48 protein-coding genes and 1 pseudogene (2 of these 49 only partly in view) are annotated in these 57,671 nt (G+C 64.9%); 30 read left to right on the top strand and 19 right to left on the bottom strand.

Annotated elements, in window-relative coordinates:
* Positions 1-210, bottom strand: partial view of a dihydrolipoyllysine-residue acetyltransferase gene (gene aceF / locus P5705_RS06085; protein WP_277459993.1) — the beginning only. The gene continues 1,419 nt to the left of window position 1, outside the view; the window shows 210 of its 1,629 coding nt (coding positions 1-210); its start codon is at positions 208-210; its stop codon lies off the left edge, out of view.
* Positions 211-223: 13 nt separating this feature from the next.
* Positions 224-2,869 carry a pyruvate dehydrogenase (acetyl-transferring), homodimeric type gene (aceE, locus tag P5705_RS06080; protein WP_213658693.1) on the bottom strand — a complete coding sequence of 882 codons (2,646 nt, stop codon included), beginning with the start codon at positions 2,867-2,869 and terminating at the stop codon, positions 224-226.
* Between the two features lie 383 nt (positions 2,870-3,252).
* Here aceE and glnE point away from each other — a divergent pair, with 383 nt between their 5' ends.
* The 8 genes from glnE (at position 3,253) to P5705_RS06040 (ending at position 13,368) form a co-directional block, all read left to right on the top strand.
* Complete coding sequence (glnE, locus tag P5705_RS06075; RefSeq protein WP_277459992.1) at positions 3,253-6,186, top strand: bifunctional [glutamate--ammonia ligase]-adenylyl-L-tyrosine phosphorylase/[glutamate--ammonia-ligase] adenylyltransferase; 2,934 nt, start codon at positions 3,253-3,255, stop codon at positions 6,184-6,186.
* A 224-nt stretch (positions 6,187-6,410) separates the two neighbouring features.
* Positions 6,411-7,460, top strand: a complete 1,050-nt coding sequence (gene waaF / locus P5705_RS06070) for a lipopolysaccharide heptosyltransferase II (protein ID WP_277459991.1) — start codon at positions 6,411-6,413, stop codon at positions 7,458-7,460.
* A complete protein-coding gene (waaC, locus tag P5705_RS06065; protein ID WP_277459990.1) occupies positions 7,461-8,519 on the top strand; it encodes a lipopolysaccharide heptosyltransferase I in 1,059 nt (352 codons plus the stop codon). It abuts the gene before it with no gap.
* Positions 8,519-9,640, top strand: coding sequence for a glycosyltransferase family 4 protein (locus P5705_RS06060; RefSeq protein ID WP_277459989.1), 1,122 nt, complete (start codon positions 8,519-8,521; stop codon positions 9,638-9,640). Before waaC ends, P5705_RS06060 begins: the two co-directional genes overlap by 1 nt.
* Positions 9,637-10,443, top strand: coding sequence for a lipopolysaccharide core heptose(I) kinase RfaP (gene rfaP / locus P5705_RS06055; RefSeq protein WP_277459988.1), 807 nt, complete (start codon positions 9,637-9,639; stop codon positions 10,441-10,443). Before P5705_RS06060 ends, rfaP begins: the two co-directional genes overlap by 4 nt.
* Entirely contained in the window at positions 10,443-11,177 is a 735-nt protein-coding gene (locus tag P5705_RS06050; RefSeq protein WP_277459987.1) for a lipopolysaccharide kinase InaA family protein, read from the top strand. Before rfaP ends, P5705_RS06050 begins: the two co-directional genes overlap by 1 nt.
* Entirely contained in the window at positions 11,174-11,926 is a 753-nt protein-coding gene (locus P5705_RS06045) for a lipopolysaccharide kinase InaA family protein (RefSeq protein ID WP_277459986.1), read from the top strand. The genes P5705_RS06050 and P5705_RS06045 overlap by 4 nt, the downstream gene beginning before the upstream one ends.
* Complete coding sequence (locus P5705_RS06040) at positions 11,926-13,368, top strand: lipopolysaccharide kinase InaA family protein (RefSeq protein WP_277459985.1); 1,443 nt, start codon at positions 11,926-11,928, stop codon at positions 13,366-13,368. The genes P5705_RS06045 and P5705_RS06040 overlap by 1 nt, the downstream gene beginning before the upstream one ends.
* A 43-nt stretch (positions 13,369-13,411) precedes the next feature.
* Here the strand turns inward: P5705_RS06040 and P5705_RS06035 are convergent, their stop codons facing one another.
* The 7 genes from P5705_RS06035 to P5705_RS06005 form a co-directional block, all read right to left on the bottom strand.
* Positions 13,412-13,588, bottom strand: coding sequence for a hypothetical protein (locus tag P5705_RS06035; protein ID WP_277459984.1), 177 nt, complete (start codon positions 13,586-13,588; stop codon positions 13,412-13,414).
* Positions 13,585-14,697 carry a PepSY-associated TM helix domain-containing protein gene (locus P5705_RS06030; RefSeq protein ID WP_277459983.1) on the bottom strand — a complete coding sequence of 371 codons (1,113 nt, stop codon included), beginning with the start codon at positions 14,695-14,697 and terminating at the stop codon, positions 13,585-13,587. The genes P5705_RS06035 and P5705_RS06030 overlap by 4 nt, the downstream gene beginning before the upstream one ends.
* 120 nt (positions 14,698-14,817) lie before the next feature.
* Positions 14,818-17,250, bottom strand: a complete 2,433-nt coding sequence (locus P5705_RS06025; protein ID WP_277459982.1) for a TonB-dependent siderophore receptor — start codon at positions 17,248-17,250, stop codon at positions 14,818-14,820.
* Positions 17,251-17,449: 199 nt separating this feature from the next.
* Entirely contained in the window at positions 17,450-18,406 is a 957-nt protein-coding gene (locus P5705_RS06020) for a FecR domain-containing protein (RefSeq protein WP_277459981.1), read from the bottom strand.
* Positions 18,403-18,921: an RNA polymerase sigma factor gene (locus tag P5705_RS06015; protein ID WP_277459980.1), complete on the bottom strand. Its 519-nt coding sequence runs from the start codon at positions 18,919-18,921 to the stop codon at positions 18,403-18,405. Before P5705_RS06015 ends, P5705_RS06020 begins: the two co-directional genes overlap by 4 nt.
* 255 nt (positions 18,922-19,176) lie before the next feature.
* Positions 19,177-19,887: a 3'-5' exonuclease gene (locus P5705_RS06010; RefSeq protein ID WP_277459979.1), complete on the bottom strand. Its 711-nt coding sequence runs from the start codon at positions 19,885-19,887 to the stop codon at positions 19,177-19,179.
* Positions 19,884-21,821, bottom strand: a complete 1,938-nt coding sequence (locus P5705_RS06005) for a DUF294 nucleotidyltransferase-like domain-containing protein (protein WP_277459978.1) — start codon at positions 21,819-21,821, stop codon at positions 19,884-19,886. The genes P5705_RS06010 and P5705_RS06005 overlap by 4 nt, the downstream gene beginning before the upstream one ends.
* Before the next feature lie 224 nt (positions 21,822-22,045).
* Between P5705_RS06005 and P5705_RS06000 the strand changes: the two genes are divergently transcribed.
* The gene (locus P5705_RS06000; protein WP_277459977.1) at positions 22,046-22,489 is read left to right on the top strand and encodes a response regulator; all 444 of its coding nucleotides are present in this window, start codon (positions 22,046-22,048) and stop codon (positions 22,487-22,489) included.
* A 137-nt stretch (positions 22,490-22,626) separates the two neighbouring features.
* Here the strand turns inward: P5705_RS06000 and P5705_RS05995 are convergent, their stop codons facing one another.
* Positions 22,627-24,804: a malate synthase G gene (locus P5705_RS05995; RefSeq protein ID WP_277459976.1), complete on the bottom strand. Its 2,178-nt coding sequence runs from the start codon at positions 24,802-24,804 to the stop codon at positions 22,627-22,629.
* A gap of 461 nt (positions 24,805-25,265) precedes the next feature.
* Here P5705_RS05995 and P5705_RS05990 point away from each other — a divergent pair, with 461 nt between their 5' ends.
* A complete protein-coding gene (locus P5705_RS05990) occupies positions 25,266-25,784 on the top strand; it encodes a glycine cleavage system protein R (RefSeq protein ID WP_277459975.1) in 519 nt (172 codons plus the stop codon).
* A gap of 260 nt (positions 25,785-26,044) precedes the next feature.
* Here the strand turns inward: P5705_RS05990 and rarD are convergent, their stop codons facing one another.
* The 4 genes from rarD to P5705_RS05970 all read right to left on the bottom strand — a co-directional run bounded on the left by rarD (position 26,045) and on the right by P5705_RS05970 (position 29,679).
* Positions 26,045-26,932 carry an EamA family transporter RarD gene (gene rarD / locus P5705_RS05985; RefSeq protein ID WP_277459974.1) on the bottom strand — a complete coding sequence of 296 codons (888 nt, stop codon included), beginning with the start codon at positions 26,930-26,932 and terminating at the stop codon, positions 26,045-26,047.
* A 64-nt stretch (positions 26,933-26,996) separates the two neighbouring features.
* Positions 26,997-27,971, bottom strand: coding sequence for a serine/threonine protein kinase (locus P5705_RS05980; RefSeq protein WP_277459973.1), 975 nt, complete (start codon positions 27,969-27,971; stop codon positions 26,997-26,999).
* Positions 27,972-28,119: 148 nt separating this feature from the next.
* Positions 28,120-28,884, bottom strand: a complete 765-nt coding sequence (locus P5705_RS05975; protein WP_277459972.1) for a TOBE domain-containing protein — start codon at positions 28,882-28,884, stop codon at positions 28,120-28,122.
* Between the two features lie 57 nt (positions 28,885-28,941).
* Positions 28,942-29,679 carry a ComF family protein gene (locus tag P5705_RS05970; protein WP_277459971.1) on the bottom strand — a complete coding sequence of 246 codons (738 nt, stop codon included), beginning with the start codon at positions 29,677-29,679 and terminating at the stop codon, positions 28,942-28,944.
* Positions 29,680-29,768: 89 nt separating this feature from the next.
* Between P5705_RS05970 and bioB the strand changes: the two genes are divergently transcribed.
* From bioB to P5705_RS05925, 9 genes are all read left to right on the top strand, one after another.
* Complete coding sequence (bioB, locus tag P5705_RS05965; RefSeq protein ID WP_277459970.1) at positions 29,769-30,827, top strand: biotin synthase BioB; 1,059 nt, start codon at positions 29,769-29,771, stop codon at positions 30,825-30,827.
* Positions 30,828-30,829: 2 nt separating this feature from the next.
* A complete protein-coding gene (gene bioF, locus P5705_RS05960; RefSeq protein ID WP_277459969.1) occupies positions 30,830-32,002 on the top strand; it encodes an 8-amino-7-oxononanoate synthase in 1,173 nt (390 codons plus the stop codon).
* Positions 31,995-32,726 (top strand): alpha/beta fold hydrolase, encoded by a 732-nt coding sequence (locus P5705_RS05955; protein WP_277459968.1) that lies wholly within the window; start codon positions 31,995-31,997, stop codon positions 32,724-32,726. The genes bioF and P5705_RS05955 overlap by 8 nt, the downstream gene beginning before the upstream one ends.
* Positions 32,719-33,543: a malonyl-ACP O-methyltransferase BioC gene (bioC, locus tag P5705_RS05950; protein ID WP_277459967.1), complete on the top strand. Its 825-nt coding sequence runs from the start codon at positions 32,719-32,721 to the stop codon at positions 33,541-33,543. The genes P5705_RS05955 and bioC overlap by 8 nt, the downstream gene beginning before the upstream one ends.
* A gap of 1 nt (position 33,544) precedes the next feature.
* A complete protein-coding gene (gene bioD / locus P5705_RS05945) occupies positions 33,545-34,225 on the top strand; it encodes a dethiobiotin synthase (protein WP_277459966.1) in 681 nt (226 codons plus the stop codon).
* Positions 34,226-34,485: 260 nt separating this feature from the next.
* Positions 34,486-34,785, top strand: coding sequence for a pyrroloquinoline quinone biosynthesis protein PqqE (locus P5705_RS05940; protein WP_277459965.1), 300 nt, complete (start codon positions 34,486-34,488; stop codon positions 34,783-34,785).
* A gap of 272 nt (positions 34,786-35,057) precedes the next feature.
* Positions 35,058-36,863 carry a phenylacyl-CoA dehydrogenase gene (locus tag P5705_RS05935; RefSeq protein ID WP_277459964.1) on the top strand — a complete coding sequence of 602 codons (1,806 nt, stop codon included), beginning with the start codon at positions 35,058-35,060 and terminating at the stop codon, positions 36,861-36,863.
* Positions 36,864-37,230: 367 nt separating this feature from the next.
* Entirely contained in the window at positions 37,231-38,514 is a 1,284-nt protein-coding gene (locus P5705_RS05930; protein WP_277459963.1) for a GGDEF domain-containing protein, read from the top strand.
* A gap of 123 nt (positions 38,515-38,637) precedes the next feature.
* Positions 38,638-40,416 (top strand): acyl-CoA dehydrogenase C-terminal domain-containing protein, encoded by a 1,779-nt coding sequence (locus P5705_RS05925; RefSeq protein WP_277459961.1) that lies wholly within the window; start codon positions 38,638-38,640, stop codon positions 40,414-40,416.
* Between the two features lie 387 nt (positions 40,417-40,803).
* Here P5705_RS05925 and P5705_RS05920 read toward each other — a convergent pair whose 3' ends face one another.
* Complete coding sequence (locus P5705_RS05920; protein ID WP_277459960.1) at positions 40,804-41,727, bottom strand: LysR family transcriptional regulator; 924 nt, start codon at positions 41,725-41,727, stop codon at positions 40,804-40,806.
* A gap of 210 nt (positions 41,728-41,937) precedes the next feature.
* Here P5705_RS05920 and P5705_RS05915 point away from each other — a divergent pair, with 210 nt between their 5' ends.
* Positions 41,938-43,215 carry an aspartate aminotransferase family protein gene (locus tag P5705_RS05915; protein ID WP_277459959.1) on the top strand — a complete coding sequence of 426 codons (1,278 nt, stop codon included), beginning with the start codon at positions 41,938-41,940 and terminating at the stop codon, positions 43,213-43,215.
* A 166-nt stretch (positions 43,216-43,381) separates the two neighbouring features.
* Positions 43,382-43,540 (top strand): YqaE/Pmp3 family membrane protein, encoded by a 159-nt coding sequence (locus P5705_RS05910; protein ID WP_009681539.1) that lies wholly within the window; start codon positions 43,382-43,384, stop codon positions 43,538-43,540.
* A gap of 21 nt (positions 43,541-43,561) precedes the next feature.
* Here the strand turns inward: P5705_RS05910 and P5705_RS05905 are convergent, their stop codons facing one another.
* The gene (locus tag P5705_RS05905) at positions 43,562-43,966 is read right to left on the bottom strand and encodes a YkgJ family cysteine cluster protein (RefSeq protein WP_213658660.1); all 405 of its coding nucleotides are present in this window, start codon (positions 43,964-43,966) and stop codon (positions 43,562-43,564) included.
* 198 nt (positions 43,967-44,164) lie between these two features.
* Here P5705_RS05905 and P5705_RS05900 point away from each other — a divergent pair, with 198 nt between their 5' ends.
* The 3 genes from P5705_RS05900 (at position 44,165) to P5705_RS05890 (ending at position 48,453) form a co-directional block, all read left to right on the top strand.
* Positions 44,165-46,630, top strand: coding sequence for a glycogen/starch/alpha-glucan phosphorylase (locus P5705_RS05900; protein WP_277459958.1), 2,466 nt, complete (start codon positions 44,165-44,167; stop codon positions 46,628-46,630).
* A 212-nt stretch (positions 46,631-46,842) separates the two neighbouring features.
* Entirely contained in the window at positions 46,843-47,853 is a 1,011-nt protein-coding gene (locus P5705_RS05895) for a class 1 fructose-bisphosphatase (protein WP_277459957.1), read from the top strand.
* Between the two features lie 3 nt (positions 47,854-47,856).
* On the top strand, positions 47,857-48,453 hold the full coding sequence (locus P5705_RS05890) for a DUF924 family protein (RefSeq protein WP_011536095.1): 597 nt from the start codon (positions 47,857-47,859) through the stop codon (positions 48,451-48,453).
* A 123-nt stretch (positions 48,454-48,576) separates the two neighbouring features.
* On the opposite strand, the gene P5705_RS26340 is transcribed toward P5705_RS05890, so the two are convergent.
* On the bottom strand, positions 48,577-49,302 hold the full coding sequence (locus tag P5705_RS26340; RefSeq protein WP_431196926.1) for a methyl-accepting chemotaxis protein: 726 nt from the start codon (positions 49,300-49,302) through the stop codon (positions 48,577-48,579).
* Positions 49,303-49,431: 129 nt separating this feature from the next.
* Positions 49,432-50,469 (bottom strand): annotated as a pseudogene (locus tag P5705_RS26335) (HAMP domain-containing protein); the annotation flags it as partial.
* Positions 50,470-50,694: 225 nt separating this feature from the next.
* Between P5705_RS26335 and bamE the strand changes: the two are divergent.
* Positions 50,695-50,949 (top strand): outer membrane protein assembly factor BamE domain-containing protein, encoded by a 255-nt coding sequence (gene bamE, locus P5705_RS05880; protein WP_011536093.1) that lies wholly within the window; start codon positions 50,695-50,697, stop codon positions 50,947-50,949.
* Positions 50,946-51,518: a lipocalin family protein gene (locus tag P5705_RS05875; RefSeq protein WP_213658655.1), complete on the top strand. Its 573-nt coding sequence runs from the start codon at positions 50,946-50,948 to the stop codon at positions 51,516-51,518. Before bamE ends, P5705_RS05875 begins: the two co-directional genes overlap by 4 nt.
* Positions 51,519-51,633: 115 nt before the next feature.
* Here the strand turns inward: P5705_RS05875 and P5705_RS05870 are convergent, their stop codons facing one another.
* Positions 51,634-52,998: a formimidoylglutamate deiminase gene (locus tag P5705_RS05870; protein ID WP_277459955.1), complete on the bottom strand. Its 1,365-nt coding sequence runs from the start codon at positions 52,996-52,998 to the stop codon at positions 51,634-51,636.
* Positions 52,999-53,143: 145 nt separating this feature from the next.
* Between P5705_RS05870 and hutC the strand changes: the two genes are divergently transcribed.
* The 4 genes from hutC to hutH all read left to right on the top strand — a co-directional run.
* Positions 53,144-53,854: a histidine utilization repressor gene (gene hutC / locus P5705_RS05865; protein WP_277460004.1), complete on the top strand. Its 711-nt coding sequence runs from the start codon at positions 53,144-53,146 to the stop codon at positions 53,852-53,854.
* Positions 53,851-54,423, top strand: coding sequence for a HutD/Ves family protein (locus P5705_RS05860; protein WP_277459954.1), 573 nt, complete (start codon positions 53,851-53,853; stop codon positions 54,421-54,423). Before hutC ends, P5705_RS05860 begins: the two co-directional genes overlap by 4 nt.
* 250 nt (positions 54,424-54,673) lie before the next feature.
* Positions 54,674-56,347 (top strand): urocanate hydratase, encoded by a 1,674-nt coding sequence (gene hutU, locus P5705_RS05855; RefSeq protein ID WP_028688392.1) that lies wholly within the window; start codon positions 54,674-54,676, stop codon positions 56,345-56,347.
* 87 nt (positions 56,348-56,434) lie between these two features.
* Positions 56,435-57,671, top strand: the 5' portion of a protein-coding gene (hutH, locus tag P5705_RS05850) for a histidine ammonia-lyase (protein WP_277459953.1). It continues 296 nt past the right edge of the window; 1,237 of the gene's 1,533 nt are visible here — the first part of the coding sequence; the start codon lies at positions 56,435-56,437; its stop codon lies off the right edge, out of view.

The raw sequence follows: 57,671 nt of genomic DNA, 5'->3' as shown, positions 1-57,671 counted from the left end.
CTCGTCGCCTTCTTTCAGGCGGTCGCCCAGCTTGACCTTCAGTTCCTTGACCACGCCGGCCTTGGGGGCCGGGATTTCCATGGAGGCCTTGTCGGACTCCAGGGTCAGCAGGCTCTGGTCTGCTTCGATACGGTCACCGACCTTGACGAACAGCTCGATGATTTCACCTTCACCGCTGCCGATGTCAGGTACGCGAATGAGTTCGCTCACTTAAAAATACTCCTCAGCAGTCCAGTGGGTTGCGCTTGTCCGGGTCGATGCCGAACTTGACGATGGCGTCAGCCACAACCTTGGGTTCGATCTCGCCACGGTCAGCCAGGGCTTCCAGGGCAGCCAGCACCACGAAGTGGCGGTCGACTTCGAAGAAGTGACGCAGCTTCTTGCGGCTGTCGCTGCGACCGTAACCGTCGGTACCCAGGACCTTGAACTCTTTGCTTGGCACCCACTGGCGAATCTGCTCGGCGAACAGCTTCATGTAGTCGGTGGAGGCGATGACCGGGCCCTTGCGGCCGGCCAGGCACTCTTCGACGTAGGTCTTCTGAGGCTTCTGGCCAGGCTTGAGGCGGTTGGCGCGTTCCACGGCCAGGCCGTCGCGACGCAGTTCGTTGAAGCTGGTGACGCTCCACACGTCGGCACCGACGTTGAACTCTTCACGCAGGATCTTCGCCGCTTCGCGAACTTCGCGCAGGATGGTGCCGGAGCCCATCAGCTGTACGTGGTGCGCGGCTTCGCGGGTGTCTTCCTCGAGCAGGTACATGCCCTTGATGATGCCGTCCTCGACACCGGCCGGCATGGCTGGCTGCTGGTACGACTCGTTCATCACGGTGATGTAGTAGAAGATGTCCTGTTGCTCTTCGGTCATCTTCTTCATGCCGTCCTGGATGATCACCGCCAGCTCGTAGCCGTAGGTCGGATCGTAGGTGCGGCAGTTCGGGATGGTGCCCGCCATCATATGGCTGTGGCCGTCTTCGTGCTGCAGGCCTTCGCCGTTCAGCGTGGTACGGCCGGCGGTACCGCCGATCAGGAAGCCACGGGTGCGGCTGTCGCCAGCGGCCCAGGCCAGGTCGCCGATACGCTGGAAGCCGAACATCGAGTAGAAGATGTAGAACGGCAGCATCGGCTGGTTGTGGCAGCTGTACGAAGTACCGGCAGCGATGAACGACGACATGGCGCCGGCTTCGTTGATGCCTTCTTCGAGGATCTGGCCCTTCTTGTCTTCGCGGTAGAACATCACCTGGTCTTTATCGACAGGCTCGTAGAGCTGGCCGACCGACGAGTAGATGCCCAGCTGGCGGAACATGCCTTCCATACCGAAGGTACGGGCTTCGTCCGGGATGATCGGGACGATGCGCTGGCCGATGTCCTTGTCCTTGACCAGTTGCGCCAGGATGCGCACGAAGGCCATGGTGGTGGAGATTTCACGGTCGCCCGAGCCGTCCAGGATCGCTTTCAGCGTTTCCAGTGGCGGGGTGGGGACGCTGAAGCTCTTGGCGCGGCGCTGCGGTACGAAGCCACCCAGGGCTGCACGGCGTTCGGCCAGGTACTTGGCTTCGGCGGAGCCTTCTTCCGGCTTGAAGAACGGCAGGTTCTCAAGGTCGGCATCCTTGACCGGGATGTCGAAGCGGTCACGGAAGTGACGCAGGCTGTCGACGTCGACTTTCTTCGTATTGTGCGCGGTGTTCTTGGCTTCGCCGGCACCGGTACCGTAACCCTTGATGGTCTTGGCCAGGATGACGGTCGGCTGCTCTTTGTGGTTCACAGCCTGGTGGTACGCCGCGTAGACCTTGTACGGGTCGTGGCCGCCACGGTTGAGCTTCCAGATCTCGTCGTCGGACAGGTCTTCGACCATGGCCTTGAGCTCTGGGGTGTTGAAGAAGTTCTCACGAACGTACGCGCCGTCTTTGGCTTTGTAGTTCTGGTACTCGCCGTCGATGACTTCGTCCATGCGGCGCTGCAGGGCACCGTTGGTGTCCTTGGCCAGCAGTGGGTCCCAGAAGCGGCCCCAGACGACCTTGTTGACGTTCCAGCCACCGCCACGGAACACGCCTTCGAGTTCCTGGATGATCTTGCCGTTGCCGCGAACCGGGCCGTCGAGGCGCTGCAGGTTGCAGTTGATGACGAAGATCAGGTTGTCCAGCTTCTCGCGGCCGGCCAGGGCGATCGCGCCCAGGGATTCCGGCTCGTCGCACTCGCCGTCGCCCATGAAGCACCAGACTTTCTGCTTGCCGGCCGGGATGAAACCGCGGGCTTCCAGGTACTTCATGAAGCGTGCCTGGTAGATGGCCTGGATCGGGCCCAGACCCATCGAAACGGTCGGGAACTGCCAGAAGTCAGGCATCAGCCATGGGTGCGGGTACGAAGACAGGCCGTTGCCGTCCACTTCCTGGCGGAAGTTGTTCATCTGGTCTTCGTTGATGCGGCCTTCCATGAAGGCGCGGGCGTAGACGCCTGGCGAAGCGTGGCCCTGGAAGAAGATCAGGTCGCCGCCGTGTTCGTCGGTCGGGGCCTGGAAGAAGTAGTTGAAGCCGATGTCGTACAGCGTGGCGCTGGAGGCGAAGCTCGAGATGTGGCCACCCAGGTCCGAGTCCTTCAGGTTGGTGCGCATGACCATGGCCAGGGCGTTCCAACGTACCATCGAGCGGATGCGGCGTTCCATGAACAGGTCGCCAGGCATGCGTGCTTCGTGGGTGACAGGGATGGTGTTGCGGTACGGCGTGGTGATGGCATACGGCAGCTGGGAGCCACTACGGGTGGCCAGCTCGCCCATACGGGTCATCAGGTAATGAGCGCGGTCTTCGCCTTCTTTGTCGAGGACCGACTCCAGGGCATCCAGCCATTCCTGGGTTTCGATTGGATCGAGGTCTTGCATGGCTTGCTCCAGGGCGGAAAGGCCACCAGAATCGATGGCCTGAGTTTGCGACTGGCCTTATGGGCAGACGTCGTGAATTCTTGGATTACCGGACAGTCATCCGGCGCGGTGTAGTTTTACTACAAATGCTTTCGCATTTCATGCTTTTGCACCTACGGGGTAGTAGTAAAACTACACAAATGCGACGGTTTGTCGCATCCCGGGTTGTGAGGATAAACGTTCATGTTGGTTGGTGGCGTGTCGCGATCAGGTGGTTCTTGATGCTTTTTGCCAAATTTTCGGCTTTATCGGCTATTTCCAACTTTTGTATGACAGTCCAACCGTGGCCGGGCCTCCTTTTGAGCGCCCACGCCCCTCACTTTCACGCCGATCAAGGATAGACCATGCGCCTGCCTTTGCCGCTCGATCTGCCCGCCGCACTCCAACCACTGGTCGCTCGCAACCAACAGTTCCTGCGCGATGCCCTGGCCGCCCATCCCGACCTTCATCTGGATAGCTGGAGTGCCGGGCATCGACAGCAGTTCGACCAGGTGGCTGCCGCCAGCGATTTCGTCCTGGCCCAGGCCCAGCGCGAGCCGGCCATGCTGTTCGAGCTGTTGGGCAGTGGCCTGATGGATCGCTCTTTCGCGCCGGGCGAGTTGCGTGGGCAGGTCAACGCCGCCGCCCAGGCCGCGCAGACCGAGGACGAACTGGCGCGCAACCTGCGCCGCGAACGCAACCGCCAGCAGTTGCGCATCATCTGGCGCGACATCACCCGCCAGGCGGCGCTGGGGGAAACCTGCCGTGATCTGTCCGACCTGGCCGACGCCGCCATCGACGAAGCTTATCTATGGCTGTACCCGCGCCACTGCCAGCAGTTCGGCACGCCCATCGGCAACCGCAGCGGCGAGCCGCAGCACATGGTGGTGCTGGGCATGGGCAAGCTGGGCGCGGTGGAGCTCAACCTGTCGTCCGACATCGACCTGATCTTCGCTTTCCCCGAGGGCGGTGAAACAGAAGGCGTGAAGCGCTCGCTGGACAACCAGGAGTTCTTCACCCGCCTGGGCCAGCGCCTGATCAAGGCGCTCGACCCGGTTACCGTCGACGGTTTCGTGTTCCGCGTCGACATGCGCCTGCGCCCTTATGGTTCGGCCGGTGCGCTGGTGCTCAGCTTCAATGCCCTGGAACAGTACTACCAGGACCAGGGCCGCGACTGGGAACGCTACGCGATGATCAAGGCGCGCGTGGTAGCCGGCGACCAGGCCGCAGGTGCCCAATTGCAGGAAATGCTGCGACCGTTCGTCTACCGCCGCTACCTGGACTTCTCCGCCATCGAGGCGCTGCGCACCATGAAGCAGCTGATCCAGCAGGAGGTGCGACGCAAGGGCATGGCCGAGAACATCAAGCTGGGGGCCGGTGGCATTCGCGAAGTGGAGTTCATTGCCCAGGCCTTCCAGCTGATCCATGGTGGGCGCGACCTGAGCCTGCAGCAACGGCCACTGCTCAAGGTGCTGGCGACGCTCGAAGGGCAGGGTTACCTGCCACCGGCGGTGGTTGCCGAGTTGCGCGAGGGCTACGAGTTCCTGCGTTATACCGAGCACGCCATCCAGGCCATTGCCGACCGCCAGACGCAGATGCTGCCGGATGATGAAACCGACCGCGAGCGCATCGCCTATATGCTCGGCTACGCCGACTGGGCCAGCTTCCATGAACAACTGATGCACTGGCGTGGCCGCGTCGATTGGCATTTCCGCCAGGTGATCGCCGACCCGGACGAAGACGAGACCGAGGGCGAGTTGGTGGTGGGCGGCGAGTGGTCGCCGCTCTGGGAGCAGGCCCAGGATGAAGAGGCTGCCTGTCGTCAATTGCAAGAGGCAGGCTTCAAGCAGCCCGCCGAGGCGCTGCGGCGCCTGACCGCGTTGCGTGTCAGCCCGTCGTTGCGTTCGATGCAGCGCATCGGCCGCGAGCGCCTGGATGCCTTTATTCCACGTCTGCTGGCCCAGACGGTGGAGCATGACAACCCTGACCTGGTGCTGGAGCGGGTGCTGCCGCTGGTCGAGGCGGTGGCGCGGCGCTCTGCCTATCTTGTGTTGCTCACGGAAAACCCGGGCGCCCTGCGCCGTCTGCTGACCTTGTGCGCGGCCAGCCCGTGGATCGCCGAGCAGATCGCCCGTTACCCGCTGCTGCTCGACGAACTGCTCAACGAGGGTCGGCTGTTCAGCCCGCCGCTGGCGCCGGAGCTGGCCGCCGAGCTGCGTGAGCGCCTCACGCGCATCCCCGAGGACGACCTGGAGCAGCAGATGGAGGCCCTGCGCCACTTCAAGCTGGCCCATAGCCTGCGGGTGGCGGCTTCTGAGATCACCGGCAACCTGCCGCTGATGAAGGTGAGCGACTACCTCACCTGGCTCGCCGAGGCCATTCTCGACCAGGTGCTGACTTTGGCCTGGCGCCAGACGGCGGCCCGTCATGGCCAGCCCAAGCGCAGTGACGGCAGCCTGTGCGACCCCGGTTTCATCATCGTGGGTTATGGCAAGGTCGGCGGCCTCGAACTGGGCCATGGCTCGGACCTGGACCTGGTGTTCATCCACGATGGCGACCCGAATGCCGAGACCGACGGTGCCAAGCCCATCGATGGCGCGCAGTTCTTCACCCGCCTGGGCCAGCGCATCATCCACCTGCTGACCACCCAGACCAACTCTGGCCAGCTCTATGATGTAGACATGCGCCTGCGCCCGTCCGGCGCCTCGGGGCTGCTGGTCAGCTCGCTGGGCGCGTTCGAGCGCTACCAGCAGAGCGAAGCCTGGACCTGGGAGCACCAGGCCCTGGTGCGGGCACGGGTGCTGGTGGGCTGCAAGCAGGTGGCGACAGCCTTCGAGGGCGTGCGCGCCAAGGTGCTGGGCCAGGCCCGCGACCTGGAAAAATTGCGCACCGAAGTCAGCGACATGCGCGCCAAGATGCGCGACAACCTCGGCACCAAGGCGACCGCCGCCGGTACCGCGGCCAACGCCTTCGACGCGGGTGTGGCGTTCGATATCAAGCAGGATGCCGGCGGTATCGTCGATATCGAATTTATGGTGCAATACGCCGCTTTGGCCTGGTCCCACGACCACCCGGCCTTGCTGCGCTGGACCGACAACATCCGCATCCTCGAAGAGCTTGAGCAGGCCGGGTTGATGCCCGCCAGCGATGCCGTGCTGCTGCGCGAGGTGTACAAGGCGTTCCGCTCGGCCTCGCACCGCCAGGCCCTGCAGAAGCAGGCGGGGGTGATCGACGCGGCGCAGTTCGTCGACGAGCGCCGCGAGGTGCGGCGGATCTGGGGGCAGTTGGGTCTGAGCTGAGATTGTCGGGGCCGCTTTGCGGCCCTTTCGCGACACAAGGCCGCTCCTACACAGGATTGCGTTCCCTGTAGGAGCGGCCTTGTGCCGCGAAAGGGCTGCGTAGCAGCCCCAAGGAACGTCGTCTCACCACCGGTGGTACACTGTCCGCCACATAGCCTGAATATAAAGAGGGGAGGCCAGGTTTGACGCAGCCTGCAGCCTCCCCGAATGTTTCTGGATAACGCATGAGAATACTGATCATTGGCCCCAGCTGGGTCGGCGACATGGTGATGGCGCAGACTCTGTTCCAGTGCCTCAAACAGCAGCACCCCGATTGTGTGATCGACGTGTTGGCCCCCGAATGGAGCCGGCCGATCCTCGAGCGCATGCCCGAGGTGCGCCAGGCCTTGAGCTTCCCGCTCGGCCATGGCGCGCTGGAGCTGGCCACGCGCCGGCGCATCGGCAAGTCGCTGGCCGGCCAGTACGACCAGGCGATCCTGCTGCCCAATTCGCTCAAGTCGGCGCTGGTGCCGTACTTCGCCGGCATCCCCAAGCGCACCGGCTGGCGTGGCGAGATGCGCTACCTGCTGCTCAACGACGTGCGCAAGCTGGACAAGGCGTGCTACCCGCTGATGATCGAGCGCTTCATGGCCCTGGCCTATGCGCCGGGTGTCGAACTGCCCAAGCCGTATCCGCGCCCGACCCTGCAAATCGAAGCCCAGAGCCGCGAAGCCGCCCTGGCCAAGTTCAAGCTGGAGCTGGACCGCCCGGTGCTCGCCTTGTGCCCCGGCGCCGAGTTCGGCGAAGCCAAGCGCTGGCCGGCCGAGCACTACGCGCAAGTGGCTGATGCAATGATCCGCCAGGGCTGGCAGGTATGGCTGTTCGGTTCGAAGAACGACCATGCCGTGGGCGAGCAGATTCGCGACCGCCTGATCCCAGGTTTCCGGGAAGAATCCTGTAACCTGGCCGGCGAAACCTCGCTGGCCGAGGCCATCGACCTGATGTCCTGCGCCAAGGCGGTGGTTTCCAACGACTCCGGCCTGATGCACGTGGCCGCTGCGCTTAACCGTCCGTTGGTGGCCGTGTATGGCTCCACTTCGCCAGGTTTCACCCCGCCGTTGGCCGACCAGGTCGAGATCGTGCGCACCGGCATCGAATGCAGCCCGTGCTTCGACCGCACCTGCCGCTTCGGCCACTACAACTGCCTGCGCCTGCTGGAGCCTGAAAAGGTCATCGCGGCCCTGCACAGCCTGGGCGGGCCGAACCTGATCGATACCGTGGCCGAGGTCGACTGAGTGCGGGTCCTGATCATCAAGACGTCGTCGCTGGGCGACGTCATCCACACCCTGCCTGCGTTGACCGATGCGGCCCACGCCATTCCCGGCATTCGTTTCGACTGGGTGGTGGAAGAAGGCTTCGCCGAGATCCCGAGCTGGCACCCGGCAGTCGACCGGGTGATCCCGGTGGCGATCCGCCGCTGGCGCAAGAACATCTGGCAGACCCTCAAAAGCGGCGAATGGACGGCGTTCAAGCAACGCCTGCGCGAGCACAAGTACGACCTGGTGATCGATGCCCAGGGCCTGGTCAAGTCGGCGTGGCTGACCCGCTACGTCAAGGCGCAGGTGGCCGGCCTGGACCGTTACTCGGCCCGCGAAGGCTGGGCCAGCCGCTTTTACGACCGGCGCTTGTCGGTCGCCGTCGGCCAGCATGCCGTGGAGCGTGTGCGCCAACTGTTCGCCCTGGCCCTGGCCTATGACCTGCCCGAAGGGCTGGGTGACTACGGCCTTGACCTCAACCGCCTGCAACTGCCGCCCGCCGCGCCGTATGTGGTGTTCCTGCACGGCACCACCTGGGCCACCAAGCACTGGCCGGAAGCCTACTGGCGCGAGCTGGCCGAGCGCATGGGCCGGCGCAAGCTGCAGGTGATGCTGCCCTGGGGCAACCCGGCCGAGAAAGCCCGGGCCGAGCGCATCGCCCAGGGCTTGAACAACTGCCAGGTGCTCCCCAAGTTGAATCTGGTCGGCGTCGCCCGCGTACTGGCGGCGGCCAAGGCCTGCGTGGCCGTGGACACCGGCCTCGGCCACCTGGCCGCGGCGCTGGATGTGCCGACCATTTCGTTGTTCGGCCCTACCAACCCTGGCCTGACGGGTGCCTACGGACGCGCCCAGATCCACCAGGCGAGCAACTTCCCCTGCGCACCCTGCCTGCAGAAGAAGTGCACTTACAAACCGAGCGCCGAGGACCTGCGCCGGTTCGATCTCAAACGCGAGTGGCCGCTGTGCTTCACTCGCCTGAATCCCGAGCATGTGGCGGGCCGCTTGAGCGCGCTGCTGCTGGCTGAGGATGTTCGTTGATGCAACTGGCTTTTGTGCTCTACAAGTATTTCCCCTTCGGCGGGCTGCAGCGCGACTTCATGCGCATTGCCCTCGAGTGCCAGAAGCGGGGCCACCAGATTCGTGTGTACACGTTGATCTGGGAAGGTGACATTCCGCCGGGCTTCGAGGTGCTGGTGGCGCCGGTCAAGGCGCTGTTCAACCATCGGCGCAACGAGAAGCTCAGCGCCTGGATGGAAGCGGACCTGGCGAAGCGTCCGGTCGACCGCCTGGTCGGCTTCAACAAGATGCCAGGGCTGGACGTGTACTACGCCGCCGACGGCTGCTTCGAGGACAAGGCCCAGACCCTGCGCGGTGGCTTGTACCGCCGTTGGGGCCGCTACCGCCATTTCGCCGAGTACGAGCGGGCGGTGTTCGCCAAGGATGCCCGTACCGAGGTCCTGATGATCTCCGAGGTGCAGCAGCCGCTGTTCATCAAGCACTATGGCACCCCGGAGGCGCGTTTCCACTTGCTGCCGCCGGGCATCTCACAGGACCGCCGTCGCCCGGCTGACGCTGACACCATCCGTGCCGAGTTCCGCAAGGAGTTCGGCTTGGCCGACGACCAGCTGCTGCTGGTGCAGATCGGCTCGGGCTTCAAGACCAAGGGCGTGGACCGCAGCCTCAAGGCCCTGGCCGCGCTACCGTCGGCCCTGCGCAAGCGCACCAGGCTGATGGTCATCGGCCAGGACGACCCCAAGCTGTTCCAGGTGCAGAGCACGGCGCTCGGCCTGGGCGATCAGGTCCAGTTCCTCAAGGGCCGCAGCGACATCCCGCGTTTCCTGCTGGGGGCCGACCTGCTGATCCACCCCGCGTACAACGAAAACACCGGCACCGTGCTGTTGGAGGCGCTGGTCGCCGGCCTGCCGGTGCTGGTGTCGAAGGTGTGTGGCTACGCCCACTACATCGCCGAGGCCGACAGCGGCCTGGTGCTCGACGAGCCGTTCGAGCAGGAGCAGCTCAACCGCTACCTGCAACGCATGCTCGAAGATGGCCCGCAACGTGCCGCCTGGTCGCGCAATGGCGTGGCCTTCGCCGACAGCGCCGACCTGTACAGCATGCCGCAGCACGCTGCCGACGTGATTCTCCAGGAGCCTGCATGAAGCTGATACTGGCAGAGCCGTTCAAGCGCCTGTGGGCCGGCCGTGATGCGTTCGAGGCCGTCGAGCAGTTGCAGGGCGAGGTGTACCGCGAGCTGGAAGGTCGCCGCACCCTGCGCACCGAGGTCGATGGCGCGGGCTTCTTCGTCAAGATCCACCGTGGCATCGGTTGGGGCGAGATCTTCAAGAACCTGTTCAGCGCCAAGCTGCCGGTGCTGGGCGCCGGCCAGGAGTGGCGGGCGATCCAGCGCCTGCATGAGGCAGGCGTGGCAACCATGACCGCCGTGGCCTACGGCGAGCGCGGCGGCAACCCGGCCACTCAGCACTCGTTCATCGTTACCGAGGAACTGGCGCCAACCGTCAGCCTGGAAGACTTCAGCATCGACTGGGTCAAGCAGCCGCCGGCGCCACGCCTCAAGCATGCATTGATCGCCGAAGTGGCGAAGATGACCGGCGGCATGCACCGCGCCGGGGTCAACCACCGCGACTGCTACATCTGCCACTTCCTGCTGCACACCGACCGCCCGGTGACGCCGGAAGACTTCAAACTGTCGGTGATCGACCTGCACCGCGCCCAGACCCGGGCGAAGATTACCCGTCGCTGGCGCGACAAGGACCTGGCCGCGCTGTATTTCTCGGCACTGGACATCGGCCTCACCCGCCGTGACAAGCTGCGCTTCCTGCGTGGCTACTTCCAGTGTCCGCTGCGCCAGGTGCTCAAGGAGGAGGCCGCACTGCTCGCCTGGCTCGAACGCAAGGCGCAGAAACTCTACGATCGCAAGCAACGCTATGGGGACGCACTCTGATGGCGGGTTGGACACTGGCGCCGGGTTACAAGCACCTGGTGGCGGACTTCGGCAGTCTCGACGCGGTATTCGCCCTGCAGGGCGAGCGCCTGACCCGTGACCCACTCAGCGAGGTCATCCGCATCGAGCGTGACGGGGTCAACTACTACGTCAAACGTTATACCGGCGCCGGCAAGCACATGCGTCGTTACCTGGGCCGGCCACGGATCAAGGCCGAATGGCAGAACCTCAAGCAGTTCAAAAAGTGGGGCATCCCCACCGCCGAGGTGGTTGCCTGGGGGCTGGAGCGCAATGGCCTGGCCTTCGGCCGCGGGGCGATGATCACCCGTGAGCTGCCGCGCACCGAAGACCTGTCGGCCCTGGCCGAGCGCAACGACCCGCGCCTGAGCGATCGCGCCTGGGTCGACCACATCAGCCGCCAGCTGGCACGGCATACCCGGGTGATGCATGATCACCATTTCGCCCACAACGACCTGAAGTGGCGCAACCTGCTGGTGGACGACGAGGGCACGCTGTTCTTCATCGACTGCCCCACCGGCGATGTCTGGCGCGGTTTCATGTTGCGCCACCGGCTGATCAAAGACCTGGCGTGCCTGGACAAGGTCGCCAAGTACCACCTGTCGGCGACCCAGCGCCTGCGTTTCTACCTGCAGTACCGCAAGCACGATCGCCTGAACGCCCGTGACAAGCGGCGCATTCGCCAGGTGCTGGGCTTTTTCGAGGGAAGGGAATGACCGATTACCTGGCCAGTGCCGACCAGGCACTGCTCAAGCGCCATGGCCTGGGCGATTTCGAGGCGCTCTGGGCACTGCAGCTCGAAGCCGTGGACGAACCCAACACCGGTCGGGGCGGCTGGAGCAGCGTGTTCCGCCTGGAGCTGGAGGGCAAGGGTTACTACCTCAAGCGCCAGAGCGACTACCTCACCCGAACCTTGCACCGCCCTTTCGGCGAACCGACCTTCGCCCGCGAGTTCCGCAATATCAGCCGGTACCAGAAGCTGGGTATCCCGGCGCTGCAGGCGGTGTTCTACGGTGAGCGCAAGCAGGACGGGCAGCACCGCGCCATCCTCATGACCCGTGCCCTGGATGAATGGCGCGACCTGGACAGCCTGCTGGGCGAATGGCCGCAGCTTGAAGACAGCCAGCGCCAGCAGGTCCTTCAGGCCTGCGGTGAGCTGGCGCGCACCCTGCACGCGGCGGGGCAGGTGCATGGCTGCTTCTACCCCAAGCACATTTTCCTGCGCGAGCGCCGTGAAGGCTGGCAGGCACAGCTGATCGACCTGGAGAAGACCCGCCCGCTGCTGCTCGGCATGCGTGACCGGCTGAAGGATCTTGAGCCGCTGTTGCGCCGCGCCGGTGCCTGGAGCGAAGAGGACGTGCGCATGCTGCTCGGCGCCTACCTGGCCCTGCCGGCGGACAGCGCGCAGGTCGACACCTGGCTGCAACGCCTGATGCAACGCCGTCGCCACAAAGAGGCCCGCTGATGCGATTGTCCGAACTCAAGGACGCCGGGCGCAGCCCGACGTTGCCCCTGACCGTCACCCTGGCCGATGCCGCAGGCGTGGCCGACCTGCAACTGCTCAGCCTGTTGCGCGTGCTGCCGGGCCAGCGCTATGTCGGCGCCGGGATCTGGCGTGGCACCAAGGTGCTGGCCAAGCTGCTGGTCGGCGGTAATGCCGCCCGCCATTTCCAGCGCGAGCTCGATGGCGCCCGCTTGCTGGCCGACCAGGGCCTGACCACGCCACGTTTGCTGGCTGATGGCCTGAAGGAAGGCGAGGGCGGCTGGTTGCTGTTCGAATTCCTGGAAAACGCCGAGAGCCTGGGCGATGCCTGGGCCGAGGTGGAGCACTTGCCGATGCTCGCCGACGAGCAGCATCTGGTGCTCGGCGAGGCGTTGACCGCCGTGGCGCAAATGCACGCCAAGGGCCTGTGGCAGCAAGACCTGCATCTGGACAACCTGCTGCGCCAGGGTGGCCAGCTGTACTTGATCGATGGCGCCGGCATCAAGGCCGAGACGCCCGGGCAGCAGCTATCACGCCAGCGCGTGCTGGAAAACCTCGGGGTGTTGTTCGCCCAGTTGCCGAAGCGCCTGGAACCGTTCATCGAAGAGGCGCTGGTGCATTACCTGTTGGCCAACGCCGAGCATGCGTTGCCGCTGGAAGCCTTGCTCAAGCAGGTGGACAAGGTGCGCAGCTGGCGGCTCAAGGATTACCTCGACAAGGCCGGGCGCGAATGCACGCTGTTCAGCGTCCAGCGCAGGCTTTCGGGCCTGCGGGCGATTCGCCGTGGCGAGGTGGCGGCGATGCTGCCGGTGCTCGAACAGGCCGACGCGCTGATCGACCAGGGACATCTGTACAAGACCGGTGGCGCCGCCAGCGTGGCACGCATCGAAGTGGCTGGCCGCACCCTGGTGCTCAAGCGCTACAACATCAAGAACACCGCCCACTGGTTCAAGCGCTTCTGGCGTCCGAGCCGGGCCTGGCATTCGTGGATCGAAGGGCACCGCCTGGAATTTCTCGACATTGCCACCCCACGCCCGCTGGCGGTGCTGGAGCAGCGGGTGATGGGCCTGCGCAGCCGTGCGTACCTGGTGACTGAGTATGCCGATGGCCCGGACCTGACCGCTTGCTTCGCGCCCTTCGTCGACAGTGGCGAGGCGCCTGAGGAGCAGGTCGAGGCGTTGGTGCGGTTGATGCAGCAGTTGATCCGCGAGCGCATCAGCCATGGTGATTTCAAAGGCCACAACCTGTTCTGGCAGGACGGCCAGTGGTCGCTGATCGACCTCGATGCCATGTGCCAGCATGCCACCCAGCTCAGCTTCGCTCCCGCCTATGCCCGCGACCGGGCACGGTTGCTGCGCAACTGGCCGAAGAGTAGCGCACTGCACCAGCGGCTCGACCAGGTGCTGCCGCGCCTGGCCGACTGACGCGAACGGGCGCCCCGGCGAGGATGGTTCCCGCAGGGGGCGGTCAGCGCCGCCAGAAGCCGCTCAGCCCCAGGCCGGCCGAAAGGCCGAGCCCCAGCCAGGCCAGGCTGTCCCATACCCCATCGCCCAACAGCGCGGCGAACAGCCCGGCGCCACTGAGCAGGGCGATCAATGCCGGCCAGGCGAAGATGCGCCGGGTCGACTGCGAGCGATGGCTCATGGTCGGGCCTCCCGTGGTTTGCGCTGCTTGCCCCACCACAGGTACAGCCCGCTGCCCAGCACGATGATGGTCAGCACATCCAATACCGCCCAAAGAATCTGCATGGGGCGCCCGCCGTAGTCACCGAAGTGCAAGGGCGACGACAGGCTCATGGCGTCCATGTACCACGGGCGATCGCCGACCGCGGTGACTTCGAGGGTGCTGGCGTCGATCAGCACCGGCGTGAGCAGGTGCGAGGTGAGGTGGGTGTCGCCTTTCATGAACACCGCATAGTGATGCTCGCTGGAAAAGCGCGTGCCGGGGAAGGCGATGAAGTCCGGGCGCATGCCCGGCGCGGCCTCTGCGGCAATGTCCAGCAGGCGGCTGGCCGGGGCGCGCTCGGTGAGCGCCGGCGCGTCGCGGTAGGGCGCGACCATGGCGGCCAGGCTGTCGTTGCGCCAGGCGGCGATGACTAGGTCGGACAGCGCGCTGATCACCCCGGTGACGCCGACTACCAGCGCCCAGGTCAGGGTGACCACGCCGATCAGGTTGTGCAGGTCGAGCCAGCGCAGACGGCGGGACTTGTCGTGGCGCACCGTGGCGAAGTCCAGGCGGCGCATGAACGGCGCGTAGAGCACGGTGCCGGAAATGATCGCAATGACGAACAGCACCCCCATGAAGGCCAGCAGCAGCTTGCCGGGCAGCCCGGCGAGCATGTCCACGTGCAGGCGCAGCATGAGCATGATGAAGCCGCCGTTGGCGGCCGGCATGGCCACGGCCTCGCCGGTGCGCGCATCGAGCATGAAGGTGTGCGACAGGTCGGGTTCGGTGCCGGCGGTGGCGGCCATGATCGCCACCACGCCGTTGCGCTCGTCATCCTCGTAGCCGAAGTACTGCAGCGCCTCGCCCGGGCGGTGCTGCTCGGCCTTGAGCACCAGTTGCCGCAGGTCCAGGTGCGGGGTGTCGGCGGGCATCTCGCGCAGTTCTGGCGCCTCGCCGAGCAGGTGTTCCAGCTCGTGGTGGAAGATCAACGGCAGGCCGGTGACGGCCAGCAACAGCAGGAACAGCGTGCACACCAGGCTGCTCCAGGTGTGGATCGCTGACCAGCGGCGGATGGTTTGGCTTTTCATCACGGTTCCATTTACGTCTGATTATGGCTGGGGCTGGTGCGTAGCCGTTCGCCGGCAAGCCGGCTCCTACAGGTAGGAGCCGGCTTGCCGGCGAATGGGCCGCAGGGCGGTCCCGGTCACTCAGAACTTGTAGGAAGCACTGGCGACGACGCTGCGCTGGTCGCCGTAGTAGCAGTAGTACCCGTCGCAGGTGGAGAGGTAGTCCTTGTTCAGCAGGTTGGTGGCGTTGATCGCCACCGAGGCGCCCTTGAGGCTGTTGTCCAGGCGGCCCAGGTCGTAGTGCACGGCCGCGTCGAACACGGTGTAGGCGTTGGCCTTGCCCAGCCAGGTGTTCTCCTGGTTGCCATAGGTGTTGCCGGTGTAGCGTGCGCCCAGGCCGATCCCGAAACCGTCGAGCACGCCGCTGTGCCAGGTGTAGTCGGCCCACAGCGAGGCTTGCTGGTTCGGCATCAGCTGCAGACGGTTGCCCTTGTACTGGCCGTCCTGTACTTCGGACTTGGCCAGGGTATAGGCGGCAACCACCTTCAGGTTTTCGGTCACATCGGAAACGGCTTCGAGCTCCAGGCCACGCACCTTCACTTCACCGGTCTGGCGGGTGACGCTCACGCCGCCCTCGATATTGCTGACCTGGATGTTCTTCTGGGTCAGGTCATACACGGCGGCGGACAGCAGGGTGTTGGAGCCCGGTGGCTGGTACTTGATACCCAGCTCCCATTGCTTGCCTTCGGTTGGCTTGAAGGTCTTCTCCGGGTCCGCGTCCGCGCTGCCGGCGGGTTGGAACGACTCGGCATAGGACAGGTAGGGCACGAACCCGGAATCGAAGACGTAGCTGATTGCCGCGTTGCCGCTGAATTTCTTGTCACGCTGGGTGTTGGTGGCATCGCCCTTGTTGAAGAACTTGGTGCCGGCGTGCACCCAGTCTTCACGACCGCCAAGGGTCAGGCGCCACTTGTCGAGGGCCATCTGGTCCTGGACGTAGAGGCCGGTCTGGACGGTCTTCTGGTTGTAGTCGTAGTAGGCCGAGGAGCGGTCCGGGCGGATGATCGGCACGCCATACACCGGGTTGACGGCATTGGTGGGCGGTACGTCGAAGCCGTAGATCGCCAGGTAGTTGTGGTCGGTGCGCTGGTGGTCCAGGCCGATCAGCACGGTATGGGTGATTGCACCGGTGGCGAAGTCGGCCTGGAAATTGTTGTCCACCGCGAACTGGCTGATGTCTTCATCGACGTTGGTGGACATGCGATTGACGGTACCATCATCCGCCACCGGGCCACCGGGTGAGTAGTAGGCACCGGGGGTAATGGTCTGGAATGACAGGTCCGATTTGGTATAGCGCAGGTTCTGGCGGAACTGCCAGACATCGTTGAAACGATGCTCGAACGCGTAGCCCAGGGCGTAGTAGGTGCGATCGTAGAACTCGTAGTCCGGGTCGCCGAGGTTCTTGTGATGGGAGATCTTGCCGAACGGCATGTCGATCTTGGTGCCCTGGATTGGCCGGAACTGGCTGGTGGCTCCGGTATCGTCACGGGTGAACTGGGTGAGGAAGGTCAGCGACGTGTCTTCGTCGATGTTCCAGGTCAGGCTGGGCGCGATGTTGTAGCGCTTGTCGTCGACATGGTCGATCTGGGTGCCGCCGTCGCGCACCACGCCGCTGACGCTGTAGAGGAACTGACCCTGGTCGTCGATCTTTCCGGTGCTGGCGAAGTTGATCTGGCGGTGGTTGTCGCTGCCGTATTGCAGTTCGATCTCGTGGGCGCTTTCGGCCTGCGGGCGACGGCTGACCATGTCCAGCAGGCCGCCGGGCGGGGTCTGGCCATAGATCGACGATGCCGGGCCGCGCAGCAGTGCGAGGCGGTCCAGGTTCCAGGTCTCGGCTTTGGGGTTGGCATAGATGCCGCGTGGCAGTGGCAGGCCATCGAGGAACTGGGTCGGCTCGAAACCACGCACGCGCATCCAGTCGTAGCGGGTATCGCTGCCATAGCTGGCGGAGACGATCCCCGGCATGTAGCGCACGGCATCATCGAGGCTGTGCACGCCGCGATCGCTCATCTGCTGGCGGGTGGCGACGGAGATGGAGCGGGGCACTTCGACCAGTGCGGTGTCGGTCTTGGTACCCGCGGCGGTGCGCTTGGCGACGTAACCCTCCACCGGCCCCCAGGCGCTTTCGCTGTCGCTGGCGGCGTTCACGCTGGTTTCCGGCAGCACCAGGCTGTCCTCTGGCGCAGCGACCAGGCTGTAGGTGCCGGCGCTGCTCTGCTGCAACTGCAGGCCGGTGCCACGCAGGGCCGCCTGCAGGGCACCGACACCGTTGTACTCGCCGTTGACCGGCGCCGAGGCGCGGCCACTGACCAAGGCCGGGTCCAGGGCCAGGGCGATACCGGCTTGGCTGGCGATCTGGTTCAGGGTGCTGGCCAGCGGCGCGCTGGGCAGGTTGTAGGCACGCATGGCGGACTGTTCGGCGGCGAACAGGGCGGGGCTGGCCAACGGGGCGGCCAAGCCGATGGCCAGGGCCATCAAGCTGGGGCGAAGCAAAGCATCAACGGCACGGGACATGCAGCGGCTCCTCGACGAAATAGTGCTGACTGCTTCCTTGCCGAGCGAGAGTGGGAAAGTGACAGGGGCTTTTGAAAAAAATTTTTGAGGGCGGTGGGGCTTCTGTAGGAGCCGGCCTTGCCGGCGAACGGGCCCGACGCGCAACCGAGGCGGGCCCGTTCGCCAGCAAGGCTGGCTCCTACAGGTTGGGCGGCAGCCTTTATTTGGCGGTGACGGTCACCCACCACGGCGTGTGCCGTTCGATCTTCACCGGCAACGCCGGCTGCAGCGACGCCAGGGCCAGGTCGGTGTCGGTCAGCGGGAAGCTGCCACTCACGCGCAGCTCGGCGACCTCGTCGGTCACGCCCAGGTGGCCGCTGCGGTACTGTCCGAGGGTGGCCACAAGGTCGGCCAGGCGCACGTTGTCGACCACCAGCATGCCGCGGGTCCAGGCGTCGCTGCCGGCGGTCACCGGGTCGACGCGGCCAAGGCCATCGGCGCTCATCAAGACCTGCTGGCCTTCGCGCAGGACCTGTTCGTCGCCACTGTTCTGCGGCTTGGCGGCCACCGAGGCTTGCAGCACCTCCAGGCGCGTGCCACCCGCTTCGCGCTTGACCAGGAAGCGCGTGCCCAGCGGGCGCAGGCGCCCATCCTCGGTTCGTACCAGCAGCGGGCGGCTGTCGGCGTGGCCGGTCTCCACGGAGATTTCGCCCTGGTGCAGCACGATCAGCCGCTGCTCGCCGTGGAAGTCGATATCCACCGCGGTGTGGGTGTTCAGGCTCAGCAAGGTGCCGTCTTCAAGGCGCAGGGTGCGCATTTCGCCGGTGGCGGTGCGCTGGTCGGCCAGCCAGTAGCCCGGAGCGAGGGTGGGTACCCCGGCCCAGGCCAGCAACCCGCCAAGCACCAGCATCCCGGCCAGGCCCGCACCCAGCCCGCCGAGCCGCTGGCGCAGGCCCGCACGCGATTGCAGCAAGGTGTGGCGCACCGGGCCGGCGGCGGCGCTGACGCGTTGGTCGAGGGCGCCCAGTTGCCGCCAGGCGCGGGCATGCTCCTCATGGGCCGCATGCCAGCGCATGAATTCGCTGCGTTCGTCCGGGGTACCGCTGTCTTCGTCCAGGCACAGCTTCCAGGCAATGGCCGCTTCCAGCACTTTGCCGGACACCGGGGCAGGGTTCATGTCGGTTCCCCGTACAGGGCGACATAGCACTGGCGCAGGCCTTGGGCGATGTACTGGCGCACACGCGACACCGAAACACCCAGGCGTTCGGCGATCTCGGCATGGCCCAGGCCGTCGAGGCGGTTGTACAGGAAGGCGGCGCGGGCTTTGCTCGACAGCTTGCCGAGCAGATGGTCGATGGCCTTGAGGTCTTCGAGGATCAAGTGTTGCAGTTCCGGGGAGGGGTGCTCAGTCTCCGGCAGCAGGGCAAGCTCTGCAAGGTAGGCTTGTTCCAGGGCCGCGCGGCGGAAATGATCGAACAGCAGCCCTTTGGCGACGGCTACCAGGAACGCCCGGGGTTCGCGGGGGGCGTCCAGGCGCTCGCGGCCGAGCAGGCGCACGAAGGTGTCCTGGCTCAGGTCCTCGGCACGCTGGCGGCAGGCGGTGCTGCGCTGCAGCCAGGCCAGCAGCCAGCCGCGATGGTCGCGGTACAGCGCCCCGACCAGATCGGCATGTGGACTCTGCGCAGACGTCAAGAAGCGTCCCCCGGGAAAGAATGCGTTAACTAACGATAATTATTCGCGATTGTGGCAGAGGCGGGGGGCGGGGCGCAATTGACGCTTATCGGATTGCCATCACGTTGGCGGCTGTTCGCTGCAACCCATTGATCCGAGGCGACCTCTGTAGGAGCGGCTTCAGCCGCGATCACCCGCGAAGCGGGTGTCAGGCACCGCGTTGCCTGCATCGCGGCTGAAGCCGCTCCTACCGAATACGTGGCCGCGAGGTGCCCATCAGAAACCGTGGTTATGTACCTTGCGCCGGCGCCACTGCTTGAGCCGCTGCTCCAGCTGCAACGGACTGTCCAACTGCTGGCGGCGGGCCTGGCTGAACAGGATCAAGGCCAGTTCAGCGGTGACCTGGGCATCGGCACTGGCATGGTGGCGGGCCTGCACCTCCAGGCCGAAGCGGGCTATCCAGTCATCCAGCCCGGCTTCGCGCAACACGGTGTCGGGGTTGAGCATCGGCGCCAGTTCCGCAACGTCGAGGAACACATGCTGCAGGCGCAGGCCCAGGCTGTCCTTGAGGGCCCGGGCCAGCATGCGCTGGTCGAACGGGGCGTGGAACGCCAGTACCGGGCTGTCGCCGATGAATTCCAGCAGTTCGAGCAACGCCTCGGCCGGGTCGCATCCCGCCGCCAGGGCACTGGGACCGAGGCGGTGGATCAATACGCTGGCATTGGTCTTCTGCAGTGGGCGATGCAGGGTCCGCTCGAACGGGCGGCCCAGGTCGATGGCGCCATCCTCGATGGCCACCGCGCCGATCGACAGCACCTGGTCACGGTTGAGGTTCAAGCCGCTGGTCTCCAGGTCCAGCACCACCCAGCGCTGTTCGCGCAGCGAGCACACTGCCGGTGGCGCGGGCCTGGGCAACTGCGCCAGGCGCTGGCGCAGGCGGTCGTCGAGTGCCGGCACCGCCGGGCGCAACCAGGCGAACAGGTTCACAGCTGGTACCGCAGGGCCAGGCTGCTTTGCAGGCGCTGGGCCTGGCGCAGGGATTCGCGCAGGATGCGCCGGTCCAGGTGGTTGAGGCTGTCCGGGTCGAGGCGGTTGGAATAGGGCAGGTTGTCGCGGGTCTGGCGCTGGTGCTGCTGCATGCGGGTCTGCTGGATGAAGTGGTACGCCTCTTCATAGGCTGCGCCGTCCAGCGCCTCGATGACACCCTTGTCCACCAGCAGGCGCAGCCGCTCGAGGGTATTGCAGGCACCAATGCCATTGGCCAGGGCCAGCAGCCGCGCGCCATCGACGAACGGGGTCAGGCCTTGCACCTTGAGGTCGAGGGTCGCGGCCTTGTCGTCGCCCTGGCGGGTCAGCACGAACTCGCGCAGGCGCCCGACTGGTGGGCGCTGGCGCAGGGCGTTGTCGGCCAGCATGCGCTGGAAGATGCGGTTGTCCGCCACCTGCTCCAGCAGGCCCCGGCGCAGTTGTTCGCAGCCTTGCTCGTCGCCCCAGACCACACGCAGGTCGAAATAGATGCTCGACCCCAGCAGATTCTCGGGGCTTGCCTCGCGCACAAAGCCAGCGAAGCGCCGTGCCCATTCGCTGCGTGACAGGCACAGCTCGGGGTTGCCGGCCATGACGTTGCCCTTGCACAGGGTGAAGCCGCACTGGGCGAGGTTATGGTTGATGAACTGGGCCAGCGGCAGCAGCTTCGCGCGAATTGCATCGGCTTCGGTGGCGTCGCGCGCCTCGAAGAGAATCCCGTTGTCCTGGTCGGTGTGCAGGGTCTGTTCGCGGCGCCCTTCGCTGCCAAAGCACAGCCAGTTGAACGGCACGCCCGGGTCGCCGCGTTCGGCGATGGCCAGTTCGATCACCCGGCACACGGTGTGGTCGTTGAGCAGGGTGATGATCTGGGTGATCTGGGTCGAGGAGGCGCCGTGGGCGAGCATGCGCTCGACCAGCTGGCCGATCTCGCCGCGCAGCGACACCAGGGTGTCCAGCCGCGGCGCATGGCGGATGGTACGTGCCAGGTGCACCAGGTCGACACGTTGCAGCGAGAACAGGTCGCGCTCGGAGATCACGCCGCACAGGCGCTGGTTCTCCACCAGGCAGACATGGGCGATGTGCCGCTCGGTCATGGCCATGGCCGCGTCGAAGGCGCTGGCCTGGGGGCTGAGCGAGAACGGCCGGGCGGTCATGTAGCGCTCGATCGGCGCGGTCAGCTCGGCGCTGGCATCGGCCACCACCTGGCGCAGGTCACGCAGGGTGAAGATGCCGGTGGGGTGGCGCTGTTCATCGACGATGACGATGCTGCCCACCTGCTGCTCGTGCATCAGTCGCACCGCTTCGCGCAGTGGGGTATTAGCCGAGCAGACCACTGGATGGCGCAGGGCCAGTTCGCCCAATGGTGTGTTCAGCGAATACTGGGTGCCGAGGGTTTCCACTGCTCGCTGGCGCACCTGCTGGTTGACCTGATCGAGCAGGCTGCTCACGCCACGCAGGGCGAAGTCGCGAAACGCCTCGGACATGGAAAACACGCGGATGAACGCGGCCTTGTTCAACTGCAGGCAGAACGTATCCTCACCGGCCAGGTGTTCGGTGCGGGTGGCCCGCTCGCCCAGTAGTGCGGCCAGCGGGAAACATTCGCCGCTGGCGATCTCGAAGGTGGTTTCGGTGCCTGGCCGGGTGACATGCTGGCGCTCGCCGACCACGCGCCCTTGCTTGACGATGTAGAAATGCTCGACGGGGCCGTCGGTGGGCTTGATGATGCTTTCACCACCTGCGTAGAAGCGCAGCTGGCATTGTTCCACCAGGTAGGCCAGGTGGCTCTGTTCCATCTGATTGAACGGCGGGAAGCGCTGCAGGAACTGCAGGGTACCCTGGATGTTCTGCAGCACTGCTGTCCTGCCTGCTTGGGTGTAGGCGTCCTTTTTGCTCATGGAACCAACCGCGTTAAAAGTGTCTGCATGGAGAGGCGCAGACCTTGTTGTTCTAGGCCTCCATGGTCGGACGACGGCTCTGCGGTGCCCATTGGACGTAAGTCTATAAGGCGCAGGAGCGGGTTCGCTGCTTCTGCCAGGTGTCAAATTACCGACGAAAGGCATTTTGCATGCAGGGGTTTGCAGTCTGAACTTGAATAACGAGGTTTTTTGACGAGATGGCCATGGCTGAGCATGACGATATCCTGAGTGACGCCGAGCGTGAGGCGTTGGCCATGGTGACTGCCCCTCCCACGCAGGAACCCCTGGTATTGGTGGTGGATGACAATCCAGTGAACAGCCAGGCGCTGAGCCTTTATCTGAAGGCCAAAGGCATTGGAAGCGTGACCGCTGATGGTGCCCAGGCGGCGTTGAGTCGGCTGAAGCGGGAACCGCGGATCGGCCTGATGATCACTGACCTGCGCATGGAGCCCAAGGATGGCCTGGAGTTGATCCGGTTGATTCGCGAGTCGGAGCGTGCGGCGTTGTCGATCATCGTGGTGTCCGGCGACACCGATGTGAAAGAGGCGGTGGACGTTATGCACCTGGGAGTGGTGGATTTCCTGCTCAAGCCGGTGGACCTGGACAGGTTGATGGAACTGGTGAAAAAGGAACTGAAAATCGAGTAGGAGCGGCTTTAGCCGCGATCACCTGCGAAGCAGGTGCCAGGCACCGCGTTGCCCGCATCGCGGCTACCGCTCCTACGGAGGAATCTGTTCCCTGCACGACGGCGCAGCGAACGGGCCGCATCGCGGCCCCTCACAGCTTACAACCCGTTACGCGCCTTGAACTCGCGGCGACGACGGTGCAGCACCGGCTCGGTATAGCCGTTTGGTTGCTTGGCGCCCTCGACCACCAGCTCGATAGCGGCCTGGAACGCGATGTTGTCATCGAAGTTCGGTGCCATCGGGCGGTACAGGGCGTCACCGGCGTTCTGCTTGTCCACCACCGCGGCCATGCGCTTGAGGCTTTCCAGCACTTGTTCCTGGGTGACCACGCCATGACGCAGCCAGTTGGCCAGCAGCTGTGCCGAGATACGCAAGGTGGCGCGGTCTTCCATCAGGCCGACATCGTTGATGTCAGGTACCTTCGAGCAACCCACGCCCTGGTCGATCCAGCGCACCACGTAACCGAGGATGCCCTGGGCGTTATTGTCCAGTTCGTTGCGGATCTCTTCTGCGGACCAGTTGGTGTCGGCAGCCAGCGGGATGGTCAGGATGTCGTCGACCGAAGCAGGGGTGCGCGAAGCCAGCTCGCGTTGACGCGCCTGCACATCGACCTTGTGGTAGTGCAGGGCGTGCAGGGTGGCGGCGGTCGGCGACGGTACCCAGGCGGTGTTGGCGCCGGCCAGCGGGTGGGCGATCTTCTGCTCGAGCATGGCGGCCATCAGGTCCGGCATGGCCCACATGCCCTTGCCGATCTGCGCGCGGCCTTGCAGGCCGGTGGCCAGACCGACATCGACGTTGTTGTTCTCGTAGGCGCCGATCCACTTCTCGTTCTTCATGGCGCCCTTGCGCACCACGGCGCCGGCTTCCATCGACGTGTGGATTTCGTCGCCGGTGCGGTCGAGGAAGCCGGTGTTGATGAACACCACGCGCTCGGCGGCCGCCTTGATGCAGGACTTGAGGTTGACCGTGGTGCGGCGTTCCTCGTCCATGATGCCGACCTTGACGGTATTGCGCTGCATGCCCAGCAGGTCTTCGACGCGGCTGAAGATCTCGGCGGCGAAGGCCACCTCTTCAGGGCCGTGCATTTTGGGTTTGACGATGTACACGCTGCCGCTGCGGGTGTTCTTGCGGCTGGTGTTGCCGTTGAGGTTGTGCAGGGCGATCAGGTTGGTGAACAGGCCGTCCTGGATACCTTCCGGAATCTCGTTGCCCTGGGCGTCGAGGATCGCCGGGTTGGTCATCAGGTGACCGACGTTGCGCACGAACAGCAGCGAACGACCGTGCAGGGTGACGCTGCCACCGTTCGGTGCGGCGTACTCGCGGTCAGGGTTCATGGTGCGGGTGAAGGTCTTGCCGCCCTTGCTGACGCTCTCGGCCAGGTCGCCTTTCATCAGGCCCAGCCAGTTGCGGTAGACGATCACTTTGTCGTCGGCGTCGACAGCGGCGACAGAGTCTTCGCAGTCCATGATGGTGGTCAGCGCCGACTCCATCAGGATGTCTTTAACACCTGCGGCATCGGTGCTGCCGACGGGGGTGGTGGCGTCGACCTGGATCTCGAAGTGCAGGCCGTTGTGCTTGAGCAGCACCGCGGTCGGGGCCTTGGCGTCGCCATGGAAGCCGATCAGCTGGGCGTCGTCGCGCAGGCCGCTGTTGCTGCCGCCCTTGAGGGCGACCACCAGCTTGCCGCCTTCGATGCGGTAGGCGGTGGAATCGACATGGGAGCCTGCAGCCAGTGGCGCGGCCTGGTCGAGGAAGGCACGGGCGAAGGCGATGACCTTGTCGCCGCGCAGCTTGTTGTAACCCTGGCCTTTCTCGGCGCCGCCCTCATCGCTGATGACGTCGGTGCCGTACAGCGCGTCGTACAGCGAGCCCCAGCGGGCGTTGGCGGCGTTCAGGGCGAAGCGGGCGTTCATCACCGGCACCACCAGCTGCGGGCCGGCCATGTGGGCGATTTCTTCGTCTACGTTTTGCGTGGTGGCCTGGAAGTCCTCGGCCTGCGGCAGCAGGTAGCCGATTTCCTGGAGGAAGGCTTTGTACGCCACGGCGTCGTGGGCCTGGCCCTTGCGCGCCTGGTGCCAGGCGTCGATCTTCGCTTGCAGCTCGTCGCGCTTGGCGAGCAGGGCTTTGTTCTTGGGAGCGAGGTCGTTGATGATCTTCTCGGCACCGGCCCAGAACTGCTCGGCGTTGATGCCGGTCCCCGGAATGGCTTCGTTGTTGACGAAGTCGAACAGGACCTTGGCGACCTGAAGGCCACCGACTTGAACGTATCCAGTCATTGCTTGCCTCACCTCTGCTCAGCTATTTCGCTTTCGCTCTTCTGTATTAAGCCTGTAGCGCTTCTCTAAACACGGCACCAGTGCATGCCCCAATGACTCACGAGGGCGGCTGGGTGCGGCTCGCCAGACGGGGCGGCGAGCGGGTGGCGTATTTTCACAGGCGCCTTGGCAGACATCGAAACGACGTTTTGTAGTCCACGTCGACGCATACTACATGAAGCAGCAGGCAGGTAAACATCAGACTAAAAGCGTCGCTCCGCGACCGGTTGGTCGCATAGGGTCACGCTGGGAGACGACATGTTCGCAAAAAACAGGTGGATTGTTCCAGATAAATCTTGAAACAGTACACGATTGCTTGGCTGAGCTGTCCTGCGGCAGGTTGCCGCGCCTTGCCTATACTGATGCGATCCCAGTTTTTCGGCCGTCTGCCGCGGCCCTGACCGAACCAAGAGGAGTGGCCTGTGGACCATCTCGTACTCACCGTGATCGCCCCCGACAAGGCCGGGCAGGTCGAACGCATCGCCGAATGCATCGCCAATCACAACGGCAACTGGCTGGAAAGCCGCATGTCGCGCATGGCCGGGCAGTTCGCCGGGATCCTGCGGGTGGCCGTGCCGGCGGAAAACTACGACGAGCTTGTCGCCTCGCTGCAGAAGCTTGCCCAACACGACATCCGCGTGCTGATCGCCGAAAGCGGCATCGAGCCGTCCTGCACCTGGAAACCGATCGCCATGGAGCTGGTGGGCAACGATCGGCCGGGCATTGTCCGTGATATCACCCGCTTGCTGGCCGAGCAAGGGGTGAATGTGGAGCGGCTGAGCACCGAGGTTCGCCCGGCGCCGATGAGCAGCGAGCCGCTGTTCCGCGCCGATGCCTTGCTGGCGCTGCCGTTGACCTTGTCGCTGGAAGACCTGCAGCGGCGGTTGGAGAGTCTGGCCGATGACCTGATGGTGGAGTTGAAGCTGCGGCCGGAAGAGTGATTCAAGAGCGCCGCGCCCCTGTAGGAGCCGGCTTGCCGGCGAACAAGGTTATCCCCGATTTCAGAGGGACGTCTCTGTGGATAACCTGGGGGTGCCCCGTTGCAGGCCAATAATGGCGCAGCCTGGCGCGATTTGAGCAAAAAACATCCAATAATCAGTGGCTTGTGCACAAACGACGGGGACGAGGGTGTGGATAACCTTTGGAGCGCTTGCTGCAGGCCACGTCTTCCGTGGCCTGCAGCAATATGATCGATTTTTGATCAGGCGCGCTTGCGCAAGCTGATCCAGGCATCGACGCTATAAACCGCCAGGCCGGCCCAGATGCAGGTGAACGCCAGCAGGTTGCTCGCCGTCAGATGCTCGTCGAACAGCAGTACCGCCTGCAACAGTACCAGGGTCGGTGCCAGGTACTGCAGGAAGCCCAGCGTGGTGTAGGGCAGGTGACGGGCTGCGGCGTTGAAGCAGACCAGCGGCACCAGTGTCACCGGGCCGGCCGCGATCAACCACAGCGCCTCGCTGCTGCTGAAGAACTCAGGGCTGGCGCTGCTGGCGGCCGGGTGCAGCAATAGCCAGCCAATGGCGATGGGCACCAGCATCCAGGTCTCGACCACCAGCCCAGGCAGCGCGGCCACGGGTGCCTGCTTGCGAATCAACCCATAGAAACCGAACGACAGTGCCAGCGCCAGCGACACCCATGGCAGGCTGCCGACCTGCCACACCTGTTGCACCACCCCCAGTGCCGCCAGCCCCACCGCCAGCCATTGCAGGCGGCGCAGGCGCTCGCCGAGCAGCAGCATGCCCAGCAGCACGTTGATCAGCGGGTTGATGTAGTAGCCCAGGCTGGCCTCGAGCATGCGCCCGTTGTTCACTGCCCACACGTAGGTCAGCCAGTTGCCGGCGATCAGCGCGCCGCTCAGGGCCAGGATCGCCAGGCGTCGCGGGTTTTCGCGCAGCTCGCGCCACCAGCCGGGGTGTTTCCACACCAGCAGCAGGAGCGAGCCGAACAGCGCTGACCAGAGCACCCGGTGGACGATGATCTCCACCGCCGGGACGCTCTGGATGGCTTTGAAGTACAGGGGGAACAGGCCCCAGATGATGTAGGCGCCGAGGCCCAGGAGGTACCCGCGGCGCGGGTTGGCGGCGTGCATGAAAAATCCTTGCTTAGGTAGCTAAATAAAGCGACGCCTATTGTAGACAGACCGCGACGCGCTTCTAGAACAATTTCAAGGGTTCTTCATCCAGTGCGGCGATCTGCTCGCGCAGGGTGAGGATCTGGTCGCCCCAGTAGCGCGGCTGACCGAACCAGGGGAAGCTCGGCGGGAACGCCGGGTCGTCCCAGCGCCGCGCCAGCCAGGCGCTGTAGTGCAGCTGGCGCAGGGCCCGCAGTGGCTCGATCAGGGCCAGTTCGCGCGGGTCGAAGTCGTGGAACTCGTTGTAGCCGTCGATCAGTTCGGCCAGCTGGCCCAGGCGTTCTTCGCGGCTGCCGGCGAGCATCATCCACAGGTCCTGGACGGCCGGCCCCATGCGGCAGTCGTCGAGGTCGACGACGTGGTAGATGTCGTCGCGGTGCATCAGGTTGCCGGGGTGCAGGTCACCGTGCAGACGGATCGTCTGGTGCGGGGTGCGGGCGTAGACATCCTCGACCCGCTTCAACAGGTCGCGGGCCACCGACTCGTAGGCCGGCAGCAGCTCGCGGGGCACGAAGTCGCCATCGAGCAGGGTCTTGAGCGAGGCGTGGCCGAAGTTGTCCACAGCCAGGGATTCACGGTGGGCGAAGGGCTTGGTGGCACCCACCGCATGCAGGCGCCCGAGCAGTTGCCCGAGGCGATAGAGCTGGTCGAGGTTGCCCGGCTCCGGGGCATGCCCGCCACGGCGTGGGAACAGGGTGAAGCGGAAACCCTGGTGCTCGAACAGCGAGCGACCTTCGTGCAGCAGGGGGGCCACCACTGGCACTTCGCACTCGGCCAGTTCAGTCGTGAAGGCGTGTTCCTCCAGAATCGCCGCATCGCTCCAGCGTCCTGGGCGGTAGAACTTGGCGATCAGCGGCTGTTCCCCCTCGATGCCCACCTGATAGACGCGGTTCTCGTAGCTGTTGAGCGCCAGCACTCGTGCGTCGCTGAGAAAGCCCAGGCTTTCCACGGCATCCAGTACGAGGTCGGGGGTGAGGGTATCGAAGGGGTGGGACATGAAAGGCTCCAAGCGCGGGGGCTGCGTGGGCGCATGGTAGCGCATTGGCCTGGGCATGAATGTGTTCGGCAGGCTCACGTCTTGCCTGTAGGAGCCGGCTTGCCGGCGATGGGCTGCACAGCAGCCCCGCTTCAGAGCCCTGTGTGCATCAGACTGGAACGCCGAGCAACACATGCGACGGGTGGAACTGCACCCGCAACGTGCTTCCCGCTCCTACCCTGTGCTGCGTCACCCACTGTTCCTCGGCAATAGCACACAGTGTCTGGCCGTTACCCAGCGCCAGGCGCACTTCACTCGGCCCGTCGGTATCGGCCAGCACTTCCTCGACCTTTGCCTCCAGACAGTTGCTGCCGGGTTCCGGCGCCTCATCCGCGCCAAGCAACTGCACCCAGCCCGCCTTGAGCAGTGCAATTACGGTCGCGCCCAATGCCAGCTCCAAGCGCTCGGTACTGCCGCGTGTGATCAACGCTTCGATCTCCAGCCCACCGCCCAGGTCCAGGCTGATGCGGTCATGCCGGCCTTCACGGCGCAGCCCGCTGATTCGCCCTTGCAGCTGGTTGCGTGCACTGGTGCGCAACATCAGGCGCCCGAGCAGGTCGAGGTCGCTGGTTTCCTCGGCGGCTTCAAGTATCTGCGCTTGCAAGGCCTGCAGACGCTGATAGAGACGCAGCACCCGCTCACCCTCCGCGGACAGCCGCGCGCCACCGCCGCCGCGCCCCCCCGTGCTGCGCTCCACCAAGGGTTGCGCCGCCAGGTTGTTGAGCTCGTCGATGGCGTCCCAGGCCGCCTTGTAGCTGATGCCGGCGGCCTTGGCCGCGCGGGTGATCGAGCCTTGTTCGGCCACATGCTGCAACAGGGCGATGCGCTGTGGGCGGCGGGCGATGTGCTGGGTGAGCAGGGCAGGCAGGGACATGGGCGGGTATCGAATGTGGTGAATATCCCGCGACGTTGCCGCCCGCACCCGGTCAAGTCAAGCCTGGCCGGGGCGAGGCGTGCGCGCCAGGCAGTAGATGTCGACGCGCCGGGCACCGGCCTTGCGCAGCAGCCCGGCGATCGCCTGGGCGGTCGCGCCGGTGGTCATGACATCGTCGACTACGGCCAGGTGCAGGCCTTCGACATCAGTGCCGGGCGCCAGGGCGAAGGCCCGGCGCAGATTGCGTTGCCGAGCAGTGGCGCCCAGTGCCTGCTGGGCGGGTGTGTCGCGCGTGCGCTCCAGCAGGTGTTCATCCCAGGGCAGTTCAAGCTGCCTGGACAGCCAGCGACACAGCATGGCCGCCTGGTTGAAGCCACGCTGGCGCAGTCGACGCCTCGCTAAAGGAACGGGCAACAGCCGGTCGGGCCTCGGCAAGCCTTCGCCATGGCGATGTTCCACGGCATGCCCGAGCAACTGTGCCATCAACCGTCCAAGGGGCCATTGGCTGTTGTGCTTGAAACGGCTGATCAGGGTGTCGACTGGAAAGCCGTAGTGCCAGGCGGCGACGACCCGGCAGAACGCCGGTCGGCGACGGCTGCAACTGGCACAGGTGAGCCCCTCCAGCGACAGTGGCAAGGCGCAGCGGATGCATTGTTCACCCAGCCAGGGCAGCTCGCTTTCACAGGCTTGGCACAGTGGATAAGGCTGCCTGGCGGGCTCATCGCAAAGCAAACATGTATGTCTATTATTTATACACTTGTAAACCAGTGATTTTATGTTTGGTTGACAGTTCATAGGCCTTCCATGACTATGCGAGCTATCCGTGATGCGCTGGTAGGTTTTCTTGTTCCGGCGTCAGTCAGACCCTAGATAAGGAAACGCCGATGAGCGCCAGCGCAATTGCAACTACACGTCACGACTGGTCCCTGGCCGAGGTCAAGGCGCTGTTCCAGCAGCCATTCAACGACTTGCTGTTCCAGGCCCAGACCATGCACCGCGCGCACTTCGACCCCAACCGCGTGCAGGTTTCCACGCTGCTGTCGATCAAGACCGGCGCCTGCCCGGAAGATTGCAAATATTGTCCGCAGTCCGGCCACTACAACACCGGGCTGGAAAAGCAGAAGCTGATGGAAGTGCAGAAAGTGCTGGAGGAAGCCGCCCGGGCCAAGGCCATCGGTTCGACCCGTTTCTGCATGGGCGCGGCCTGGAAGCACCCGTCGGCCAAGGACATGCCCTACGTGCTGGAAATGGTCAAAGGGGTCAAGGCCATGGGCCTGGAGACCTGCATGACCCTCGGCAAGCTCGACCAGGAGCAAACATTGGCCCTGGCCCAGGCCGGCCTGGACTACTACAACCACAACCTCGATACCTCGCCGGAGTTCTACGGCAGCATCATCACCACCCGCACCTACAGCGAGCGCCTGCAGACGCTGGCCTACGTCCGTGATGCCGGGATGAAGATCTGCTCCGGCGGCATCCTCGGCATGGGCGAGTCGCTGGACGACCGCGCCGGCCTGCTGATCCAGCTGGCCAACCTGCCCGAGCACCCGGAGTCGGTGCCGATCAACATGCTGGTCAAAGTCGCCGGCACGCCGCTGGCCGAGGAAGAAGACGTCGACCCGTTCGACTTCATCCGCATGCTGGCCGTGGCCCGAATCCTCATGCCCAAGTCCCACGTGCGCCTGTCAGCCGGTCGCGAGCAGATGAACGAGCAGATGCAGGCCCTGGCGTTCATGGCCGGCGCTAACTCGATCTTCTACGGCGAGAAACTGCTGACCACCGGCAACCCACAGGCCGACAAGGACATGCAACTGTTCGCCCGCCTCGGTATCAAGCCCGAAGCCCGTGAAGAACACGCCGACGAAGTGCACCAGGCGGCCATCGAGCAGGCGCTGGTCGAACAGCGCAACAGCGAGCTGTTCTACGACGCAGCCTCGGCCTGACCATGGCCTTCGACCTCGCCGCGCGGCTGGCCGAACGGCGTGCCGCGGACCTCTATCGGCAACGGCCGCTGCTGCAAAGCCCGCAAGGGCCGCAGGTGGTGGTCGACGGACAGCCGCTGCTGGCATTCTGCAGCAACGACTACCTGGGGCTGGCCAACCACCCCGACGTGATCCAGGCCTGGCGCGATGGCGCCGGGCGCTGGGGCGTCGGCGGCGGTGCCTCGCACCTGGTGATCGGCCACAGCACCCCACATCACCAGGTCGAGGAGGCGCTTGCCGAGCTGACCGGGCGCCCGCGCGCACTGCTGTTCTCCACCGGCTACATGGCCAATCTCGGTGCCATTACCGCGCTGGTGGGGCAGGGCGACACGGTGCTGCAGGACCGCCTCAACCACGCTTCGCTGCTCGATGGCGGCCTGCTCAGCGGCGCCCGCTTCGGCCGTTACCTGCACAACGATCCCGCGAGCCTCGCCAGCCGCCTGGAGAAGGCCACCGGCAATACCCTGGTGGTCACCGATGGCGTGTTCAGCATGGATGGTGATTGCGCCAACCTGCCCGCGCTGGCTGACGTGGCGCGGGCCCGTGGTGCCTGGCTGATGGTCGACGACGCCCATGGCCTTGGCACGCTGGGCGCCAACGGCGGTGGCCTGGTCGAGCAGTTTGGTCTGGGCGTCGACGACGTGCCGGTGCTGATCGGCACCCTGGGCAAGGCCTGTGGCACTTCCGGTGCCTTCGTCGCCGGCAGCGAGGAACTGATCGAGGCACTGGTGCAGTTCGCCCGGCCCTACATCTACACCACCAGCCAGCCACCGGCATTGGCCTGTGCGACGCTCAAGGCACTGGAGTTGTTGCGCCGCGACACCTGGCGCCGAGAGCACTTGGCTGCGTTGATCCATCAGTTCCGTGAAGGCGCGCAGCAGATCGGCCTGACCCTGATGGACAGCCAGACGGCGATCCAGCCGATCCTGATCGGCGATGCAGGGCGCGCCATGGCGCTGTCGCAAAAACTGCGCGAGCGCGGCTTGCTGGTCACCGCGATCCGCCCACCCACCGTGCCTGCCGGCAGTGCGCGCTTGCGCGTGACCCTGAGCGCGGCCCACAGCGAGGCCCAGGTCCAGCTATTGTTGAATGCATTGGCCGAGTGTTATCCACAGCTGGAGTCCGCCGATGCGTAACCGACTGATCCTCCTGCCCGGCTGGGGGCTGGGCACCGCATCCCTGGAGCCGTTGGCCGCCAGCCTGCGGGCCCAGGATTCACGCCTGCAGGTCGAGCTGATGCCACTGCCGGAGCTGGCCGACAGCGATGTCCAGGCCTGGGTCGATCATCTCGACCGTAAATTGCCCACTGACGTGTGGCTGGGTGGCTGGTCACTGGGCGGCATGCTCGCCAGCCTGCTGGCGCACAAGCGCGGCGACCATTGCTGCGGACTACTGACCCTGGCCAGCAATCCGTGCTTCGTGGCCCGTCCCGACTGGCCCCACGGCATGGCGCCGGACACCTTCGGTACCTTCCTGGATGGTTGCCGCAGCCATACCCAGGTCACCCTCAAGCGCTTCCGCACCCTGTGCAGCGACGGCGCCCTGCAGCCGCGCACCTTGCTGCGCCAGCTCGGCGTGGGGGTGCCGGACACCGATCCGTTGTACCTGGCCACCGGCCTCGAAGTACTGGCCAAGCTGGACACCCGCACCGCGCTGGAGCAATACGACGGCCCGCAGTTGCACCTGTTCGCCGGCAGCGACGCACTGGTGCCGGCCGATGCGGCCAAGGCCCTGAGCGACCTGCTGCCGGACGTGGAAGTCGGCCTGGTCGAAGACAGTTCCCACGCCTTCCTGCTGGAATACCCACAGGAACTGGCGGCGGGCATCAAGAGTTTCCTGCATGAGAGTGGCGATGACTGACCTTTCCCACCCAACCCTGCCCGGTGCCCTGCCGGACAAGCGCCAGGTGGCGGCTTCGTTCTCCCGCGCGGCGGCCAGCTACGACAGTGTCGCGGCCCTGCAGCGCGCGGTCGGTGTTGCCTTGCTGGACAAGCTGCCCGACGGCCTGGCGCCTGCGCGCTGGCTCGACATGGGCAGTGGCACCGGGCATTTCAGCCGGGTATTGGCCGAGCGTTTCAGCCACGCGAACGGTGTGGCCCTGGACATCGCCGAGGGCATGCTGCGCCATGCCCGCGAACAGGGCGGCGCGCACCACCATGTGGCTGGCGATGCCGAGCGCCTGCCGTTGCGTGACGCCAGTGTCGACCTGTTGTTCACCAGCCTGGCGGTGCAGTGGTGCGGCCAGTTCGCCAGCGTGCTGGACGAGGCACGGCGGGTGCTGCGCCCAGGTGGCGTGCTGGCGTTCAGCAGCCTGTGCGTGGGCACATTGGAAGAGTTGCGCGCCAGCTGGCAGGCAGTGGACGGCATGGTTCACGTCAACCGGTTCCGCCGTTTCGAGGACTACCAGCGGCTGTGCGGCGAAAGTGGCCTGCAACTGCTCGACCTGGAGCGTCGTCCCCATGTCCTCCACTACCCGGATGTGCGCAGCCTGACCCACGAGCTCAAGGCGTTGGGTGCGCACAACCTCAATCCGGGGCGCCCTTCCGGGCTCACCGGCCGGGCGCGGATGCAGGGCCTGTTGCAGGCCTACGAACAGTTCCGCCAGCCGCAGGGCCTGCCGGCCACCTACCAGGTGGTCTATGGTGTGTTGCGCAAACCCATGGCGCAGGAGCAGTAGCATGAGCCAGGCTTATTTCATCGCCGGCACCGACACCGACGTGGGCAAGACCACCATCGCCGCCGGCCTGCTGCACGCGGCGCGGCAACTGGGTATGAGCACCCTGGCGGCCAAGCCTGTGGCTTCCGGCTGCACGGTTTCCGGCAAGGGGCTGCGTAACAGCGATGCCCTGGCCTTGATCGACGAGAGTTCGATCAAACTGCCTTACGAAGCGGTCAATCCGTTCGCCTTCGAGCCCGCCATCGCCCCGCACGTGGCGGCACGTGAGGCAGGGGTGGCATTGCACGTGTCGACCTTGAGTGATGCCATGCGCCACGTGCTCGCCCAAGGTGCCGACTTCACGTTGATCGAAGGGGCAGGGGGATGGCGGGTGCCACTGTCCGACACGGCCAATCTTTCCGACCTGGCCATTGCCCTGAAGCTGCCAGTGATCCTGGTGGTTGGTGTGCGCCTTGGTTGTATCAACCACGCCTTGCTCAGTGCCGAAGCTATTGCCCGGGATGGGTTGCAACTGGCCGGTTGGGTAGCGAACATCGTCGATCCGCGCACATCGCGCCTGGAAGAGAACCTCTCCAGCCTGGCCGAGCGCTTGCCGGCGCCGTGCCTCGGGCGTGTCCCCTGGCTCAAGCAGGCGGGGGCGGATGCGGTCGCCGAGCACTTGCAGCTGGACTTGCTGGACTAGTGTGATCGCAGGCAACCCGTAACCCATCGATTTGGCGCGACCTCTGTAGGAGCGGCTTGAGCCGCGATCACCCGCAAAGCGGGTGCCGGGCACCGCGTTGCCTGCATCGCGGCTAAAGCCGCTCCTACAGTCCCCTGCGCGAATTCATATCGTCTGGCTCTATTGGATGGCACTAGGCTATTAGTGATTTAAACGGGCCTTTTGCCTGATGTGCTGCTTTAATTAGGCCTGTTCACTATCCAGCGTCACGGAGTCCTGACATGGAAATCAATGCGAGCTCCGCCTTCTACGCGGGCCTTGGCGCCATCCAAAACGGGCAGAACCGCGTCAACCAGGCCGCCCAGCAGATCGCCAGTGGCGCGGTCGAGCGCGGCGAGGAAAGCGGGCAGTCCAGCCAATTCCAGGCCGAACGCCTGCGCGGCGTCGATCGCAGCCAGCAGTTGGACCTGGCCACCAGCACCGTGCAACTGGCACTGGGCAAGTTCGAGGTCGAACTGGGCGTGAAAGTCGCCAAGGCTTCGGACGAAATGCTCGGTCGTTTCATCGACACCTACGCCTGACCCGCTGAATCACATCCGGCTACACCATCGCGGGGCAAGCCCGCTCCCATGCCCCGCCTTGCGGCGATTGCGTGGGAGCAGGCCTGCCCCGCGGTGCATTCGGGTGAGCGTGGCGTAAATGCCATGTTCGGCGGCAAAAATGGCACCATAGTGCCTTCTTGACATTGGCGCCACCTAAACGTAAGTTTCAAACAACTGTTTGACCGAAAGCCGCCAAGAGCTGGTCGGTATCCGCGGTCTCCCCACCGAACTCATCACAGAGGTTCATCGCAATGCCTGATTACAAAGCCCCCTTGCGTGATATCCGCTTCGTCCGCGACGAGCTGCTCGGCTATGAGGCGCACTATCAGAGCCTGCCGGGCTGCCAGGACGCGACACCAGACATGGTCAACGCGATCCTGGAAGAAGGCGCGAAATTCTGTGAGCAGGTGCTGGCACCGCTGAACCGCGTCGGCGACCTGGAAGGCTGCACCTGGAGCGAATCGGGTGTGAAGACCCCGACTGGCTTCAAGGAAGCCTACCAGCAGTTCGTCGAAGGTGGCTGGCCGAGCCTGGCCCATGACCTCGAGCACGGCGGCCAGGGCCTGCCCGAGTCGCTGGGCCTTACGCTCAGCGAAATGGTCGGCGAGTCGAACTGGTCGTGGGGCATGTACCCAGGCCTGTCTCACGGCGCGATGAACACGATCTCCGAGCACGGCACCCCCGAGCAGCAAGAGACCTACCTGACCAAGCTGGTGTCCGGCGAGTGGACCGGCACCATGTGCCTGACCGAGCCGCACTGCGGCACTGACCTGGGCATGCTGCGCACCAAGGCCGAACCTCAGGCCGACGGCAGCTACAAGGTTTCCGGTACCAAGATTTTCATCTCGGCCGGTGAGCACGACATGGCCGACAACATCGTCCACATCGTCCTGGCCCGCCTGCCCGACGCACCGGCCGGCACCAAAGGCATCTCGCTGTTCATCGTGCCGAAGTTCCTGCCGAACGCCGAAGGCGGCGTGGGTGAGCGCAATGGTGTGAGCTGCGGCTCCCTGGAACACAAGATGGGCATCCACGGCAACGCCACCTGCGTGATGAACTTCGACGCTGCCACCGGCTACCTGATCGGCCCGGCCAACAAGGGCCTGAACTGCATGTTCACCTTCATGAACACTGCCCGTCTGGGTACCGCCCTGCAGGGCCTGGCCCACGCCGAAGTGGCGTTCCAGGGTGGCCTGAAGTACGCCCGTGACCGCCTGCAGATGCGCTCCCTGACTGGCCCGAAAGCGCCGGAAAAGGCCGCCGACCCGATCATCGTCCACCCGGACGTGCGTCGCATGCTGCTGACCATGAAGGCCTTCGCCGAGGGTAACCGCGCGATGGTGTACTTCACCGCCAAGCAAGTGGATATCGTCAAGTACAGCCAGGACGAGGAAGAGCGCAAGAAGGCCGACGCCCTGCTGGCCTTCCTCACCCCGATTGCCAAGGCGTTCATGACCGAAGTCGGTTTCGAAGCTGCCAACCACGGCGTGCAGATCTACGGTGGCCACGGCTTCATCGCCGAGTGGGGCATGGAGCAGAACGTGCGCGACAGCCGTATCTCGATGCTGTACGAAGGCACCACTGGCATCCAGGCCCTCGACCTGCTCGGCCGTAAAGTGCTGATGACCCAGGGCGAGGCGCTCAAGGGCTTCACCAAGATCGTCCACAAGTTCTGCCAAGGGCAGGAAGGCAACGCCGCTACCAAAGAGTTCGTCGAGCCACTGGCGGCGATCAACAAGGAGTGGGGCGAGCTGACCATGAAGATCGGCATGGCCGCCATGAAGGACCGTGAGGAAGTCGGTGCCGCCTCGGTGGACTACCTGATGTACTCCGGCTATGCGTGCCTGGCCTACTTCTGGGCCGACATTGCCCGCCTGGCTGCCGAGAAACTGGCTGCCGGCACCAGCGAAGAGGCGTTCTACACCGCCAAGCTGCAGACTGCGCGCTTCTACTTCCAGCGCATCCTGCCGCGCACCCGCTCGCACGTGGCGGCGATCCTGTCCGGCGCCGACAACCTGATGGCGATGAAGGAAGAAGACTTCGGTCTGTCCATCTAAGCCCGCCGGTTGTACGAAAAACCGCCTGCCCTCACCGGCAGGCGGTTTTTTTTTGCATGGACTTTTACGCCTGCCTCTGTAGGAGCGGCCTTGTGCCGCGAAAGGGCTGCGCAGCGGCCCCAGGATTGAGGGTTGATACAAAGATCGCTGGGGCCGCTTTGCGGCCCTTTCGCGGCACAAGGCCGCTCCTACAGGGACCGCGCAAACAGGAAAAATCCGACCGGGTGTCGCATCCAGTAACGAGAAAGTCTCAAGCTTCACCCCTGATCTGCCGTTAAAGCGGGCATCTGTATTCATCTATTCATGTGCACTGCCGATGAAGTAGGGGCACAATGCCATTATTGATCTGCCGGGTCGGAGATTACCCTTGTTTCGTCTATCCGCTGTACGCGCGAGCCATTTCCTGCCTTCATTGATTCTGTTGCTGGCAGGGCTTGCGGCAGCCTATGTAAGGGACCTCAGCGTCTTCTTCACATCGCTGTTCAACGTTCTACCCACCTTGGTGCTGCTGCTGGGTGGCGCCTACTGCGCCGTCTATCGCCGGCAGCGCGAGCTGTTCCTGATGGTCGCGGTATACATCGCCTATTTCCTGCTCGACACCCAGACCGACTATTACCGTGACAATGGCCGGGTCCGCGACGACGCGGCGGTGATCTTCCACCTGGTCTGCCTGTTGTTGCCCGCGTTGTTCGGTCTCTACGCTGCCTGGCAGGAGCGCACCCACCTGGCCCAGGACATGCTCGCCCGGTTTGCCGTGCTGTTCGCCGTCGGCAGCGTGGCGGTGGCTTTGGAGCAGAGCTTCCCCGAGGCGTTGCTGGGCTGGCTGGCGGAAATCCGCTGGCCTTCGCTGCACGGGCAGTGGATGAGCCTGATCCAGCTGGCCTACCCGTTGTTCCTGGTAGTGTTCATCCTGCTGGTAGTGCAGTACCTGCGCGAACCCCGGCCGTTGCACGCGGCACAGGTCATCGGCCTGATCGGTATCTTCTGGATGCTGCCCAAGACCTTCATCCTGCCCTTCACCCTCAACATCATGTGCAGCCAGGTGATGCTGATGATCGCTGCGGCGGTCTCGCACGAGGCCTACCAGATGGCCTTCCGCGACGAGTTGACCGGCCTGCCGGGGCGCCGCGCGTTGAACGAGCGCATGCAGCGGCTGGGGCGCAACTATGTGATCGCCATGAGCGACGTCGACCATTTCAAGAAATTCAACGACACCCACGGCCACGATGTCGGCGACCAGGTGCTGCGCTTGGTCGCCAGCCGTTTGTCCAAGGTCACCGGGGGCGGGCGCGCCTACCGTTATGGTGGCGAGGAGTTCGCCCTGGTGTTCGCCGGCAAGACCGCCGAGGAGTGCCTGCCCCACCTGGAGGCGGTGCGCGAGATGATCGCCAACTACGCTATCCAGTTGCGGGACCAGAACAGCCGGCCCAATGACGATTCCACGGGGCGGCAACGCCGAGGGGCGGGCGCCAACAGCACGGTATCGGTGACCATCAGCATCGGTGTCGCCGAGCGTCAGGTCGATCATCGCAACCCCGACGAAGTGCTCAAGTCCGCCGACCAGGCGCTCTATAGCGCCAAGGGCGCAGGGCGCAACTGTGTGATGACCTTCGGTCAGCAATCACGGCGTGGAGCCATTCGCATGGCATGACTGTTGTCGACTATTCAGTCGCATGATGACCCTATGTCTCGTAAAAGTTGTTCGGTTACACTGCGTCCATCCCAGTGCCGCGGCCCCGACGGGCCGCCCCGACCCCGATAGCGAGAGGTTGTCATGGCTGAATATAAAGCGCCCCTGCGCGACATGGGCTTCGTGCTCAATGAAGTCTTCAACGTGGCCGAGCTCTGGTCGCAGCTGCCCGCCCTGGCCGAAGTGGTCGACGCGGAAACTGCCATGGCGGTGCTGGAGGAGGCCGGCAAGGTCACTGGCAAGAGCATCGCTCCGCTGAGCCGCGCCGCCGACGAAGAGGGCTGCCATTGGGACAACGGTGCGGTACGCACCCCGGCAGGCTTCATTGACGCCTACAAGACTTACGCCGAAGGTGGCTGGGTCGGTGTTGGCGGCGATCCGCTGTTTGGTGGCATGGGCATGCCCAAGGTCATTTCGGCCCAGGTCGAGGAGATGGTCAACGCTTCGAGCCTGGCCTTCGGCCTGTACCCGATGCTGACCGCCGGCGCCTGCCTGTCGATCAACGCCCACGCCAGCGAAGCGCTCAAGGAACAATACCTGCCGAACATGTACGCCGGTGTCTGGGCGGGTTCCATGTGCCTCACCGAGCCGCACGCCGGCACTGACCTGGGGATCATCCGCACCAAGGCCGAACCGCAGGCCGATGGCAGCTACAAGGTCAGCGGCACCAAGATCTTCATCACCGGCGGCGAGCACGACCTCACCGAGAACATCATCCACCTGGTGTTGGCCAAGCTGCCGGACGCCCCGGCGGGCCCGAAAGGCATCTCGCTGTTCCTGGTGCCCAAGTTCCTGGTCAACCAGGACGGCAGCCTGGGCGCGCGCAACCCCGCCAACTGCGGCTCGATCGAGCACAAGATGGGTATCCAGGGCTCGGCCACCTGCGTGATGAACTTCGACGAAGCGGTCGGCTACATCGTCGGTGAGCCGAACAAGGGCCTGGCGGCCATGTTCACCATGATGAACTACGAGCGCCTGGGGGTCGGCATCCAGGGCCTGGCCTCGGCCGAGCGCTCCTACCAGAACGCCGTGGAATACGCCCGGGACCGCCTGCAGAGCCGCGCTCCGACCGGCCCGCAAGCGCAAGACAAGGTGGCCGACCCGATCATCGTCCACCCGGACGTGCGCCGCATGCTGCTGACCATGAAGGCGCAGATCGAAGGCGGCCGCGCCTTCTCCACCTATGTGGCGATGCAGCTCGACAGCGCCAAGTACAGCGAAGACGCCGCCACCCGCAAGCGCAGCGAGGAACTGGTGGCACTGCTGACCCCGGTGGCCAAGGCTTTCCTCACCGACCTGGGCCTGGAGTGCACCGTGCACGGCCAGCAAGTGTTCGGTGGCCATGGCTATATCCGTGAGTGGGGCCAGGAGCAGCTGGTGCGTGACGTGCGCATCACCCAGATCTACGAAGGCACCAACGGTATCCAGGCGCTGGACCTGATGGGCCGCAAGGTGGTGGGCAGCGGTGGTGCCTACTACAAGCTGTTCGCCGACGAGATTCGCCAGTTCATCGCCAGCGCCGGTAGCGAACTGGGTGAGTTCACCCAGCCATTGGCGGCTTCCCTCGACCAGCTCGACGAACTGACGGCCTGGGTGCTGGACAAGGCCAAGGGCAACCCCAACGAGATCGGCGCCGCGTCGGTCGAGTACCTGCATGCGTTCGGTTATGTCGCCTATGCCTACATGTGGGCATTGATGGCGCGTGCCGCCCAGGCGGGCGAGGGTGATGCCGATTTCTATGGCGCCAAGCTGGGTACCGCGCGCTTCTACTTCGCACGCTTGCTGCCACGGGTTGATTCGCTGGCGGCTTCGGTGAAGGCTGGGAGCGAATCGCTCTACCTGCTGGATGCCGCGCAGTTCTGAGCCAGGCCCGTTCGCCGGCAAGGCCGGCTCCTACAGGTTTGGCGCAATCCCTGTAGGAGCCGGCTTGCCGGCGAACCTCGGTAGTCTGGTCTTCACATAAAGACGGGTGTAATCCATAGAAGGGGCTGCGATGCAGCCCTTGTCGTTTCCGAGGTTTGGAGAGGTCATTTCGTGTAAGCATTTTCCTACACGACGTGGTGACTTTTCTCCTCTTTCCTAAGATTGGATCCACGGTTACTCTTTCTTACATGGACGGAGCGCAGGAAGCGCAATGGACAGAACAGGGACACCGTAGGATTTCCTGCCAGGATGGCGGGGTGAAATGGAAGTCACAGGGAAACAGTCTGGAAAACCCCGCTTCGGCGGGGTTTTCTTTGTGCGCGTGTTTCAGCCAAGCACATCCAGCGGCGACACGCCCAGCTGACGTGCGTCGGTCTCTTCCTCCAGCAAAGTGCGCAGCAGCTCGACCGAGGCTTGCTGGCGCTGGGCATCGCGAAACACCAGGCCGACCTTCAACGGCACCCGCGGCTCGCTCAATGGTTTCCACAGCAGTGCCTGGTCATCCTCCGCGGCATCCTTGGCCCGCCCGGGCAGGATGGTCGCCAGCGCCGTGTGCGCCAGGCTGTCGAGAATCCCCGCCATGTTGTTCATTTCCGCCTGCACCTGCGGCCTGCGCCCCAGGTTGGCCAGCTGTGCCTTCCAGATCTGGCGGACCTGGAATTCCTCCCCCAGCATCAGCATCGGCAGCTCCGCCGCCTGGCGGATCGAGACTTTCTTGAAATCCTTGAGCGGGTGGTTGTTGGGGATGACCAACTGCAGCTCGTCTTCATACAGCATCAAGCCATGCAGGCCGGGTTGGCGCGGCGGCAGGTAGCTGATGCCGATGTCCAGGCTGCCATTGAGCAGGCGCCGCTCGATCTCCAGCCCCGACAGTTCGTAGATCTGCACCACAAGATGCGGCTGGGCCCGGCGCACACGTTCCAGCAACTGCGGCACCAGACTTGGCCTCACCGTCTGCAGCACACCGATGGCCAGGGTGCGCAGCGACTGGCCCTTGAAGTTGCGCATGGCTTCGTGGGCTCGTTGCAGGCCGTCGAGCAAGGGCAGGGCATGGTTGTACAGGGTATGGGCGGCCAGGGTGGGCAGCAGGCGTTTGTTGCTGCGCTCGAACAGGTTCAGGTCGAGGCTGTGCTCGAGCTGGCGGATCTGCTGCGAAAGAGCCGGCTGGGACAGTGACAGGCGCTCGGCGGCGCGGCCTACATGGCCTTCTTCATAGACCGCGACGAAATAGCGCAGTTGACGGAAATCCATAAGCAATACTTATCGAAAAAGCTGGAAAATCGGAATGGCCCCAGCGTGCCTTGGCGCCTAGTCTATCGCCGTATTCCAGAGGGTTACAGCGATCATCGCAAAGATTGTTACCCCGGATGAAAAACACTTTTGATAGGCAAGGCAAAATATTCATTACCCGGCGCCAGACCGGGCCTTGACCGCTCACGACCGTGAAAGGCTGGAACCCCGATGAACCTGTTCAACCTGCGCCGCCCGGCCCCTGCGCCCGCAGAGCCAAAGCGTGCACTGGCCGCCGAGCCGGCCCCGGCGCAGACTGCCCGCAAGCGCTTGATGCCTGGCAGCGAACATGCGCCACAGGTGTTTGTGCGTGGCCAGGGCTCCTGGCTGTGGGACAGCGAAGGGCATGCTTTCCTGGACTTCACCCAGGGCTGCGCGGTCAACAGCCTCGGCCACAGCCCGAGCGTGCTGGTCAAGGCGCTGAGCGACCAGGCCCAGGCGTTGATCAATCCTGGCACGGGTTTGCATAGCCGTGGCCTGCTGAACCTGGTCGACCGGCTGTGCCAGAGCACCGGCAGCGACCAGGCCTACCTGCTCAACAGCGGCGCCGAGGCTTGCGAAGGGGCAATCAAGCTGGCGCGCAAGTGGGGCCAGCTGCACCGAAATGGTGCCTACCACATCATCACCGCCAGCCAGGGTTGCCATGGCCGTAGCCTGGGGGCGTTGTCGGCTTCCGATCCGCTGCCGTGCAACCGCTGTGAACCAGGCCTGCCAGGTTTCAGCAAGGTACCGTTCAACGACCTGGCGGCGCTGCATGCCGAGGTCGATTCGCGCACCGTGGCGATCATGCTCGAGCCGATCCAGGGCGAGGCCGGGGTGATCCCGGCGACCCGGGACTACCTCCAGGGTGTCGAACGGCTGTGCCGTGAACTGGGCATCCTGCTGATCCTCGATGAGGTGCAGACCGGCGTCGGGCGCTGCGGCGCGCTGTTGGCGGAAGAAACCTACGGCGTACGCGCCGACATCATCACCCTGGGCAAGGGCCTGGGTGGCGGCGTGCCATTGGCCGCGCTGCTGGCCCGGGGCAGCGCCTGCTGCGCCGAGCCGGGGGAGCTGGAGGGCAGCCACCACGGCAACGCGCTGATGAGCGCCGCCGGCCTGGCCGTGTTGCGCACGGTGCTGGAGCCCGGCTTCCTCGAACATGTGCAGGACAGCGGGCGTCATCTGCGTGATGGCCTCAGCCGCCTGGCTGGGCGCTACGGCCAGGGCGAGGTGCGTGGCCAGGGCCTGCTGTGGGCCATGCAGTTGCATGAGGCCGAGGCCGGTGAGCTGGTCGAGGCGGCGCTGCGGGAAGGGCTGCTGCTCAATGCCCCGCAGGCCAATGTGCTGCGCTTCTCGCCGGCCCTGACCGTGAGCAAGGGCAACATTGACGAGATGCTGGTGCGTCTGGCCCGGGCCTTCGCCCGTCTGCATGCACGGCAACACGACCGCCGTGAGGTGCCGGCCTGAGCGGTCGCCCCGGCAAAGCGAATTTCAACGAACCGTCTCGCGTTTCTGCGCATCGCCCCTGGCCTGCAGTATTTGGCCCGGGGCGTTTTTTTTACCGCGCGCGCGGCGGTGGAACCTCTGCGCTGAGTGGCTGGTCTGTGTTGAAACCCTTCAAGGAGCGCAGCCCATGGACTTCATCCGCATCATCATCGCCATCATCCTGCCGCCGCTGGGGGTGTTCCTCCAGGTCGGGTTCGGTGGGGCGTTCTGGCTGAACATCCTGCTGACCCTGCTGGGGTATATCCCGGGGATCGTCCATGCGGTGTACATCATCGCCAAGCGTTGAGCCGGCGGTGCCACCCGCCAGTCAGCGGGTGGTCGCCTTCGGCTTGTAGGCGCAGTAGCCTGGGCGCGGCCCGACCTTGGGGTGATTGCGGCAGGTGTCCGGGCGCTTGTCATAAATGGTGCACAGGCGGCTCTTGCGGTCCAGGTAGAGGCAGTCGTCGTTGCTCATCCGGGTCAGGGTGAAGATCCCGGACTTCTGGTTGAAGCGCTCGATGATGCCGTCCTTCTGCAGGCGCTTGGCGATGTTCTTGGGTGGCTCGTCTTTCTCGAACTCGTCCACCACGCCAATGCGGATCAGATCCTTGATCTTCACCTCCACCGGCAGGGTGCAGCAGGTCGAGTGGCAGCCGCCACACATGTGGCTGGCATAGCGCTGCCAGGTCTCCAGGCGGTCGACTTCGGCGGCGGCGATCAGGGTCGGTTTCATGGTTGCGGTTTTATTCTTGCAGGGGAAATCACGGTTTCAGGGCGCGCGATGATACCGGAGTTGTTCAAATTGTGAACAACCTTTTGCCGGGTTTACCGGTGCTCGATGAAAACCGCGAACCGTCGCTGTCGCTCCGTGTCAGAGCGTCTAGGCTGAACACTCTCCCTGCGCTTTCGCCCACTTGCCCGAGGATGCCCCATGTCCCAGGAAACCGAAGCCCGTGACGAAAAGGCCCATAGTGCAGAGGTGGCGGCTTTCCGCGCCGCCGTGCTGGCCAAGCTGACCTACGCGGTCGGCAAGGACCCGGAGCACGCCTTCGACCACGACTGGTTCGAAGCCATCGCCCTGGCCGCCCGCGATCACATGGTCGATCACTGGATGGACCACACCCGGCGGGCCTACCGACGTAGCCAGAAGCGTGTCTATTACCTCTCCCTCGAATTCCTCATCGGCCGCTTGCTGTACGACAGCCTGAGCAACCTCGGTTACCTGGAGATCGCCCGCGAGGCCCTGCAAGGGCTGGACGTGGACCTTGAGCGCATTCGCCTGCTCGAGCCCGACGCGGCGTTGGGCAACGGTGGCCTCGGCCGCCTGGCGGCGTGCTTCATGGAGAGCATGTCGACCCTGGGCATCGCCGCCCACGGCTATGGCATCCGCTACGAGCACGGCCTGTTCCGCCAGGCGGTGGTCGATGGCTGGCAGCAGGAGCAGACCGAGAACTGGCTGGATTTCGGCAACCCCTGGGAGTTCGAGCGGGCCGAAGTGATCTACCCGATCAGCTTCGGTGGCAGTGTCGAGACCGTGACCGAAGCCAGTGGCCATCAGCGTCAGGTCTGGTGGCCTGGCGAGACGGTGCGGGCGGTGGCCTACGACACGCCGGTGGTCGGCTGGCGCGGGGCCAGCGTCAACACCCTGCGCCTGTGGCGTGCCCGGGCCCTGGAAGAGTTGCATCTTGAACGCTTCAACGCCGGCGATCACTTGGGGGCGGTGGCCGAAGTGGCCCGGGCCGAGAGCATCTCGCGGGTGCTGTACCCGGCCGACAGTACCGAGGCCGGCCAGGAATTGCGCTTGCGCCAGGAGTATTTCTTCGTCTCCGCCTCGTTGCAGGACCTGCTGCGCCGCCACCTGAACATGCACGAAACCCTGATGAACCTGCCGGATGCCGCCGCGATCCAGCTCAATGACACGCACCCGTCGATCGCCGTCGCCGAACTGATGCGGCTGCTGGTCGACCAGCACGAGATTCCCTGGGACAAGGCCTGGCAATTGACCGTCGACACCCTGGCCTACACCAACCACACCCTGTTGCCCGAGGCGCTGGAAACCTGGCCGGTGGCGTTGATGGAGCGCATGCTGCCGCGGCACATGCAGATCATCTATCTGATCAACGCCTATCACATCGACTCGCTGCGCGCCAAAGGCCTGCACGACTTCGACGTGTTGCGCGCGGTATCGCTGATCGAGGAGGACAATGGCCGGCGGGTGCGCATGGGCAACCTGGCCTTCCTCGGCTCGCACAGCGTCAACGGTGTGTCGGCGCTGCACAGCAAGCTGATGAAGAGCACGGTGTTCGCCGAACTGCACAAGCTCTACCCGCAGCGGATCAACAACAAGACCAACGGCATTACCTTCCGCCGCTGGCTGTACCAGGCCAACCCGCCGCTCACCGCCATGCTGATCGAGGCTCTGGGGCCGGAGGTGCTGGACGACCCGGAAGGCAGGCTCAAGGCGCTGGTGCCGTTCGCCGACAAGGCCACCTTCCGCGCGCAGTTCGCCGCCCAGCGCCTGCACAGCAAGCGCGCCCTGGCCAGCATCATCCAGGACCGCCTGGGGGTGACGGTCAACCCCGAGGCGTTGTTCGACGTGCAGGTCAAGCGTATCCACGAGTACAAGCGCCAGTTGCTCAACCTGCTGCACACCGTGGCGCTGTACCAGGCCATCCGCAACGACCCCGGCATCGACTGGGTGCCGCGGGTGAAGCTCTTCGCCGGCAAGGCCGCGGCCAGCTATCACCAGGCCAAGCTGATCATCAAGCTGGCCAACGACATCGCCCGGGTGGTCAACAACGACCCCACCGTGCGCGGCCTGCTCAAGGTGGTGTTCCTGCCCAACTACAACGTCAGCCTGGCCGAGAGCATCATCCCGGCGGCGGACCTGTCCGAGCAGATCTCCACCGCAGGCTACGAAGCGTCTGGCACCAGCAACATGAAGTTCGGCCTCAACGGCGCGCTGACCATCGGTACGCTCGATGGCGCCAACGTCGAGATGTGCGAGCAGGTGGGGGCGGAGAACATGTTCATCTTCGGGTTGACCGCCCAGCAGGTGGAGGCGCGCAAGCGCAGCGGCGATTTTGGCGCCGCCGCGGCGATCGCCGCCTCGCACCGCCTGGGGGATGTGTTGCAGGCGATCCGCAGCGGGGTGTTCTCGCCGGACGATCCGGCGCGCTATGCCGGGTTGATCGATGGGCTGATTGCCCATGACCGCTTCCTGGTGTGCGCCGATTTCGATGCCTACTGGGATGCCCAGCGCCGGGTCGAGGAGTTGTGGCATGCGCCGCAGGAGTGGTGGCGCATGGCGGTGCTCAATACCGCGCGGATGGGCTGGTTCTCGTCGGACCGGACCATTCGCGAGTATGCGACCGAGATCTGGAAGGCTTTGGATTGAGCTGGCAGCGGTTCGCCGGCAAGGCCGGCTCCTACACGTACCCGTAGGAGCCGGCCTTGCCGGCGAACAGCGGCTACATAAGGCCCAAGCCGACCACTGACCGGCCTCTGGCTGAACTCAAGCCCGCCCGACGAGTCTCTTTGCTCGCTAGCGCTGCACTCTCCCTGTAAACTGCGGGGGTTTTTCTCCCCCTTTCCATTTCGGAGCCATACATGTCCCGCGTTACCCTGAGTCGCTATCTGATTGAGCAGACCCGCAGCAACAATACCCCTGCCGATCTGCGCTTCCTGATCGAAGTGGTGGCGCGTGCGTGCAAGGAGATCAGCCACCACGTGTCCAAGGGCGCCCTCGGCGGCGTGCTGGGCAGCATGGGCACCGAAAACGTGCAGGGCGAGGTGCAGAAGAAGCTCGACGTGATCTCCAACGACATCCTGCTCGAGGCCAACGAGTGGGGCGGCCACCTGGCCGGCATGGCGTCCGAAGAGATGGACAACGCCTACCAGATCCCGGGCAAATACCCCAAAGGCGCCTACCTGCTGGTCTTCGACCCGCTGGACGGCTCGTCGAACATCGACGTCAACGTCTCGGTCGGCACCATCTTCTCGGTACTGCGTTGCCCTAACCAGTACCTGAGCCAGAACGAAAGCCTCAACGAAGCAGCCTTCCTGCAGCCAGGCACCGAGCAGGTCGCCGCCGGCTACGCCATCTATGGCCCGCAGACCATGCTGATCCTGACCCTGGGCAACGGCGTCAAGGGCTTCACCCTGGACCGTGAACTGGGCAGCTTCGTGCTCACCCACGAAAACATCCGCGTGCCGGAAACCACCGCCGAGTTCGCTATCAACATGTCCAACCAGCGCCACTGGGAAGCCCCGGTACAGCGTTACGTGGACGAGCTGCTGGCCGGTGAGACCGGCCCGCTGAAAAAGAACTACAACATGCGCTGGATCGCCTCGATGGTGGCCGACGTGCACCGCATCCTGACCCGTGGCGGCCTGTTCATGTACCCGCGCGACGCCCGTGAGCCGAGCAAGCCGGGCAAGCTGCGCCTGATGTACGAGGCCAACCCGATGTCGTTCATCATCGAGCAGGCCGGCGGCGCCTCCACCAACGGTTACGATCGCATCCTCGACATCAAGCCGGAGAGCCTGCACCAGCGTGTGTCGGTCATCCTCGGTTCGAAGGAAGAGGTCGAGCGCGTCACCGCCTACCACAAGGAGTAAGTCATGCTCGCACCTTGGCAGCCGTTGCTGGAATGGTGGTTCGGTTGGGGCGCCAGTCCCCAGGCCGTGGCTGACGAGAAGAGCACGCTGTGGTTCGGCAAGCACCACGACGACGAGGCGCGTGAGCGCTTCGGCGACCTGTGCGCGCAAGCCCTGGCGGGCGGCCTCGATGAGTGGCAGCAGAGCCCGCAGGGCTGGCTGGGCCTGATCCTGCTGCTCGATCAGCTGCCGCGCATGCTCCACCGCGACACGCCGCTCGCCTTCGAGGGCGACCGACGCGCACAGGTCGTAGCCATGCAAGGCCTGCAGAAGGGCTGGGACCATCAACTGCTACCGATTCAGCGGGTGTTCGTGCTGCTGGTGCTGGAGCATGCCGAGGTGCTGGACTGGCAGAACCTGTGCGTCGAGCGCTATCAGGCGCTGCTGGCCGAGCAACCGGAGGCCAACCGCCGGTTGTTCGAAGGCTTCCTCGACTACGCAGAACAGCACCAGCGGGTGATTGCCCGGTTCGGCCGCTTCCCGCACCGCAACCTGGTGCTGGGGCGGCCGAGCACCAGTGAGGAGATGGACTTCTTGCTGGAGCCTGGTTCGAGATTCTGAATAGCCGGGCCTGCTGCGCAGGCCTTTCGCGGCACGAGGCCGCTCCTACAGAGGCATGCGATCCCCTGTAGGAGCGGCCTTGTGCCGCGAAAGGGCCGCAGAGCGGCCCCCGGGGCTTTCAAATCAGATCCTGAAGCTACCCACCAGATGCTTCAACCGCTCGACCTGATGTTCCAGGTCGGTGCAGGCACGCAAGGTGCTCTGCAGGTTGTGCACCCCTTCCTGGTTCAACGTATTGATCTCGTTGATGTCGACATTGATCGACTCGACCACGGCCGTCTGCTCTTCAGTGGCGGTGGCCACCGACTGGTTCATGCCATCGATTTCGCCGATGCGCTGGGTGACGCTGCCCAGGCGCTCGCCGGCCTGGTTGGCGATGCCCACGCTGCGGTCGCTGTGCGCCTGGCTTTGGTTCATGGTGCTGACCGCCACCTGGGCGCCGGCCTGCAGTTCCTCGATCAGGCGCTGCACTTGCTGCGCCGAATCCTGGGTGCGGTGGGCCAGGTTGCGCACCTCGTCCGCCACCACGGCGAAGCCACGGCCGGCCTCACCGGCGCGGGCAGCCTCGATCGCGGCGTTGAGCGCCAGCAGGTTGGTCTGCTGCGAGATGCCGCTGATCACATCGAGGATCTGGCCGATGTTCGCCGTGTGGTTGTTCAGGGTCTCGATATTGCTGCTGGCGTCGCTGATGCGCGCCGACAGCTGGTTCATCACGTCGATGGTCTCGCCGACCACCTGCTGGCCTTCCTCGGCCAGGCCACGGGCGGCGCTGGAGTGCTGCGAGGCGAGGGCGGCGTTCTGGGCGATTTCCTGGGCGGCGGCACCCAGCTGGTTGATCGCCGCGGCCACGCTGCTGGTGCGGCTCGACTGCTGGTCGGCGTTGTGGATCGAGGCGTTGGAGGCGTTGACCACCTGGCCGGCCACGGCATTCACCTGGCCGGTGGCCGAGGCCACTTCACGGATCGATTCGTGGATCCGCTCGACGAAACGGTTGAACGACTGCGCCAGGCTACCGAACTCGTCCTGGGCATGGATGTTCAGGCGCCGGGTCAGGTCGCCTTCGCCTTCGGCGATGTCGCGCATGGCGCGGCCCATGATGTGCAGCGGCTCCATCAGCACGCGGATCAGCAGGCCCAACAGGGCGATGATCACCACCACGGCGATCAGCGTCGCCACCACCGCCGAGGTGCGCAGCTCACCAAGCATGGCGAAGGCCGCGTCCTGGTCCAGCACCAGCGCAACGTACCAGTCTGCCGACGGCACGCCATCGACATGGGTGAAGCTGATGAACTGCTTGCGGCCGTCGACTTCGACTTCTTTCAGGCCGCTGCCGATGCGCAGGGCGCTGCCGGGATAGACATCGGCCAAGGTCTTGAGCGCCAGCTCGGCTTTGGGGTGGATGAGCACCTTGCCTTCGCCGTTGACGATGAAGGCATGCCCGCGGCCGCCAAAGTCCAGGGTGTTGATCAGGTTGCTGATGGTCTGCAGGTCGGTGTCGACGCCGCTTACGCCGATCATGCGCCCGCCCTGTTGCACGGGGGTGGCGAGGGTGATCACCAGCTTGCCGGCCGAGACCGAGATGTAGGGTTCGGTGACGATGGTCTGGCCCGCCGCGCTGGCCGCCTTGTACCAGCCGCGCACACGCGGGTCGTAGTCGGCGGCGCGGTTGCCCACCGGTACCGACTGCATGCTGCCGTCCTGGCCACCGAAGTAGGTGAGGATGAAGTTGCTGCCATACACCGGCAGCGCCAGGATGCGATCGAGGCTGTTCTTGCCCGGGCCGTCGACGGCGACCTGCTGGGCCACCGAGTTGACCAGCTGGATGCGGCTGTCGAGCCAGGTGCGGATGTTGCCGGCGGTGAGGTTGCCCAGTGACTGCAACGTCGATTCGGTGTCGCTGCGCAGCGACTGGCGCTGTCGGTAGTCGTTGAACAGGACGAAGCAGGTGAAGGCGACGGCCACCACCAGGGCGGCGGCCAGCAGGATCTTGTGGCTGAACTTGAGGTTCTTGGTCATTTTTTTTGAAGTCTGCGCACGGGCACGAAGGAGGGGTGGGTGCGGCAAAAGGCCACACCACGGCTCTGTGTCGGTACGCCGGGATAAAACATTAATCGTTTGCGCGCCAGGCGACCAACGGCGCACAACGAAACCTCGACGGGCAGGGAACCGAGCAGCCATTTTCCCTTCTAAGCTCCCTGCAGGCCCTCGTACCTGTGTACCTATCTCCAGGAGTGTCCCTTCATGTCGTTGCGTTCCCTCGCCCTGTTGTCCTTGTGCGTCGTCCTGACCGCCTGCAGCAAGATCAACCAGGAAAACTATTCCAAGCTCAAGGCCGGCATGAACAAGGCCGAGGTCGAGCAGTTGCTCGGTACGCCGAAGGAGTGTTCCGGCGCGCTGGGCATGAGCAGCTGCACCTGGGGTGACGAGAAGAGCTTCATCAGCGTGCAGTACGCTGCCGACAAGGTCCTGATGTATTCCGGTCAGGGGCTCAAATGAGGCGCCTGCACCTGCTGTTGGGGGTTTGCCTGGTGATGCTGCTGGGTGGCTGCGCCACCTCGGCCACCGACCCACTGGCACCGAAGACCGCAGGTGCGGTCGATCTGAAGCGTTACCAGGGCAAGTGGTTCGAGCTGGCGCGTCTGCCGATGAAGTACCAGGACGGCTGCGCCCAGTCCGAGGCCCACTACAACCTCAAGCCAGACGGCAGCGTGGGCGTGCTCAACCGTTGCCGCACGCTGGGTGATGAATGGTTGCGCGCCGAGGGGCATGCCACGCCGCAGCAACCGGGGCACACCGACAAACTGTGGGTGGAGTTCGACAACTGGTTCACCCGGCTGGTGCCTGGCGTGGCCAAGGGCGCCTACTGGATTCTCTACGTGGATGATCGCTACCGCACGGCGATCGTCGGCAGCCCGGACCGCAAGTACCTGTGGATACTTTCGCGCACGCCGTCGTTGCCGGCCTGGGAGCGGGAGAACCTGCTGGCCAGGGCGCGGCAGCAGGGTTTCGACACCAGTCGGTTGATCTGGCGTTCGCCGGACAAGGATATCGTCGCTCGGCATTGAGGCCGTGAGGCTGCTTGCATTGCAGGGAGCGGCTTTAGCCGCGAACCCCGGCAAGGCCGGGGCTGCACCGCGTTGTTTGCATCGCGGCTGAAGCCGCTCCTACAGCGGTATGTGCTCAGGCCAGCAGTTGGCGCAGCACCTCGACGAACGCCACTGCGCTTTCTTCCTCCTGGTCATGCCGGCCCTGGCGCACCACCCACTGGCCGTTGACCATCACATCGCGCACTTGGCGGTCGCCACCGGCGAACAGCCAGCGGTTCAGGATGGCATCGCCTTCGGCCACCGCCAGGTACGGATCCTGCCCATCGAGCACTAGCCAATCGGCCCGCTTGCCCACCGCCAGTTCGCCGATCGGCTGCCCCAGTGCCTGGGCGCCACCCACCAGCGCGGCGTCGTACAGGGTTCGCCCGACCATCGGCTGGTCCGTGCGATACAACCGGTTGCGCCGTTGGTCGCGCAGGCGCTGGCCGTATTCCAGCCAGCGCAGTTCCTCGACCACGCTCAGCGACACATGGCTGTCCGAGCCGATGCCCATCCGCCCGTTCTGGGCCAGGAAATCCACGGCCGGGAAGATGCCATCGCCCAGGTTCGCCTCGGTGGTCAGGCACAGCCCTGCCACCGCGCCACTGCGGGCCATGGCGGTGACTTCGTCGGCTTCGGCGTGGGTAGCGTGGACCAGGCACCAGCGTTCATCCACATCGACGTGCTCGTATAGCCATTGCAACGGGCGGCGACCGCTCCAGGCCAGGCAGTCGTCGACTTCCTTCTGCTGTTCAGCGATGTGGATATGGATCGGGCAAACCTTGTCGCTGGCGCCCAGCACATCGGCGATCTGCCCTGGGGTGACGGCGCGCAAGGAGTGGAAGCACAACCCCAGTTGCTGCGCCGGCTGTCGCGCCAGCAGCGGGGCAAGCTGTTGCTGCAGTTGCAGGTACTGTTCGGTCGAGTTGATGAAGCGGCGCTGCCCCTCATTGGGGGCCTGCCCGCCAAAGCCCGAATGGCTGTAGAGCACCGGCAGCAGGGTCAGGCCGATGCCGCTGGCCGCCGCGGCGGCGCTGATGCGCCGGGACAGCTCGGCCGGGTCGGCGTATCGCTGGCCGGCCTGGTCGTGGTGCACGTAGTGGAATTCCGCCACCGAGGTGTAGCCGGCCTTGAGCATCTCGATGTAGAGCTGACGGGCGATGACTTGCAACTGCTCGGGGGTGATGCGCCCGACCAGGCGATACATGAGGTCGCGCCAGGTCCAGAAACTGTCGTTGGGGTTGCCGGCCACTTCCGCCAGCCCCGCCATGGCCCGCTGGAACGCATGCGAGTGCAGGTTCGGCATGCCCGGCAGCAACGGGCCGGCCAGGCGCTCGGCGCCCTCGGCGTCGGCATCGGCCATGATCGCGGCCAGCCGGCCATCGGCGGCGACCTCCAGGCGGACATTGCGGGCCCAGCCCGTGGGTAGCAGGGCACGTTCGGCGAAATAGGCTGGCATCGGTGAAATCCTGTTATTGTTCAACTTGTATATACATATACAGCCGTTTGCCTGCCGGGTAAACTCCGGCAAGCTACCGTTCACTCCAACCGTACAAGGACTCAACGCCGTGCCGACACTTCCTGTCTCCGCGCTGGTTGCCCAGATGGGCGAAGGGCCGGCGCCGCTCTACGCCCGGGTGAAACAGATGATCATCCAGCAGATCGAGAGCGGCAGCTGGCCGCCTCATCATCGGGTGCCTTCCGAGAGCGAACTGGTCAACGAGCTGGGTTTCAGCCGCATGACCATCAACCGCGCCCTGCGCGAGCTGACCGCCGAGGGCCTGCTGGTGCGCATGCAGGGCGTCGGCACCTTCGTCGCCGAGCCCAAGACCCGCTCGGCGCTGTTCGAGGTCAACAACATCGCCGACGAGATCGCCGGCCGTGGCCACCAGCATAGCTGCCAGGTGATCAAGCTCGCCGAGGAAGCGGCCGGCTCCGAGCGCGCCCTGGCCCTGGACATGCGCGAAGGCCAGCGGGTGTTCCACTCGCTGATCGTGCACTACGAGAACGGCGTGCCGGTGCAGATCGAGGACCGCTACGTCAACGCGGCCATCGCCCCGGACTACCTCCAGCAGGACTTCACCCGGCAGACGCCCTATGCCTACCTGTCGCAGGTCGCGCCGCTCACCGAAGGCGAGCACGTGGTCGAGGCCATCCTCGCCGAGCCTGAAGAATGCAAGCTGTTGCAGATCGAGCGGGGCGAGCCCTGCCTGTTGATCCGCCGCCGCACCTGGTCGGGCCGCCAGCCGGTGACCGCCGCGCGCCTGATCCACCCCGGTTCCCGTCATCGCCTTGAAGGACGATTCAGCAAATGAGCCAGCTGCAGCTGTTGCGCGCCCACGACTATCCGCGCATGCCCTGGAAGAACGGTGGTGGTTTCACCGAAGAGATCACCCGTGACGCCGGCGACAGCCTGGACGGTTTCGGCTGGCGCCTGTCGATCGCCGATATCGAGGAGTCCGGTGGCTTTTCCACCTTTGCTGGCTATCAGCGGATCATCACCGTGTTGCAGGGCGATGGCATGCGCCTGCTGGTCGACGGCCAGGCCAGCCGGCCGCTGCTGCCGTTCGATGCGTTCGCCTTCAGTGGCGAGAGCCAGGTCAGCTGCAAGCTGCTGGGCGGGGCGATTCGCGATTTCAACCTGATCTATGCGCCGCAGCGGTATCAGGCACGCTTGCAGTGGTTCGATGGCTCCAGCCGGTTGTTCAGTTCGGCGTCGACGGTGTTGCTGTTTGCCGCCAGCAATCATGTCGAGGTGGCACTGGCTGGGCAGGGCATGCAGCAGCTCGGGCGGTATGACTGCCTGCGGATCGATGGCAACGAGGGGTTGCTGGAGCTGGATGTGCAGGGGCGGTTCTGCCTGATCGAGCTGGTGGCTCGCTGAATTCGTAATCTGTGAACTGGGGCTGCTGCGCAGCCCTTTCGCGGCACAAGGCCGCTCCTACAGGTCATGCGCAATCCTGTAGGAGCGGCCTTGTGCCGCGAAAGGGTCGCGTAGCGGCCCCTTTTCATTTTTCATCCGAGGAACGGTCGGTCTTTTTTGGTTGCCTATGCTTGTACATACAAGTAAAGATGTGTTTGTATAGTCGCCACGACACACACATGCCGTCGGATGACCGCAGAGGACCTTTCCCGTGACTGACAACAACAAATACCGTGACGTAGAAATCCGCGCCCCGCGTGGCAACAAGCTGACCGCCAAGAGCTGGCTGACCGAAGCCCCGCTGCGCATGCTGATGAACAACCTCGACCCGCAGGTCGCCGAGAACCCCAAAGAGCTGGTGGTGTACGGCGGCATTGGCCGCGCCGCGCGCAACTGGGAGTGCTACGACAAGATCGTCGAGACCCTGACCCGCCTGGAAGACGACGAAACCTTGCTGGTGCAGTCGGGCAAGCCGGTCGGCGTGTTCAAGACCCACAGCAACGCCCCGCGCGTGCTGATCGCCAACTCCAACCTGGTGCCGCACTGGGCCAACTGGGAACACTTCAACGAACTGGACGCCAAAGGCCTGGCCATGTACGGCCAGATGACCGCCGGCAGCTGGATCTACATCGGCAGCCAGGGCATCGTCCAGGGCACCTACGAAACCTTCGTCGAGGCCGGCCGCCAGCACTACAACGGCAGCCTGAAAGGCAAGTGGGTACTGACCGCGGGCCTGGGCGGCATGGGCGGCGCCCAGCCACTGGCCGCAACGCTTGCCGGCGCCTGCTCGCTGAACATCGAATGCCAGCAGAGCCGCATCGATTTCCGCCTGGAAACCCGCTACGTCGATGAGCAGGCCAAGGACCTGGACGACGCCCTGGCGCGCATCGCCAAGTACACCGCCGAAGGCAAGGCCATCTCCATCGCCCTGCACGGCAACGCCGCCGAAATCCTGCCGGAACTGGTCAAGCGTGGTGTGCGCCCGGACATGGTCACCGACCAGACCAGCGCCCACGACCCGCTCAACGGCTACCTGCCGGCCGGCTGGACCTGGGAGCAGTACCGCGACCGCGCCCAGACCGACCCGGCTGCCGTGGTCAAAGCCGCCAAGCAGTCCATGGCCGTGCACGTCAAAGCCATGCTCGACTTCCAGAAACAGGGCATCCCGACCTTCGACTACGGCAACAACATCCGCCAGATGGCCAAGGAAGAGGGCGTGGCCAATGCCTTCGACTTCCCGGGCTTCGTGCCGGCGTACATCCGCCCGCTGTTCTGCCGCGGTGTCGGCCCGTTCCGCTGGGCCGCGCTGTCCGGCGACGCAGAAGACATCTACAAGACCGACGCCAAGGTCAAGGAACTGATCCCGGACGACGCCCACCTGCACCGCTGGCTGGACATGGCCCGCGAGCGCATCAGCTTCCAGGGCCTGCCGGCACGTATCTGCTGGGTTGGCCTGGGCCTGCGTGCCAAGCTGGGCCTGGCGTTCAACGAAATGGTGCGCAGCGGCGAGCTGTCGGCACCGGTCGTGATCGGCCGTGACCACCTGGACTCGGGCTCGGTGTCCAGCCCCAACCGTGAGACCGAAGCCATGCGCGACGGCTCCGACGCCGTCTCCGACTGGCCGCTGCTCAACGCCCTGCTCAACACCGCAGGCGGCGCCACCTGGGTTTCGCTGCACCACGGCGGTGGCGTGGGCATGGGCTTCTCCCAGCACTCGGGCATGGTCATCGTCTGCGACGGTACCGACGAAGCCGCCGAGCGTATCGCCCGCGTGCTGACCAACGACCCGGGGACTGGCGTGATGCGCCACGCCGATGCCGGTTACCAGATCGCCATCGACTGTGCCAAGGAGCAGGGCCTGGACCTGCCAATGATCACCGGCTGATCGCCGCGCTTTGGATCGCACCCTGCAAGGGTGATACTGAACAACAAGAAGGGGCCCCGTGCGGCCCCATGCGATTGGAGTAGCGAAGTGACCGAATTGACCCTCAAGCCCGGCACCCTGACCCTGGCCCAGCTGCGCGCCATCCACGCCGCGCCCGTGCGTCTGCAACTGGATGCCAGCGCCGCGCCGGCCATCGACGCCAGCGTCGCCTGCGTCGAGCAGATCATCGCCGAGGACCGCACCGCCTACGGCATCAACACCGGTTTCGGCCTGCTGGCCTCGACCCGCATCGCCAGCCACGACCTGGAGAACCTGCAGCGTTCGCTGGTGCTGTCCCACGCCGCCGGTATCGGCGCACCGCTGGACGACAGCCTGGTGCGCCTGATCATGGTGCTCAAGATCAACAGCCTCAGCCGTGGCTTCTCCGGCATCCGTCGCAAAGTGATCGACGCGCTGATCGCCCTGGTCAACGCCGAAGTCTACCCACACATCCCGCTCAAGGGCTCGGTCGGCGCCTCCGGCGACCTGGCGCCGCTGGCGCACATGTCGCTGGTACTGCTGGGCGAAGGCAAGGCCCGCTACAAGGGCCAGTGGCTGTCGGCTACCGAAGCCCTGGCCGTTGCCGGCCTGGAGCCGCTGACCCTGGCCGCCAAAGAGGGCCTGGCCCTGCTCAATGGCACCCAGGCGTCCACCGCCTATGCCCTGCGCGGCCTGTTCCAGGCCGAAGACCTGTACGCCGCGGCCATCGCCTGTGGCGGCCTGAGCGTCGAGGCGGCGCTGGGTTCGCGCTCGCCGTTCGATGCGCGCATCCATGCCGTGCGCGGCCAGCGTGGCCAGATTGACACCGCCGCCTGCTTCCGCGACCTGCTGGGCGATTCCAGCGAAGTGTCGCTGTCGCACAAGAACTGCGACAAGGTCCAGGACCCGTACTCCCTGCGCTGCCAGCCGCAAGTGATGGGCGCCTGCCTCACGCAGATCCGCCAGGCCGCGGAGGTGCTGGGCATCGAAGCCAACGCCGTGTCGGACAACCCGCTGGTGTTCGCCGCTGAGGGCGACGTGATCTCTGGCGGCAACTTCCACGCCGAACCCGTGGCCATGGCCGCCGACAACCTCGCCCTGGCGATCGCCGAGATCGGTTCGCTGAGCGAACGCCGCATCTCGCTGATGATGGACAAGCATATGTCCCAGCTGCCGCCGTTCCTGGTGGAGAACGGTGGGGTCAACTCCGGCTTCATGATCGCCCAGGTCACCGCTGCCGCGCTGGCCAGCGAGAACAAGGCGCTGTCGCACCCGCACAGCGTCGACAGCCTGCCGACCTCGGCCA

It is taken from the genome of Pseudomonas entomophila, assembly GCF_029478665.1.
GTDB lineage: Bacteria > Pseudomonadota > Gammaproteobacteria > Pseudomonadales > Pseudomonadaceae > Aquipseudomonas > Aquipseudomonas entomophila_F.
Note: the sequence above shows the minus strand (reverse complement) of the source record. Positions and strands in the feature narration are given on the sequence as shown.

What these genes read in the sequence shown, in the direction of transcription:
- P5705_RS06035 (WP_277459984.1), bottom strand. Translation starts at nt 13,588, where the DNA reads ATGAGCCATCGCTCGCAGTCGACCCGGCGCATCTTCGCCTGGCCGGCA.
- P5705_RS06020 (WP_277459981.1), bottom strand. Translation starts at nt 18,406, where the DNA reads ATGAACCCTGCCCCGGTGTCCGGCAAAGTGCTGGAAGCGGCCATTGCC.
- P5705_RS05920 (WP_277459960.1), bottom strand. Translation starts at nt 41,727, where the DNA reads ATGGATTTCCGTCAACTGCGCTATTTCGTCGCGGTCTATGAAGAAGGC.
- P5705_RS06000 (WP_277459977.1), top strand. Translation starts at nt 22,046, where the DNA reads ATGGCTGAGCATGACGATATCCTGAGTGACGCCGAGCGTGAGGCGTTG.
- P5705_RS06025 (WP_277459982.1), bottom strand. Translation starts at nt 17,250, where the DNA reads ATGTCCCGTGCCGTTGATGCTTTGCTTCGCCCCAGCTTGATGGCCCTG.
- waaF (WP_277459991.1), top strand. Translation starts at nt 6,411, where the DNA reads ATGAGAATACTGATCATTGGCCCCAGCTGGGTCGGCGACATGGTGATG.
- P5705_RS05975 (WP_277459972.1), bottom strand. Translation starts at nt 28,884, where the DNA reads ATGTCCCTGCCTGCCCTGCTCACCCAGCACATCGCCCGCCGCCCACAG.
- P5705_RS05910 (WP_009681539.1), top strand. Translation starts at nt 43,382, where the DNA reads ATGGACTTCATCCGCATCATCATCGCCATCATCCTGCCGCCGCTGGGG.
- P5705_RS05915 (WP_277459959.1), top strand. Translation starts at nt 41,938, where the DNA reads ATGAACCTGTTCAACCTGCGCCGCCCGGCCCCTGCGCCCGCAGAGCCA.
- hutC (WP_277460004.1), top strand. Translation starts at nt 53,144, where the DNA reads ATGGGCGAAGGGCCGGCGCCGCTCTACGCCCGGGTGAAACAGATGATC.
- P5705_RS05925 (WP_277459961.1), top strand. Translation starts at nt 38,638, where the DNA reads ATGGCTGAATATAAAGCGCCCCTGCGCGACATGGGCTTCGTGCTCAAT.
- P5705_RS06005 (WP_277459978.1), bottom strand. Translation starts at nt 21,821, where the DNA reads ATGAGCAAAAAGGACGCCTACACCCAAGCAGGCAGGACAGCAGTGCTG.
- glnE (WP_277459992.1), top strand. Translation starts at nt 3,253, where the DNA reads ATGCGCCTGCCTTTGCCGCTCGATCTGCCCGCCGCACTCCAACCACTG.
- rfaP (WP_277459988.1), top strand. Translation starts at nt 9,637, where the DNA reads ATGAAGCTGATACTGGCAGAGCCGTTCAAGCGCCTGTGGGCCGGCCGT.
- P5705_RS06050 (WP_277459987.1), top strand. Translation starts at nt 10,443, where the DNA reads ATGGCGGGTTGGACACTGGCGCCGGGTTACAAGCACCTGGTGGCGGAC.
- P5705_RS06060 (WP_277459989.1), top strand. Translation starts at nt 8,519, where the DNA reads ATGCAACTGGCTTTTGTGCTCTACAAGTATTTCCCCTTCGGCGGGCTG.
- P5705_RS06030 (WP_277459983.1), bottom strand. Translation starts at nt 14,697, where the DNA reads ATGAAAAGCCAAACCATCCGCCGCTGGTCAGCGATCCACACCTGGAGC.
- P5705_RS05900 (WP_277459958.1), top strand. Translation starts at nt 44,165, where the DNA reads ATGTCCCAGGAAACCGAAGCCCGTGACGAAAAGGCCCATAGTGCAGAG.
- P5705_RS05995 (WP_277459976.1), bottom strand. Translation starts at nt 24,804, where the DNA reads ATGACTGGATACGTTCAAGTCGGTGGCCTTCAGGTCGCCAAGGTCCTG.
- P5705_RS05890 (WP_011536095.1), top strand. Translation starts at nt 47,857, where the DNA reads ATGCTCGCACCTTGGCAGCCGTTGCTGGAATGGTGGTTCGGTTGGGGC.
- P5705_RS05905 (WP_213658660.1), bottom strand. Translation starts at nt 43,966, where the DNA reads ATGAAACCGACCCTGATCGCCGCCGCCGAAGTCGACCGCCTGGAGACC.
- P5705_RS06045 (WP_277459986.1), top strand. Translation starts at nt 11,174, where the DNA reads ATGACCGATTACCTGGCCAGTGCCGACCAGGCACTGCTCAAGCGCCAT.
- P5705_RS05980 (WP_277459973.1), bottom strand. Translation starts at nt 27,971, where the DNA reads ATGTCCCACCCCTTCGATACCCTCACCCCCGACCTCGTACTGGATGCC.
- aceE (WP_213658693.1), bottom strand. Translation starts at nt 2,869, where the DNA reads ATGCAAGACCTCGATCCAATCGAAACCCAGGAATGGCTGGATGCCCTG.
- P5705_RS05870 (WP_277459955.1), bottom strand. Translation starts at nt 52,998, where the DNA reads ATGCCAGCCTATTTCGCCGAACGTGCCCTGCTACCCACGGGCTGGGCC.
- P5705_RS05940 (WP_277459965.1), top strand. Translation starts at nt 34,486, where the DNA reads ATGGAAATCAATGCGAGCTCCGCCTTCTACGCGGGCCTTGGCGCCATC.
- rarD (WP_277459974.1), bottom strand. Translation starts at nt 26,932, where the DNA reads ATGCACGCCGCCAACCCGCGCCGCGGGTACCTCCTGGGCCTCGGCGCC.
- P5705_RS05860 (WP_277459954.1), top strand. Translation starts at nt 53,851, where the DNA reads ATGAGCCAGCTGCAGCTGTTGCGCGCCCACGACTATCCGCGCATGCCC.
- P5705_RS05895 (WP_277459957.1), top strand. Translation starts at nt 46,843, where the DNA reads ATGTCCCGCGTTACCCTGAGTCGCTATCTGATTGAGCAGACCCGCAGC.
- bioD (WP_277459966.1), top strand. Translation starts at nt 33,545, where the DNA reads ATGAGCCAGGCTTATTTCATCGCCGGCACCGACACCGACGTGGGCAAG.
- bioC (WP_277459967.1), top strand. Translation starts at nt 32,719, where the DNA reads ATGACTGACCTTTCCCACCCAACCCTGCCCGGTGCCCTGCCGGACAAG.
- bamE (WP_011536093.1), top strand. Translation starts at nt 50,695, where the DNA reads ATGTCGTTGCGTTCCCTCGCCCTGTTGTCCTTGTGCGTCGTCCTGACC.
- P5705_RS05935 (WP_277459964.1), top strand. Translation starts at nt 35,058, where the DNA reads ATGCCTGATTACAAAGCCCCCTTGCGTGATATCCGCTTCGTCCGCGAC.
- P5705_RS05970 (WP_277459971.1), bottom strand. Translation starts at nt 29,679, where the DNA reads ATGAACTGTCAACCAAACATAAAATCACTGGTTTACAAGTGTATAAAT.
- bioF (WP_277459969.1), top strand. Translation starts at nt 30,830, where the DNA reads ATGGCCTTCGACCTCGCCGCGCGGCTGGCCGAACGGCGTGCCGCGGAC.
- P5705_RS06040 (WP_277459985.1), top strand. Translation starts at nt 11,926, where the DNA reads ATGCGATTGTCCGAACTCAAGGACGCCGGGCGCAGCCCGACGTTGCCC.
- P5705_RS05875 (WP_213658655.1), top strand. Translation starts at nt 50,946, where the DNA reads ATGAGGCGCCTGCACCTGCTGTTGGGGGTTTGCCTGGTGATGCTGCTG.
- P5705_RS05955 (WP_277459968.1), top strand. Translation starts at nt 31,995, where the DNA reads ATGCGTAACCGACTGATCCTCCTGCCCGGCTGGGGGCTGGGCACCGCA.
- bioB (WP_277459970.1), top strand. Translation starts at nt 29,769, where the DNA reads ATGAGCGCCAGCGCAATTGCAACTACACGTCACGACTGGTCCCTGGCC.